56 protein-coding genes, 2 tRNA genes, 1 other RNA gene and 1 pseudogene (2 of these 60 running past the window's edge) are annotated in these 54,690 nt (G+C 64.6%); 35 read left to right on the top strand and 25 right to left on the bottom strand.

Going from position 1 to position 54,690, the window contains the following annotated elements:
* The 3 genes in view from U8L64_RS07595 to U8L64_RS07605 are tightly spaced (at most 60 nt apart) and all read left to right on the top strand, a layout consistent with a single transcriptional unit that may run on beyond the window.
* Positions 1-521: the final stretch of a sensor histidine kinase gene (locus U8L64_RS07595; protein WP_333396720.1), read on the top strand. Its footprint begins 586 nt before the window's first position; the window shows 521 of its 1,107 coding nt (coding positions 587-1,107); its start codon lies off the left edge, out of view; the stop codon is at positions 519-521.
* Positions 518-1,894, top strand: coding sequence for a sigma-54-dependent transcriptional regulator (locus tag U8L64_RS07600; protein WP_234303422.1), 1,377 nt, complete (start codon positions 518-520; stop codon positions 1,892-1,894). Before U8L64_RS07595 ends, U8L64_RS07600 begins: the two co-directional genes overlap by 4 nt.
* Before the next feature lie 60 nt (positions 1,895-1,954).
* A complete protein-coding gene (locus U8L64_RS07605) occupies positions 1,955-2,614 on the top strand; it encodes a thiopurine S-methyltransferase (RefSeq protein WP_333395796.1) in 660 nt (219 codons plus the stop codon).
* Between the two features lie 48 nt (positions 2,615-2,662).
* Here U8L64_RS07605 and U8L64_RS07610 read toward each other — a convergent pair whose 3' ends face one another.
* From U8L64_RS07610 to U8L64_RS07625, 4 genes are all read right to left on the bottom strand, one after another.
* Positions 2,663-3,307: a DUF2959 domain-containing protein gene (locus U8L64_RS07610; protein ID WP_333395799.1), complete on the bottom strand. Its 645-nt coding sequence runs from the start codon at positions 3,305-3,307 to the stop codon at positions 2,663-2,665.
* Positions 3,308-3,388: 81 nt separating this feature from the next.
* Positions 3,389-4,261, bottom strand: coding sequence for a protease HtpX (gene htpX / locus U8L64_RS07615; RefSeq protein WP_003287654.1), 873 nt, complete (start codon positions 4,259-4,261; stop codon positions 3,389-3,391).
* 82 nt (positions 4,262-4,343) lie between these two features.
* Positions 4,344-4,799: a hypothetical protein gene (locus U8L64_RS07620; protein ID WP_054093335.1), complete on the bottom strand. Its 456-nt coding sequence runs from the start codon at positions 4,797-4,799 to the stop codon at positions 4,344-4,346.
* A gap of 4 nt (positions 4,800-4,803) precedes the next feature.
* Positions 4,804-6,015 (bottom strand): pyridoxal phosphate-dependent aminotransferase, encoded by a 1,212-nt coding sequence (locus U8L64_RS07625; RefSeq protein ID WP_043297301.1) that lies wholly within the window; start codon positions 6,013-6,015, stop codon positions 4,804-4,806.
* Between the two features lie 190 nt (positions 6,016-6,205).
* On the opposite strand from U8L64_RS07625, the gene msrB reads away from it, so the two are divergent.
* Positions 6,206-6,604 carry a peptide-methionine (R)-S-oxide reductase MsrB gene (msrB, locus tag U8L64_RS07630; protein ID WP_043297300.1) on the top strand — a complete coding sequence of 133 codons (399 nt, stop codon included), beginning with the start codon at positions 6,206-6,208 and terminating at the stop codon, positions 6,602-6,604.
* Between the two features lie 104 nt (positions 6,605-6,708).
* The gene (locus U8L64_RS07635) at positions 6,709-7,599 is read left to right on the top strand and encodes an ATP-binding protein (protein ID WP_054093334.1); all 891 of its coding nucleotides are present in this window, start codon (positions 6,709-6,711) and stop codon (positions 7,597-7,599) included.
* Between the two features lie 55 nt (positions 7,600-7,654).
* Here U8L64_RS07635 and U8L64_RS07640 read toward each other — a convergent pair whose 3' ends face one another.
* Together U8L64_RS07640 and U8L64_RS07645 are read right to left on the bottom strand one after the other, a co-directional pair.
* Positions 7,655-8,332: a glutathione S-transferase family protein gene (locus tag U8L64_RS07640; RefSeq protein WP_333395807.1), complete on the bottom strand. Its 678-nt coding sequence runs from the start codon at positions 8,330-8,332 to the stop codon at positions 7,655-7,657.
* 20 nt (positions 8,333-8,352) lie between these two features.
* Positions 8,353-9,120 carry a hypothetical protein gene (locus U8L64_RS07645; protein WP_333395810.1) on the bottom strand — a complete coding sequence of 256 codons (768 nt, stop codon included), beginning with the start codon at positions 9,118-9,120 and terminating at the stop codon, positions 8,353-8,355.
* Positions 9,121-9,321: 201 nt separating this feature from the next.
* Here U8L64_RS07645 and U8L64_RS07650 point away from each other — a divergent pair.
* Both U8L64_RS07650 and U8L64_RS07655 read left to right on the top strand, forming a co-directional pair.
* Positions 9,322-9,397, top strand: a tRNA-Glu gene (locus U8L64_RS07650).
* Positions 9,398-9,402: 5 nt separating this feature from the next.
* Positions 9,403-9,478 (top strand) — tRNA-Gly (locus U8L64_RS07655).
* Between the two features lie 131 nt (positions 9,479-9,609).
* On the opposite strand, the gene U8L64_RS07660 is transcribed toward U8L64_RS07655, so the two are convergent.
* Complete coding sequence (locus tag U8L64_RS07660; RefSeq protein ID WP_043297294.1) at positions 9,610-9,894, bottom strand: metal-sensing transcriptional repressor; 285 nt, start codon at positions 9,892-9,894, stop codon at positions 9,610-9,612.
* A gap of 179 nt (positions 9,895-10,073) precedes the next feature.
* Here U8L64_RS07660 and U8L64_RS07665 point away from each other — a divergent pair, with 179 nt between their 5' ends.
* Genes U8L64_RS07665 through U8L64_RS07680 form a run of 4 tightly spaced genes read left to right on the top strand, consistent with a single transcriptional unit; the run spans position 10,074 to position 11,455 of the window.
* Entirely contained in the window at positions 10,074-10,397 is a 324-nt protein-coding gene (locus U8L64_RS07665) for an ArsR/SmtB family transcription factor (protein ID WP_043297292.1), read from the top strand.
* Positions 10,394-10,828 carry a YeeE/YedE family protein gene (locus tag U8L64_RS07670; protein ID WP_043297291.1) on the top strand — a complete coding sequence of 145 codons (435 nt, stop codon included), beginning with the start codon at positions 10,394-10,396 and terminating at the stop codon, positions 10,826-10,828. Before U8L64_RS07665 ends, U8L64_RS07670 begins: the two co-directional genes overlap by 4 nt.
* Positions 10,829-10,830: 2 nt before the next feature.
* Positions 10,831-11,250, top strand: coding sequence for a DUF6691 family protein (locus U8L64_RS07675; RefSeq protein ID WP_043297290.1), 420 nt, complete (start codon positions 10,831-10,833; stop codon positions 11,248-11,250).
* A gap of 13 nt (positions 11,251-11,263) precedes the next feature.
* Entirely contained in the window at positions 11,264-11,455 is a 192-nt protein-coding gene (locus U8L64_RS07680; RefSeq protein WP_008570439.1) for a YgaP family membrane protein, read from the top strand.
* 52 nt (positions 11,456-11,507) lie between these two features.
* Here U8L64_RS07680 and U8L64_RS07685 read toward each other — a convergent pair whose 3' ends face one another.
* The 6 genes from U8L64_RS07685 to U8L64_RS07710 form a co-directional block, all read right to left on the bottom strand.
* Entirely contained in the window at positions 11,508-11,936 is a 429-nt protein-coding gene (locus tag U8L64_RS07685) for a DUF2141 domain-containing protein (RefSeq protein WP_333395821.1), read from the bottom strand.
* A 116-nt stretch (positions 11,937-12,052) separates the two neighbouring features.
* The gene (locus tag U8L64_RS07690) at positions 12,053-12,433 is read right to left on the bottom strand and encodes a rhodanese-like domain-containing protein (protein WP_043297289.1); all 381 of its coding nucleotides are present in this window, start codon (positions 12,431-12,433) and stop codon (positions 12,053-12,055) included.
* 41 nt (positions 12,434-12,474) lie between these two features.
* The gene (locus U8L64_RS07695; protein WP_333395824.1) at positions 12,475-13,338 is read right to left on the bottom strand and encodes an MBL fold metallo-hydrolase; all 864 of its coding nucleotides are present in this window, start codon (positions 13,336-13,338) and stop codon (positions 12,475-12,477) included.
* Between the two features lie 95 nt (positions 13,339-13,433).
* Positions 13,434-14,180: an ABC transporter ATP-binding protein gene (locus U8L64_RS07700; protein ID WP_043297287.1), complete on the bottom strand. Its 747-nt coding sequence runs from the start codon at positions 14,178-14,180 to the stop codon at positions 13,434-13,436.
* Positions 14,173-15,393, bottom strand: a complete 1,221-nt coding sequence (locus U8L64_RS07705) for an ABC transporter permease (RefSeq protein ID WP_333395828.1) — start codon at positions 15,391-15,393, stop codon at positions 14,173-14,175. Before U8L64_RS07705 ends, U8L64_RS07700 begins: the two co-directional genes overlap by 8 nt.
* A 6-nt stretch (positions 15,394-15,399) precedes the next feature.
* Entirely contained in the window at positions 15,400-16,572 is a 1,173-nt protein-coding gene (locus U8L64_RS07710) for an efflux RND transporter periplasmic adaptor subunit (RefSeq protein WP_234302581.1), read from the bottom strand.
* 165 nt (positions 16,573-16,737) lie between these two features.
* Here U8L64_RS07710 and U8L64_RS07715 point away from each other — a divergent pair, with 165 nt between their 5' ends.
* Positions 16,738-17,667 carry a ZIP family metal transporter gene (locus U8L64_RS07715; protein ID WP_333395833.1) on the top strand — a complete coding sequence of 310 codons (930 nt, stop codon included), beginning with the start codon at positions 16,738-16,740 and terminating at the stop codon, positions 17,665-17,667.
* Between the two features lie 9 nt (positions 17,668-17,676).
* On the opposite strand, the gene U8L64_RS07720 is transcribed toward U8L64_RS07715, so the two are convergent.
* The 3 genes from U8L64_RS07720 to U8L64_RS07730 form a co-directional block, all read right to left on the bottom strand.
* Positions 17,677-18,402 carry an OmpA/MotB family protein gene (locus U8L64_RS07720; RefSeq protein WP_054093326.1) on the bottom strand — a complete coding sequence of 242 codons (726 nt, stop codon included), beginning with the start codon at positions 18,400-18,402 and terminating at the stop codon, positions 17,677-17,679.
* 1 nt (position 18,403) lies between these two features.
* Complete coding sequence (locus tag U8L64_RS07725) at positions 18,404-19,213, bottom strand: motility protein A (RefSeq protein WP_043297282.1); 810 nt, start codon at positions 19,211-19,213, stop codon at positions 18,404-18,406.
* A gap of 111 nt (positions 19,214-19,324) precedes the next feature.
* Positions 19,325-20,311 carry an NAD(P)/FAD-dependent oxidoreductase gene (locus tag U8L64_RS07730; RefSeq protein ID WP_043297281.1) on the bottom strand — a complete coding sequence of 329 codons (987 nt, stop codon included), beginning with the start codon at positions 20,309-20,311 and terminating at the stop codon, positions 19,325-19,327.
* Positions 20,312-20,628: 317 nt separating this feature from the next.
* Here U8L64_RS07730 and ffs point away from each other — a divergent pair.
* From ffs to efp, 3 genes are all read left to right on the top strand, one after another.
* Positions 20,629-20,725: signal recognition particle sRNA small type (gene ffs / locus U8L64_RS07735), an RNA gene on the top strand.
* 208 nt (positions 20,726-20,933) lie between these two features.
* Positions 20,934-22,073, top strand: coding sequence for an elongation factor P maturation arginine rhamnosyltransferase EarP (gene earP / locus U8L64_RS07740; RefSeq protein ID WP_333395840.1), 1,140 nt, complete (start codon positions 20,934-20,936; stop codon positions 22,071-22,073).
* Positions 22,074-22,116: 43 nt separating this feature from the next.
* Complete coding sequence (gene efp, locus U8L64_RS07745; RefSeq protein WP_003289309.1) at positions 22,117-22,683, top strand: elongation factor P; 567 nt, start codon at positions 22,117-22,119, stop codon at positions 22,681-22,683.
* Positions 22,684-22,781: 98 nt separating this feature from the next.
* Here the strand turns inward: efp and U8L64_RS07750 are convergent, their stop codons facing one another.
* Positions 22,782-24,131, bottom strand: a complete 1,350-nt coding sequence (locus U8L64_RS07750; protein ID WP_333395843.1) for a class II 3-deoxy-7-phosphoheptulonate synthase — start codon at positions 24,129-24,131, stop codon at positions 22,782-22,784.
* Between the two features lie 113 nt (positions 24,132-24,244).
* Between U8L64_RS07750 and U8L64_RS07755 the strand changes: the two genes are divergently transcribed.
* The 3 genes and pseudogenes from U8L64_RS07755 to U8L64_RS07765 all read left to right on the top strand — a co-directional run bounded on the left by U8L64_RS07755 (position 24,245) and on the right by U8L64_RS07765 (position 29,319).
* Positions 24,245-24,994: a spermidine synthase gene (locus U8L64_RS07755; protein WP_043297278.1), complete on the top strand. Its 750-nt coding sequence runs from the start codon at positions 24,245-24,247 to the stop codon at positions 24,992-24,994.
* A 1,795-nt stretch (positions 24,995-26,789) separates the two neighbouring features.
* Positions 26,790-27,308, top strand: a pseudogene (locus U8L64_RS20300) (methyl-accepting chemotaxis protein); the annotation flags it as partial.
* A 340-nt stretch (positions 27,309-27,648) separates the two neighbouring features.
* Positions 27,649-29,319, top strand: coding sequence for a DEAD/DEAH box helicase (locus U8L64_RS07765; RefSeq protein ID WP_043297276.1), 1,671 nt, complete (start codon positions 27,649-27,651; stop codon positions 29,317-29,319).
* Positions 29,320-29,429: 110 nt separating this feature from the next.
* Here the strand turns inward: U8L64_RS07765 and xseA are convergent, their stop codons facing one another.
* Positions 29,430-30,806, bottom strand: coding sequence for an exodeoxyribonuclease VII large subunit (xseA, locus tag U8L64_RS07770; protein WP_156715000.1), 1,377 nt, complete (start codon positions 30,804-30,806; stop codon positions 29,430-29,432).
* Positions 30,807-30,923: 117 nt separating this feature from the next.
* Between xseA and U8L64_RS07775 the strand changes: the two genes are divergently transcribed.
* The 5 genes from U8L64_RS07775 (at position 30,924) to tadA (ending at position 36,744) form a co-directional block, all read left to right on the top strand.
* Positions 30,924-31,475 carry a sugar ABC transporter ATPase gene (locus U8L64_RS07775; RefSeq protein WP_333395855.1) on the top strand — a complete coding sequence of 184 codons (552 nt, stop codon included), beginning with the start codon at positions 30,924-30,926 and terminating at the stop codon, positions 31,473-31,475.
* A gap of 126 nt (positions 31,476-31,601) precedes the next feature.
* On the top strand, positions 31,602-33,071 hold the full coding sequence (gene guaB / locus U8L64_RS07780; protein ID WP_043297273.1) for an IMP dehydrogenase: 1,470 nt from the start codon (positions 31,602-31,604) through the stop codon (positions 33,069-33,071).
* A 110-nt stretch (positions 33,072-33,181) separates the two neighbouring features.
* Positions 33,182-34,762, top strand: a complete 1,581-nt coding sequence (gene guaA / locus U8L64_RS07785) for a glutamine-hydrolyzing GMP synthase (RefSeq protein ID WP_043297272.1) — start codon at positions 33,182-33,184, stop codon at positions 34,760-34,762.
* A gap of 109 nt (positions 34,763-34,871) precedes the next feature.
* A complete protein-coding gene (locus U8L64_RS07790) occupies positions 34,872-36,242 on the top strand; it encodes a multicopper oxidase family protein (RefSeq protein WP_043297271.1) in 1,371 nt (456 codons plus the stop codon).
* A gap of 22 nt (positions 36,243-36,264) precedes the next feature.
* Positions 36,265-36,744: a tRNA adenosine(34) deaminase TadA gene (tadA, locus tag U8L64_RS07795; RefSeq protein WP_043297270.1), complete on the top strand. Its 480-nt coding sequence runs from the start codon at positions 36,265-36,267 to the stop codon at positions 36,742-36,744.
* Positions 36,745-36,810: 66 nt separating this feature from the next.
* Here tadA and U8L64_RS07800 read toward each other — a convergent pair whose 3' ends face one another.
* Both U8L64_RS07800 and argF read right to left on the bottom strand, forming a co-directional pair.
* Positions 36,811-37,905: an ABC transporter ATP-binding protein gene (locus tag U8L64_RS07800; protein ID WP_273525599.1), complete on the bottom strand. Its 1,095-nt coding sequence runs from the start codon at positions 37,903-37,905 to the stop codon at positions 36,811-36,813.
* Positions 37,902-38,822 carry an ornithine carbamoyltransferase gene (gene argF / locus U8L64_RS07805; protein WP_008570414.1) on the bottom strand — a complete coding sequence of 307 codons (921 nt, stop codon included), beginning with the start codon at positions 38,820-38,822 and terminating at the stop codon, positions 37,902-37,904. The genes U8L64_RS07800 and argF overlap by 4 nt, the downstream gene beginning before the upstream one ends.
* Positions 38,823-39,097: 275 nt before the next feature.
* On the opposite strand from argF, the gene grxD reads away from it, so the two are divergent.
* Positions 39,098-39,424 carry a Grx4 family monothiol glutaredoxin gene (gene grxD, locus U8L64_RS07810; protein ID WP_008570413.1) on the top strand — a complete coding sequence of 109 codons (327 nt, stop codon included), beginning with the start codon at positions 39,098-39,100 and terminating at the stop codon, positions 39,422-39,424.
* A gap of 119 nt (positions 39,425-39,543) precedes the next feature.
* On the opposite strand, the gene bfr is transcribed toward grxD, so the two are convergent.
* Positions 39,544-40,014, bottom strand: coding sequence for a bacterioferritin (bfr, locus tag U8L64_RS07815; protein WP_008570412.1), 471 nt, complete (start codon positions 40,012-40,014; stop codon positions 39,544-39,546).
* Between the two features lie 193 nt (positions 40,015-40,207).
* Positions 40,208-40,426, bottom strand: coding sequence for a bacterioferritin-associated ferredoxin (locus tag U8L64_RS07820; protein WP_008570411.1), 219 nt, complete (start codon positions 40,424-40,426; stop codon positions 40,208-40,210).
* Positions 40,427-40,592: 166 nt separating this feature from the next.
* Between U8L64_RS07820 and U8L64_RS07825 the strand changes: the two genes are divergently transcribed.
* From U8L64_RS07825 to U8L64_RS07875, 11 genes are all read left to right on the top strand, one after another.
* Complete coding sequence (locus tag U8L64_RS07825; protein WP_003289283.1) at positions 40,593-41,132, top strand: YaeQ family protein; 540 nt, start codon at positions 40,593-40,595, stop codon at positions 41,130-41,132.
* Positions 41,133-41,248: 116 nt separating this feature from the next.
* Positions 41,249-42,964: a single-stranded-DNA-specific exonuclease RecJ gene (gene recJ, locus U8L64_RS07830; protein WP_077682938.1), complete on the top strand. Its 1,716-nt coding sequence runs from the start codon at positions 41,249-41,251 to the stop codon at positions 42,962-42,964.
* 124 nt (positions 42,965-43,088) lie between these two features.
* A complete protein-coding gene (locus U8L64_RS07835; protein WP_333395869.1) occupies positions 43,089-45,182 on the top strand; it encodes a molybdopterin oxidoreductase family protein in 2,094 nt (697 codons plus the stop codon).
* A 96-nt stretch (positions 45,183-45,278) separates the two neighbouring features.
* On the top strand, positions 45,279-46,388 hold the full coding sequence (locus U8L64_RS07840; protein WP_054093310.1) for an NADH:flavin oxidoreductase/NADH oxidase: 1,110 nt from the start codon (positions 45,279-45,281) through the stop codon (positions 46,386-46,388).
* 45 nt (positions 46,389-46,433) lie between these two features.
* On the top strand, positions 46,434-47,156 hold the full coding sequence (locus U8L64_RS07845; protein ID WP_077682940.1) for a tellurite resistance TerB family protein: 723 nt from the start codon (positions 46,434-46,436) through the stop codon (positions 47,154-47,156).
* A gap of 128 nt (positions 47,157-47,284) precedes the next feature.
* Positions 47,285-48,380, top strand: a protein-coding gene (prfB, locus tag U8L64_RS07850) for a peptide chain release factor 2 (RefSeq protein ID WP_139346429.1) whose coding sequence is annotated in 2 segments (ribosomal slippage) — positions 47,285-47,356 and positions 47,358-48,380 — 1,095 coding nt in all. Because the reading frame shifts where the segments join, the coding sequence is not laid out codon by codon here.
* A gap of 63 nt (positions 48,381-48,443) precedes the next feature.
* On the top strand, positions 48,444-49,946 hold the full coding sequence (gene lysS / locus U8L64_RS07855; protein WP_043297263.1) for a lysine--tRNA ligase: 1,503 nt from the start codon (positions 48,444-48,446) through the stop codon (positions 49,944-49,946).
* A gap of 121 nt (positions 49,947-50,067) precedes the next feature.
* A complete protein-coding gene (locus U8L64_RS07860; protein WP_043297262.1) occupies positions 50,068-51,363 on the top strand; it encodes a flavohemoglobin expression-modulating QEGLA motif protein in 1,296 nt (431 codons plus the stop codon).
* 81 nt (positions 51,364-51,444) lie between these two features.
* A complete protein-coding gene (locus U8L64_RS07865; RefSeq protein WP_054093306.1) occupies positions 51,445-52,191 on the top strand; it encodes a TIGR00266 family protein in 747 nt (248 codons plus the stop codon).
* A 60-nt stretch (positions 52,192-52,251) separates the two neighbouring features.
* Positions 52,252-52,578 (top strand): hypothetical protein, encoded by a 327-nt coding sequence (locus U8L64_RS07870; protein WP_333395876.1) that lies wholly within the window; start codon positions 52,252-52,254, stop codon positions 52,576-52,578.
* A complete protein-coding gene (locus tag U8L64_RS07875; protein ID WP_333395878.1) occupies positions 52,575-53,078 on the top strand; it encodes an O-acetyl-ADP-ribose deacetylase in 504 nt (167 codons plus the stop codon). Before U8L64_RS07870 ends, U8L64_RS07875 begins: the two co-directional genes overlap by 4 nt.
* 40 nt (positions 53,079-53,118) lie before the next feature.
* On the opposite strand, the gene U8L64_RS07880 is transcribed toward U8L64_RS07875, so the two are convergent.
* From U8L64_RS07880 to U8L64_RS07890, 3 genes are all read right to left on the bottom strand, one after another.
* Positions 53,119-53,901 carry an OmpA family protein gene (locus U8L64_RS07880; RefSeq protein ID WP_043297258.1) on the bottom strand — a complete coding sequence of 261 codons (783 nt, stop codon included), beginning with the start codon at positions 53,899-53,901 and terminating at the stop codon, positions 53,119-53,121.
* Positions 53,902-53,949: 48 nt separating this feature from the next.
* Positions 53,950-54,342 (bottom strand): DUF4398 domain-containing protein, encoded by a 393-nt coding sequence (locus U8L64_RS07885; protein ID WP_043297257.1) that lies wholly within the window; start codon positions 54,340-54,342, stop codon positions 53,950-53,952.
* Positions 54,343-54,538: 196 nt separating this feature from the next.
* Positions 54,539-54,690: the end of a hypothetical protein gene (locus U8L64_RS07890; RefSeq protein WP_043297256.1), read on the bottom strand. It continues 193 nt past the right edge of the window; only the last 152 of its 345 coding nucleotides appear in the window; its start codon lies beyond the right edge, outside the window — the gene reads right to left on this strand; its stop codon occupies positions 54,539-54,541.

Consider the following 54,690-nt stretch of genomic DNA (forward strand, 5'->3'; position numbering starts at 1 on the left):
ACGAACTGGAGCATCAGGTTCGCGACATGCTGGTGTTCGCCCGCGGCGATCTGCCTCTGCAGGATCGCATTACTCCGGCCGAGCTGTTCGGTGCGCTACGCGCGGCGGCCGAGCCGCGCTTGCAGAATACCCACCTGCGCTGGCAGTGCGATGCGTCGCAAGGGCTGCTGCTGTGCAACCGTGACACGCTGGTCGGCGCATTGCTCAATCTGATCGAAAATGCCGTGCAGGCTGCAGGCGCCGGTGTGCGGCTGAAGATTCATCTCTACGCACGCGGCGACCGGTTGCGCCTGTGCGTCAGCGACAACGGGCCGGGCATCGAGCCGGCGCTGCTGGCGCGGCTGGGCGAGCCTTTTCTCACCACCAAGGCGACCGGTACCGGACTCGGGTTGGCGGTGGTCAAGGCTGTTGCGCGCGCCCATCACGGCGAGCTGCAGCTGCTTTCCCGCCCTGGACGAGGCACCTGCGCGCGGCTGGTGATTCCCCTGCTTCTAGCAGGCCCGCAGGAGATTTGCGAATGACCGGCAGGATACTTCTGGTTGAAGACGACCACGCGTTGCGTGAAGCGCTGGGCGATACCCTTGAGGTCGGCGGTTATGCCTATCGTGCCGTGGTGAGCGCCGAGGCGGCACTGGAGGCGCTGCGCGAAGAGGCGTTCGGCCTGGTAGTCAGTGACGTCAATATGCCGGGCATGGATGGCCACGAGCTGTTGAGCGTGATTCGCCAGCGTTATCCGCAGGTACCGGTGCTGCTAATGACCGCTTTCGGCGCCATCGACCGCGCGGTGCAGGCCATGCGTCAGGGGGCGGTGGATTACCTGCTCAAGCCATTCGAGCCGAAAGCGCTGCTGAGCCTGATCGCGCAGCACGTCTGCGGCCGCTTGGGTGATGATGAGCCGGGGCCGGTCGCTCATGCGCCGGCCAGCCGGCAGCTACTCGAGCTGGCCGCACGGGTGGCACAGAGCGATTCCACAGTGCTGATCTCCGGCGAGTCGGGGACTGGCAAGGAAGTGCTGGCGCGTTACATCCATCATCGGTCGCCACGGGCGAGTGGGCCGTTCATTGCAATCAACTGTGCGGCCATTCCCGACAACATGCTCGAGGCCACATTGTTCGGCCATGAGAAGGGCGCCTTTACCGGAGCGGTCGCTGCGCAGCCGGGCAAGTTCGAGCTGGCCGACGGCGGTACGCTGCTGCTCGACGAGATATCCGAGATGCCTTTGCCGTTGCAGGCCAAGCTGCTGCGGGTGCTGCAGGAGCGCGAAGTGGAGCGGATCGGCGCGCGCAGGCCGGTCACGCTCGATATCCGCGTGCTCGCCACAACCAACCGTAATCTGCGGGGCGAAGTGGCGGCGGGGCGTTTTCGTGAGGATCTGTACTATCGGCTGTCGGTCTTTCCCTTGGCGTGGGCGCCACTGCGTGAACGGGCTGCGGATATCGTGCCGCTGGCCGAGCGGTTATTGGCCAAGCATGGGCAGAAAATGCGACAGGCACCGGCACGGTTGTCCGAGGCCGCGCGGCGCTGCCTGCAGGCCCACGCCTGGCCAGGGAACGTCCGCGAGCTGGACAACGCTATTCAGCGCGCGCTGATTCTTCAGCGCGGCGGCGTGATCGAGCCGGCCGACCTCTGCCTCGACGGCGTTGAGCTGATGCTCGCGTCCGTCCCAAGCCAGGCGCCAGCGGCAAGCGATGTCGCGGCGAAACCTCCCGCGGCGCTGGGAGAGGATCTGCGGCAGCACGAATTCCAGCTGATCATCGAAACCTTGCGCAGCGAACGCGGGCGCCGCAAGGAAGCGGCGGATCGCCTCGGTATCAGCCCGCGTACCCTGCGCTACAAGCTGGCGCAGATGCGTGATGCCGGATTCGATGTCGAGGCTGCGCTCTACGCCGAATGATCGGCTTCGCCTGTAAGGCGCTCTGCTAAGCTGCCGTCTTCAGTGAAAGGAGGTTCGCGGATGCACGGAGACTTCTGGCTGCAGCGCTGGGCGCGCAATGAAATCGGTTTTCACCTCGGCATGGTGCATCCCGGACTGCGGCGTCATTGGCCGCGGCTTGGCCTTGCGCCGGGTGCACAGGTGCTGGTGCCGCTGTGCGGCAAGAGCGTGGATCTTGCCTGGCTGGCCGAACAGGGATATCGGGTGCTGGGCGTCGAGCTGAGCGAGAAGGCAGTCGAAGCGTTCTTCGCGGAACAGCAGCTCGACGCCGAAGTCTCCCGAGCCGGGCCGTTCAAGATTTTCCGCGCGGGCGCGCTGGAGATTCGCTGCGGTGATATTTTCGCGCTCGCCGCGCAGGATGTCGCCGATTGCCAGGCTCTATACGACCGTGCTGCGCTGATTGCCTTGCCGCCGCCTATGCGCCAGCGTTACGCGGCACACCTTTCGGCAATCCTGCCGAATGTCTGTCAGCAATTGCTGATTACCCTCGATTACGAGCAGTCGCAGATGGATGGTCCGCCCTTTGCCGTCGATGCCGCCGAGGTTACTGCGCTTTATGCGGACGGCTGGCATGTCGAACTGCTCGAGTCGAAGGAAGTTCTGGAGCGTAATCCGCGTATGCGTGAGTGCGGTCTGGGGCGCCTGGAGGAGAGTTTCTATCACCTGCGGCGCCCGGTCTGAAGCATCCTGGCACGCTTGTCATGCCGCCTCGGCGGCCGAGTGGTGCGCTCAGCTTGCCGCCTGCAGGCGGCGGATGAAGCTATCCGCCTCGTCGATGGCTCGCTGCATATCCGCCATCAGCTGGTCGACGTTGCTCTGCAGCGTCCGGTATTCGCCCTGCAGTGCGCCAATGGCGCGTGCGTTTAGATTGTGCTTGAGAAACAGCACCTGGTCATGCAGCACCGCAAGTACCGGCGCGATGCGCTTCTCGGCAGCTTTCATGCGCTGCAGTAATGTGCGGTATTCGCTGCGCGTGCGGCTCAGCTCACGCGCGCTGGCGTTCTTCAGGCTGGCGTTGCTGTACTGCTGCAATTCGTCTTCCCATTCGTCGAACAGTGCCTCGGCGACATCTTCGACAGCCTCGATTCGTGCGCGCACGTCGTTGGCTGCGGCGACACTGGCCTCGTATTCCCGGTTCAGTGCCTCGTAGCGCTGTTCCAGATCGCCGCCATTAACTTTGACGACGCTGCGGTAGCGTTCTAGCGCATCCTTGAACTGCTGCTTGGCGTCCTGCTGCGAGTCGCGGGCATCCTCGACGCGATCGACCAGGATGTCGCGTTTATGGACGCCTGCCTTTTCCATCGCGGAGTAATAGGCGCTCTGGCAGCCGCTGAGCGTGAGCATGACGCAGCAGGTGAATAAGAGTCGGCGCATGAGGGTTCCTTTGTGCGCGGGGGAAAGAAGATAGACAAACAAAAAGGGCGACTTGCGTCGCCCTTTGTCATCCGAACGTGCTCAGCCGCGCTGACGCAGCGCCTCGATGCGATCGTCCAGCGACGGGTGGGTCATGAACAGCCCGGCCATGCCATGCTTCAGCGCGCCGTTGATGCCGAACGCCTTGAGCGTATCCGGCATCTGAACCGGCACGCCTTGTTCGGCCTGCAGACGGCGCAGCGCGCCGATCATGGCCTGGGTGCCGGCGAGCTGTGCGCCGGCTTCATCGGCGCGGTATTCGCGTTTGCGCGAGAACCACATGACGATGATGCTGGCCAGCAGACCCAACACCAGTTCCGCGAAAATGGTCGCGACGAAGTAGCCAATGCCTTGGCCTTCCTCGTTCTTGAGGATCGCTTTGTCGACGAAGTTGCCGAAGATCCGCGCGAAGAACATCACGAAGGTGTTCACCACGCCCTGGACCAGCGCGAGCGTGACCATGTCGCCGTTGGCCACGTGACCAATCTCATGGGCCAGTACGGCCTTGACCTCGTCCGGCGAGAAACGCTCCAGAAGACCCTGGCTGACGGCCACTAGGGCATCGTTTTTGTTCCAGCCGGTGGCGAAGGCGTTGGCCTCGTAGGCCGGGAAGATACCGACTTCCGGCATCTTGATGCCGGCTTCGCGCGACAGTTGTTCGACAGTCTGCAGCAGCCACTGCTCATGGCGCGTACGAGGCTGGCTGATGATCTCGGTGCGGGTGCTCATCTTCGCCATCCACTTGGAGATGAACAGCGAAACCAGCGAGCCGGCAAAGCCGAAGACCGCGCAGAAGGCCAGCAGGCTGCCATAGTTCTGGCCAGTGTAACGGTCGACTCCGAGCACCTTGAGCGTGATGCTGGCGATCAGCAGTACCGCAAGGTTGGTGGCCACGAACAGAAAAATGCGCATCATGGTTGCGACTGACTCCGGGAGTACGAGAAAGAACGTAGGCTATATAAGGTGCGCCCCCGGCCTATTCAACCGGGCGACTATTTCAAGCTATGTCGCGTCGTGCTGGAAGCGGGCCGCTTTCAAAGAGTAGTCGGGCCAATCGGGCGAGACGCTCGCTGTTTCCGCTTTTCAGCGCTTCGCGTAGCTGATGGGCGAGGCTGGCATGAACGCGTTGCACGCTCGAAGGCAAGGTTTCCGTTGCGGCGGGCAAATCGGGAACGCTGCGAGTCAGGCGCAGGAACGCCTTTTCGGTGAGTACGGCCTGATCCAGGGCCTGATACTGAATGGTGCTGTCGAAGCGCAGATAGCCCTCTTCGGCCAGCCATAGCAGCGTCCCAAGGCAGCCCTGGTGGCGCTTACTCGGCAGGCCGAATTCGTCCGGCTCCTCACGGCCGATCAGGTCCTCGACGTACAGCGCGGCCTTGCGCGGAAAGGCCTGATAGAGCATCAGCAGGCCTGCCGCCGCGTCCCGGTAGAAATCGTCGATGTGCAGATCCATGCCGCTACTGGTGATAGGTCTTGAGGAAGTTGCCTATGCGACCGATCGCCTGTTCCAGATCGTCGACGCGCGGCAGCGTGACCACGCGGAAATGATCCGGCCATGGCCAGTTGAACGCCGTGCCCTGGACGATCAGCAGCTTCTCGGCCAACAGCAGATCGAGCACGAACTTCTCATCGTTGTGAATCGGACAAACCTTCGGGTCGATCCGCGGGAAGGCGTAGAGTGCGCCCATCGGCTTGACGCAGCTGATGCCTGGGATGTCGTTGAGCAGTTCCCAGGTGCGGTTGCGCTGCTCGATCAGGCGGCCTGGCGGCAATATCAGGTCGTTGATGCTCTGGTAGCCGCCCAGTGCTGTCTGGATCGCATGCTGGGCCGGCACGTTGGCGCATAGGCGCATGTTGGCCAGAATATCCAGGCCTTCGATGTAGCTCTGCGCTTTCTGCTTGGGGCCGGAAATCGCGACCCATCCCGAGCGGAAGCCTGCCACCCGATAGGATTTGGACAGGCCGTTGAAGGTGAGGCAGAGCACGTCCGGTGCCAGCGAGGCGGTGGAAATGTGCACGGCGTCGTCGTAGAGAATCTTGTCGTAGATCTCGTCGGAGAACAGTACCAGCTTGTGCTGGCGTGCCAGCTCCACCATGCCCTCCAGCACTTCTTTGGGATAGACCGCGCCGGTCGGGTTGTTCGGGTTGATCAATACCAACGCCTTGGTGTTCGGCGTGATCTTGGCCTTGATATCGGCCAGGTCCGGCCACCAGTTGGCCTGCTCATCGCACAGGTAATGCACCGGCTTGCCACCGGCCAGGCTGACGGCAGCAGTCCACAGCGGGTAGTCCGGCGCCGGGATCAACACTTCGTCGCCGTTGTTCAGCAGCGCCTGCATGGACATGACAATCAGCTCGGACACGCCGTTGCCGAGGTAGATGTCCTCGATGCCGACGCCTTCGACCTGCTTCTGCTGGTAGTACTGCATGATCGCCTTGCGGGCGCTGAACAGGCCTTTGGAATCGCTGTAGCCCTGGGCGGTGGGCAGATTGCGGATCACGTCCTGGAGGATTTCCTCCGGGGCCTCGAAACCGAACGGCGCCGGGTTGCCGATGTTCAGCTTGAGGATGCGATGGCCTTCCTCTTCCAGGCGTTTGGCGTGCCGTAGCACCGGCCCGCGAATGTCGTAGCAGACATTGGCGAGCTTGTTCGATTTGCTGACCTGCATGATCCTGAGTGTCCCGAAGTGAAAACGCGCCAGCTCCGGAGTGGCTGGCCTCGCTTGGCATGAACCCGGGCGCCTTGGCAGTCGGAAACCCCGCTGCCAGACTAGGCGTCGAAGAGCCACGCATGATACGTGCGGCCCGATCACCGGAAAAGGTACAGATCGGCCTTTTTTAAGCTGTGGAGGTGTACCGATGGATAAGCTGGAAAAACCGCTCGAAGTCTGGCGCGAAGAGCTTTCCGACGAGCAGTTCCAGATCTGCCGCCTCGGTGCCACCGAGCGCCCGTTCAGCGGCAAGTACAACGACAGCAAGACCCCCGGTATCTACCGTTGCGTCTGTTGCGGTGCGCCGCTGTTCGATTCGGCTGCCAAGTTCGATTCAGGTTGCGGCTGGCCCAGTTACTTCCAGCCGGTCAGCGACACGGCGATCGCCAGTCTGGATGATTTCAGTCACGGTATGCATCGCATCGAGGTGCGTTGCGCGCGCTGCGATGCGCACCTCGGCCACGTGTTCCCCGATGGACCGCGACCAACCGGCTTGCGCTATTGCATCAACTCCGCGTCTCTTGAGCTGGAGCCGCGCGAGGCCTGATTTTTTCGGCCGCGAAGACGATTGCAGCCGCCCGCTACGTCGATGGGGTAGTGGGTGTGGCGCGAGCGTCGCTCAATTCTATGAATCACATCTGGAGTCGTTCGATGGATGTCGAGCTGAAAGCATTTCTGCGGCGTGCCGAGGCGCTGCTGACGCGTGTCGAGCCGTTGTTGCCGACACCCCATGAGGCCATCGACTGGGGTGTGACCATTGCCGCGCGCTGGCAGCGAGAGGAGCGTGGGGGCTGGCTGGCGCCGTTGCGCGTGAGTCTCGATCTGTCACTGGACGACCTGATCGGCATCGACCGCCAGCGTGATCTGCTGGCGGTCAATACCCGCCAGTTCGTTTCCGGAATGCCGGCCAACCATGCGCTGCTGTGGGGCGCGCGCGGCACCGGCAAGTCGTCGCTGATCCGCGCGCTGTTGGCTGAATATGCCGCAGCCGGGCTACGTCTGATCGAGATCGAGCGCGACCACCTGGCCGATCTGCCACGTCTGGTGGAGGCGCTTGCCGGCGAGCGGCGGGCGTTCGTGGTGTTCTGCGACGACCTTTCCTTTGAGGCCGGTGAGGGGGATTACCGGGTGCTCAAGAGTGTGCTCGACGGGTCGCTGGAACGTGCGCCGGATAACGTGCTGCTGTACGCCACCTCCAACCGCCGCCATCTCGTGCCGGAGCGGCAGAGCGATAACGAGCACTGGCAGATGGTCGATGGAGAGTTGCATCCCAACGAGGCGGTGGAGGACAAGATTGCCTTGTCCGACCGGTTCGGCCTGTGGCTGTCGTTCTACCCGTTCAGTCAGGAACACTATCTGCGTGTCGTTCGCCACTGGATCGGCTCGCTGGCAGATCAGGCCGGGCTGGACTGGGGCTGGAACGAGGCGCTGGAGAAAGATGCGATTCGCTGGGCAACCGGACGCGGTAACCGCAACGGACGCTGCGCATACCAATATGCTCGCCAGTGGGTCGGCCAGCGTTTGCTTGAGCGCCGCGATTGAAGAATTGCAGCGCCTCGGTCGGGCGCTGCGTACGCTTATGGTCGAGTGGGCGGGCTCAGCGTGCCGCCGCTTTGGCCATTTCCTTGAGCTTGTCGTTCATGCGTTGCTCGCTGGGCAGCAGGCTGGCAAGCGAAGGCAGGGCAAGCATGCGGGCGTAATGAGCGCCCAGTGCGGGCCAGCGAGCGGTGTCCAGCGATTCACCGCCGTGGGCCATATTGACCAACTGGCTGGCGATGGCGAGATCGGCTAGCGACAGGCGTCCGCCAACGAAATAGTCCTGCTGCCCCAGTTGCTGCTCGAGGTAATCGAGGTGTGGCGGCAGTTTCTCGTGCAGTGCTGACTGTACGGCTTGCTCGTCGCAGCTATGCCCCGAGCTCGGTTTGAGTATGCGATTGGCAAAAATGCAGAAAGTTGTCAGCGGCGCGAGTTCGTAGTCGGCGTATTTCTCCAGCCATCGAATCCTTGCCCGGCTTGCCGCGTCATCGCCGTACAGGCGGTGCGCATCGGCATAGGCGTCTTCGAGGTACTGGCAGATCACGCTCGAGTCGGCCATCGTAATGTCGCCGTCGCGCAGCGCGGGAATGCGGCCGAGGGGGTTGAGCTGGAGATACCAGTCCGGCGGATTGAACGGCATCACCATTTCCAGCTGGTAGTCGAGCGCTTTTTCCAGCAGGCAGAGCCTGACCTTGCGTACGAACGGCGAAAGCGGGGCTCCGTAAACCGACAGTGTCATTGTTGTTCTCTCTGTAGGGCCTAGTAGACGTTGTTCTTCTTCCACAGATCCTCGTCGTCGAATGCCTTCATGCCTTCGGCCAGCTCGCTCGGCTCATCTGCGGCGGGACGCGCCTGATTCGCTACCAATGCATTGGCGTGATCGAGAAGATTCTGCAATTGCTTGAGTTGCGCCGAGTACTCGACTGTAGACGGCTGTTTGCGAATGTGCTGGATCGCGCGCTCGAAGGCCAGGCGCGCGCGTTGTGGCAGGTTCTGTTGCAGCGCGTGACGGCCGAGACCGGCAAAGTATTCAATGTGCAGGACGGCTAGCAGGCGCTGGATTTCCTGAACCCAGCGGCGACCTTCGTCCTGGCCGAGCTGACGCTCCTTGGCTGCTCGAACAATTTGTGCATGGAGATCTTCGAGCATGAAGCGCACCTCCTTGGCCTGGGCTTCGCTGACGATCTGCCGTGGCGGATTGCGAACCGGGATGGCATCGCCTTCGGCGATCTCACTGCGCAGGCTCTGGATTCGGCCGGCCAGCTGATCGTTGCCGCGCTCGAGCGGCAGCAGCCGTTCGCTGAGGTTCAGCTCGAGGCGGGCGAGCACCTGCTTCAGGGCCGGCGTCATCATCTGCCCGGGCAGCGCTTCGCTGAGATTGCTGCAGCGGCGTCGGCGATCGTTCAGGTCTGCGCGTAGCCTGGCTTTCTCCAGGTTCTTTCGCTCGACGAGTTGGTTGATATAGCCGATAGCGACCAGCAGAACCACGCCGGCAACGACCAGGCCGGTGATCATTAAAGGAGACACATCAGGCACTCCGTGCGGCTGAGTTTGCGCCTGAGTGTAGTGGTTGGGGTGGCAAGCTGATAGCTCCGAAGGGGGTGTCGATTTTTTTTGGTTTGCAGGGTTGACGGGCTATCGGTGCCTCCATAAAATGCGCGCCACTTGCAGCGTGAAGCACCAAACGAAGCGCAGCAAGCCGGAATCAGGCTGTAGTTTCCGGGGTGTGTCCCCTTCGTCTAGTGGCCTAGGACACCGCCCTTTCACGGCGGTAACAGGGGTTCGAGTCCCCTAGGGGACGCCAATTTTGCGGGAATAGCTCAGTTGGTAGAGCACGACCTTGCCAAGGTCGGGGTCGCGAGTTCGAGTCTCGTTTCCCGCTCCAAATTCACTTCACATGCCGATCAGGCATCTGGAGCTAAAAAGCGACCTAAGGGTCGCTTTTTTTATGGCCGCAATTCCTCACGTCACTCATTCTCTTCACGGGCATCGCTAGGCGGCAGCCGCGTCGATCACTCAGGTGTACTTGGTGAAGATACTGCGCACACGCTCCAGTGCAGCAGCCGTGTCCTGGTCCTGATCGTGTAGCGCCTCCTCGAGCAGACAGGTCAGCATCAACCTATAGGCCTTATCCAGTGCGCTGCGGGCGGCCGAGAACTGCTGAGCAATGGCCTCGCATTCCTCGCCGCGCTTGATCATCGCCTGGATGCCGCGAATCTGGCCTTCGACCCGGGCCAGCCGCTTGAGCATGGCCTGCTGCTGGTCCTGCATGTCGATCGACGTTATTGCCTGGTCTTCCATCAATCACCTCGGCGGGAAGAAACGAACAGAGCGCCCGGCGCGAGTACGTTGCGTGGGTTGGTCATATACCGGTAGGGGCATCCTAGCGACGGCATCGAGCGTTGACTACCGTTGTGTTGACAAGCGGATCGGCAAACAATATATATATAAATATATTGTTTTTCTTGAAGGTGTTGGTTGTGACGCTTGCTTCTGCTGAATTGGATATACAACGCCTGCGCGAAAGCGCGGCGGCTGCAGGTCAGCTCCTGCGCACGCTCGCGAATCCGGACCGGCTACTCCTGCTATGCCAGTTGAGCCAGGGCGAGCGCAATGTCAGCGACATGGAGCAATTGCTGGGCATCCAGCAGCCGACGTTGTCGCAACAGCTGGCCGTGCTGCGGCGCGAGGGCCTGGTGGAGACCCGTCGCGACGGCAAGCAGATCTTCTATCGCATCGCCAGCCCCGAGGCGCTGGCGGTCATCGCCACGCTCTATCAACTTTTCTGCGGGAGCGAGCAATGACTATCGATTGGGTCAATTTCACCCCTTGGTCGGCATTAGCCGGCGGCGCGTTGATCGGCCTGGCAGCTGCTCTGTTCATCATGCTGAATGGCCGCATTGCCGGTATCAGCGGCCTGCTCGCCAGCCTGCTGGAGCGCAAGGCGGAGGGGCGGGGCGAGAAGGCACTGTTCCTGCTTGGCATCCTGCTGGCGCCATTGCTGTGGCTGATGGCCGGCGAATGGCCGCGGATGGAATTCCAGACCAATTGGCTTGGCCTGCTGATCGCCGGCGTGCTGGTCGGTGTAGGGACGCGCTATGGCGCTGGCTGCACCAGCGGACACGGCGTTTGCGGTATATCACGCCTCTCGGCGCGTTCTATCGTCGCGACCCTGACCTTCATGGCCGCAGGATTCGCGACCGTTTTCGTCATTCGCCATCTTGTCGGAGCTTGAACATGCGCAAGCTGACTGCATTTGCCGCGGGTCTGCTGTTCGGTATCGGCCTGCTGCTTTCGGGCATGGCCAATCCGGCCAAGGTGATCGGTTTTCTCGACCTGGCGGGTGCCTGGGACCCGTCACTGGCCCTGGTGATGGCCGGTGCCATCGCAGTGGCGCTGCTGCCGTTCGGCTGGGCGCGGCGTCGCCATGTCTCGCTGCTCGAGGCACCGATGCGCTTGCCGGAGAAGCGTGAGCTGGATCGGCGCCTGATTGGCGGCAGCCTGCTGTTCGGTGTGGGCTGGGGTATCGCCGGCATCTGTCCAGGTCCGGCGCTGGCCATGCTGCTGTCCGGGCGCTGGCAGGTCGTACTGTTCGTCGTGGCGATGCTCGGCGGAATGTTGCTCTTCACTGCGCTGGAAAACCGGCGCGCGCACTGACCTGGAGGTCATCATGAAAGCCAATGTGGGAACAATCGATCGTACGGTGCGGATAGTCGTCGGGCTGTTGCTGATCGGTCTGACGCTGGGCGGCGTGATCGGCATGTGGGGCTGGATCGGCCTCCTCCCGCTTGCGACTGGCATATTCCGTTTCTGCCCCGCATACGGTCTGCTGGGCATCAAGACCTGCAAGCTGCGCCATTAACGGCGCACCCGCCGCTGGTCGGCAATCGACCGGCGGCGGCCATCACATGCGCTCAGTAGCGCATGTCGATAATGATGGTCGTGCTCTGCTCGGGGACGACCTCGAAGGCACTGTCGTCGAAGGCCGGCGGGCCCATCACCTTGGGATTATTGGACAGACCGTAGCCTTCGGCTGGGAACATGCCGAAGCGGCGGTCGAGTTCGCCGTTGGCGTTCTCGTCATGGTAGGCCATGACCGCATAACGTCCCGGCGGAACATCACCGAAAGTCAGCGTCACGTCGCCGGTTGCCGCGGGGGCCTGCTTGGTGGCGAATGCCTTGGCCTCCTTGCGGAAAGTCTTCGGATCGGCGTACAACCCGACTCGCACATTGCCCCGGTCATGCTCGACGCCCGCCAGGGTGATCTTCAGCTCCTGAGCCTGCGCCAACTGGATCGTGCCGATGCCAATGCCCAGCAGCAGCGCCCATATCCCTCGCTTCATCGTCTTCATCTCCGCGGTCATTGCGTGGCGGCCATTGCGACCGCCGCGTTGCGTGCAGAAGTCTAGCGTGATCGCGCAACGCCACCTGATGGTTTGTCTGTCGTTTGAACACGAATTCAACTGAAGTCGGGCAGGCTCGGAGTCGTTTGCGGCAGGCCGGCGGCGCACCAGGCATCGAAGCCGCCTTCGACGGACCGGACCTGCAGATAGCCCATCTCCCGCAGCGCTGCGGCAGCGAGCGCCGCGCGCCCTCCGGTCTTGCAGTAGAGCACGATCGCCAGATCGCGCGAATCGAACTCGGGCATGCCGCTGAGCTTGAACTCCAGCACGCCACGCGGAATGTTGACGGCACCCGGAATGTGCGCGACGTGGTACTCGTCGCCTTCGCGCACGTCGATCAGTACGTCCGCTTCGCGAATCGCCGCTTCGGCATCGGCAATCGGAACTTCCCGGATGCGGGTCCGGGCCTCGACGACGAGGTCATGGGCGGTTTTCATGTGGCGGTCTCCCGTGAGTCAAAGGTTCGTGATCTGGGCGGTCAGAGCCTGTCCAGGGGTATCTTCAGGTAGCGCGTGCCGTTGCTCTCCGCTGGGGGCAGTTCGCCGCCGCGCATGTTGACCTGAACCGAAGGCAGGATCAGTGCCGGCAGCCCGAGCGTGGCATCGCGCGCGGTACGCATGGTCACGAACTCCTCCTCGGTGATGCCGGCGTGGATATGAATATTGTGCGCGCGCTCGGCGCCGATACTGGTTTCGTGGAAGAACGTCTCGCGGCCTGGCGCCTTGTAGTCATGGCAGAGGAACACGCGGGTGCTGTCGGGCAGGGCGAACAGTTTCTGGATCGAGCGGTACAGCGTGCGCGCGTCGCCGCCGGGAAAGTCGCAGCGGGCGGTGCCGTAGTCGGGCATGAACAGCGTATCGCCGACGAAGGCGGCGTCGCCGATCAGGTAGGTGAGGCAGGCGGGCGTGTGGCCTGGCGTATGCAGTGCCTGTGCATCGAGGCTGCCGATTTGGAACCGTTCGCCGTCACGGAACAGCTGATCGAATTGCCGTCCATCGGTGGCGAATCCGGCGCCGGCGTTGAACAGTTCGGCAAACGTACGTTGCACTTCGGTGATGCGCTCGCCAATGGCGAGCCGGCCGCCCAAGTGCTGCTTGAGATAGTGGGCGGCGCTCAGGTGATCGGCATGCACATGGGTTTCCAGCAGCCATTGGACTTGCAGATCGTGCGTGCGGATGTAGTCGATGATGCGATCGGCGGCCTGATGCGATGTGCGTCCGGAGGCGGCGTCATAGTCGAGCACGGAGTCGATCACCGCGCACTGGCGCGTCTGCGGATCGCTGGCAACGTAGCTGTAGGTGAAGGTGGCGGGGTCGAAGAAGGCTTCAATCCGGGCGCTCATGTCGCAACTCCTTTCAACGTATTAATACCCTATGGGGTATTCAAGCCTGTCGATAGTAGCGCGTTTTTCGTGGTTGCGTTTCGTTGGGCCGACGACTATTTCGACGGTGGCGACTGCACATCGAGAGGCGAATTCAACGCGTCGCTGACGATCTGTCCGTCGACGAGCTGCACGGTGCGCGCGCAGTTGGCCGCCAGGCGCGGGTCGTGGGTTACCACCAGCACCGCGCAGCCGAACTGTGCATTGATGCGGTGGAACAGCTCGAACACGCTCTGCGCGGTGCGTGTGTCGAGGTTTCCGGTCGGCTCGTCGGCCAGCAGCAGCGGTGGGCGGGTCACCAGCGCACGGGCGATGGCGACCCGCTGCTGTTGGCCACCGGAAATCTGCGTGGGCTTCTTGTCGGCGTACGCGGCGAGGCCGACCTCGTCGAGCAGGCTGCGCGCCAGATCGATCTCCGTCGCCGACGGTTTACCGTGCCGGATCATCAGCGGCATCAGCACGTTATCCAGCACGCTGAATGCCGAGATCAGGTGATGGAACTGGAAGACGAAGCCGATCGCTTCGTTGCGCAGGCGCGTGCGTGTCTCGTCATCGACCGTCCGCGTCGGCCGGCCGAGCAGGTACAGCTCGCCGGCACTCGGCGGGTCGAGCAGGCCAATGACGTTCAGCAGCGTGCTCTTGCCCGAGCCGGACGGACCGATAAGCGCGGTCAGCTCGCCGGCGCACAGGCGCAGGTCGATGCCGTGCAGCACCTCGCTTTCCAGTGGCGTGCCGAGGTTGAAACTCTTGCGCACGCCTTCCAGGCGCAGTACTTCGCGTGGAGGCAGGGTCGGATCAGACATAGCGAATGGCCACCGCCGGGTCGTAGTGTGCCGCGCGGCGGGCGGGCAGGGCGGCAGCCAGCACGCCGGTCACGGTTGCCACGAGCATGGCCAGCGGCACCAGCGTCGGGTCGACGGGAATGAAGAACAGTCGTGGCCCCAGCAGGTTGAACACCTGCACCAATCCCCAGCCGACGCCGCCGCCGCAGGCCGAACCGAGCAGGCCGAGCAGGCCGCCCTGGATCAGAAATACCCGCAGGATCTGCTGGCGTGGGCTGCCCATCGCGCGCAGGATGCCGATCTCCCGGGTGCGTTGGACGACACTGACGGCAAGCACGCTGGCGATGCCGAAGGCCACCGAGATGCCGACGAACACGCGAATCATCTCGGTGGTCATGCTCTGCGAGCTGAGCGCATTGAGCAGCTGGCCGTTGGTATCCATCCAGCTTTCGGCACGCAGCCCGGTCAACCGGGCGAGGCGGTGGGCGATCCGGTCGGCCTCGAAAATCTGCGCCACGGTGGTGTCGATCACCGTCACGCCGCCGGGCAGGTCGAGCAGGGTCTGTGCCTGCTTGAGATCCAGATAGACGTAGCGCTCGTCCAGCTCGCGCACGCCCAGCTCGAAGATTCCGGCGATATCGACGACCGCCTCGCGCCCCTCGCCGGCGTCCAGGCGCAGCTTGTCGCCGACGCCAAGGCCCAGGTCGCGCGCCAGTTCGGTGCCGATCACCGCGTCGCCGGCACCGACGCGCAGTTCGCCCGCAACCAGTTCCTCGGCCAGCGGGATGATGCGCTGGTAGCGCTGTGGATCGATGCCGACCAGCGCCACCGAAGCCCGCGCGACGCCGCGGCGCGCCAGCGCCGGACCGCTGATCACCGGCGATACGGCGAGCACCTGGGCGTCCTGATCGAGCACGTCGCGCACATCCTGCCAATTGCTGATCGAACGCAGGCGCTGGGCGCGCGGGCTTTCCAGCAGCAGCGTCAGCGTGCCATCGGCTGCCGGCAGCACGCGATTGACCTCGTCCGGCGGCAGGATGCGAATGTGCGACTGGGTGCCGAGCGTGCGCTCGATCACGTTGGCCTGCAGGCCGGTGATCAACGCGGTTATGAAGACGATCACCGCCGAGCCCACGGCGATGCCGAAAACGATCAGCAGCGTCTGCAGGCGGTTATCGAGCAGAAAGCGCAAGGCGATTTTCCACTCGGTCCACAGCGAGTCGAGCAGGCGCATCGGTGATCAGTCCTGCACGCCGGTGGGAATCGGGCGCTCGCGCAGGCGCACCCGCCGGCCTTCCTCGGCTTCGGCGGCGAGAACGCGGTCGCCGGCCTGCAGGCCATCGAGTATCTCGCTCAAGGCGGTGCCGAGCAGGCCGAGACGCACATCCACCTGTTCGACCTTGCCGTCACGCACCCGCAGCACCCGCGCACGCTCGCCGTCGCGGCTGCGCAGCGCGTCGTTGGGCAGTACCAACGCCTGCTCGCGGCGTCCGGTCTCGATGTTCACCGATACCGTCATGCCCTGGCGCAGCAGTTCGGCCGGCTCTTTCAGGTCCAGGTGCACATCGATAGTGCCGCGTGCGGTGTCGACGCTGGGCGCGATGAAGCTCACGCGGGCGGCGAACGCACGCGTCGGATAAGCATCGGCGATCACCTGCGCGGCCTGGCCGATCGCCACGGGCGCGAGGTTCTTCTCGTCCAGCGGCAGGATGATTTCGCGTCGGCCGGCGCGGGCGATTTCCAGCAGCATGCGCCCCGGCTGGACCAAGTCGCCCGGCTCGACGGCGCGGGTCTGCACGATGCCATCGACCTGGGCGTGGATGCGCGTCTTGGCGAGGTTGGCGCGGGCGGCCTCCAGACGCTGGCGCAGCACCTGTTCCTCGCTGCCGCCGGGCGCCTGCGCGGCGGCAGCGAGGCGGGCGCGATCACGTATCACCCGCGCCGCCAGCTCAGCGCGACGGGCCTGCTCCAGCGGCTCGGAGGCCAGCAGCTTGCGTTCGAACAGGGTTTCGCGCCGCTCACGCTCGCGTACCAGTTGCTGCAGGTTGCTCTGCGCATCGCGCAGCGTGGCCTGAGCTTGCGGCCGGCTGCTGTCGATCAGCTGGCGCAGGGCGGCCTCGGCCTCGCGCAGGCGCGCCAGTTGTTCGTCGTCACGCAGCTCCAACAGCAGGTCGCCCGCTTTCACCGGATCGCCTTCGCGCACGTGGCGGGCGGCGACCACGCCGGTGATCTCGCTGCCGATCTGGGCGACCGACTGGTTGTCCACCTCGCCGCTGGCAACCACCCGCTGCACCAGCGGGCGCGGCTCCAGGCGATAGCCCGGCAGCTCCGGCCCTTGCCAGTGCTGCCAGAGCAGCCAGCCGACGACCAGAGCCACCGGCAGGATCACCACGAGCGAGCGGCGATAAGGCATTGCGAGCACGTTTGAGCACTCCCCAGAGTATGTCGCCGAAGCTTACGGCCAATCCATTCGTCGAGCCATCCTCGCGCGGTGCCGACACCCGTCTATCGCGGTCATAGCAGGAACCGCCAGAAGGCGCGGCGCTACAATGAAGCCCCGCTCCAAGGATCCGATGACATGGATACTACGCAAAGCTCCGCTGCGACACTTCGCTCCGCCTGGATCGCCCAGGCGCAGGCCAATCCCTGGATTGCGACCGGGCTTGGCACTGCCTTGCTGGCGGTGCTGGTGCTGCTGCTGGCGAGCGGCTACAGCGCGCTGCACAACGGCGATCAGAACAACCTGCGCCTCGCCATGCTGGGCGGCAGTGCAGGGTTCGCTGCCACGGCGCTCGGTGCCCTGCTGGCTATCGGCTTGCGTGAGATTTCTACCCGCACCCAGGACAGCATGCTCGGCTTCGCGGCCGGCATGATGCTTGCGGCCGCTTCGTTCTCGCTGATCCTGCCGGGGCTTGCCGCCGGCCGGGAGATCTTCGACAGTGGTACGGCGGCGGCGTTGATGGTGGTCGTCGGGCTCGGTTTGGGGGCGCTGCTGATGCTCGGGCTCGATTACTTCACGCCGCACGAACATGAAAGCACAGGGCCTTGCGGGCCGGATTGTGAGCGGTTGAATCGCGTCTGGCTGTTCGTGCTGGCCATCGCCCTGCACAACATTCCCGAAGGCATGGCGATCGGCGTGAGTTTCGCCAATGGCGACCTCAGCGTGGGCGTGCCGCTGACCACGGCGATCTCCATCCAGGATATTCCCGAGGGCCTGGCAGTGGCGCTGGCGTTGCGTACCACCGGCCTGTCCGCGCTGGCCTCGGCGCTGGTCGCCGCGGCTTCCGGTCTGATGGAGCCGCTCGGTGCGCTGGTCGGTCTGGGCATGTCCAGCGGTTTCGCCACCGCCTATCCGGTCAGCATGGGGCTGGCGGCCGGCGCGATGATCTTCGTGGTGTCCCATGAGGTGATCCCCGAAACACACCGTAACGGCCACCAGACGCCGGCGACCATCGGCCTGATGATCGGCTTCGCAGTGATGATGTTCCTCGACACGGCGCTCGGCTGAGCGCCGCGCTCAGGGTGCGGGCGGCTGGGTCTGCATCACCAGTTCGACTCGTCGGTTGCCGGCACGGCCCTGGTCGCTGGCGTTGTCGCGTAGCGGGCGGGTTTCGGCGTAGCCGGTCGCGCTCATCCGGGCGGCGGCGATGCCGCTGACCTGCAGGTAGCGCACCACGCTGCTGGCGCGGCTGGCTGACAGTTCCCAGTTGGACGGAAAGCGCGGCGTCTGGATCGGCAGGTCGTCGGTGTGGCCCTCGACGATGATCCGGTGCGAGGTGGCGGCGAGTGTCGGGATCAGCCGGTCGAGCACGGCAAACCCGGCCTCTTCGAGTTCGGCCTGGCCGGAGCCGAACAGGATTTCGCTGCTGATGCGAAAGCTGATGCTGCCCTCGTTGACGATCACCTCGATGTCCTCGCCCAGGTCCGGCAGCACCGGTGCCGGTTCGCGCGCCTGCTCCGGCAGTGGCGGCGCGGGGGCAAGCGCGGCAATCGCCTGCACTTCATCAGATGGCTGTGGCGTGCCGATAACGAGCGGTGCCTGCCCCTCGGGAGCCCGTGCTGCGCCGGATTGCCGTGTTGCGCCGTCGCCCTGGCCGGCGAAGGCGAGCATCACCACCAGCATCACCAGCAGCAGGGTGATCATGTCCAGGTAGGTGAGCAGCCAGCCCTCCTGTTCTTCTTCGCCGCGAGGCTCGACGTGCCACCTGGCGAAGCGGTCGTTGCGTCGTGCCGAACCGTTCATTTCAGACGTCCGGCTGCGCGGCGCGTGGCTTGCGCGGGTTGCCGTCGCGAATCTCGTCGTCGTGATGGGCGAGGAAAGACTTCAGGGTCTCGCGCATGTAGGCCGGGCTGCGCTTGTTGCACATCATCGCGATGCCCTGCATCACCAGATTCATCAGCGCGACGCGCTGCTCGGTGCGCCGCTCCAGCTTCACCGCGACCGGTTTGAGCAGCAGGTTAGCCAGTAGCACGCCATAGAAAGTGGTCATCAGTGCGACCGCCAGGCTGCGGCCGATCTGCTGCATGTCGCCGCTGCCGAGCAGGAACATCAGGTTGATCAGGCCGACCAGCGTGCCGATCATGCCGAATGCCGGCGCGTAGCTGGCCATCGTGCGGAACAGTTGCGCCTCGGCGTTCTCGCGCGCGCGCAGCCGGGCGATGCGCCACTGCAGCAGGTCGGTGATGTCTTCTTCCGGTGTGTTGTCGATCACCAGCTGTACGCCGGTGCGCAGGAACGGGTTCTTCACCTGCTCGACGGCCCGTTCCACGGCCGGCAGCTCGCCAGCGATCCACAGCCGGGAAATCTGAACCAATTCTTCCAGGTCCTGGCGGGTGTACAGCCGTTCGTTGCGCAGCACCGTGCCGATCAGGCCGAACACGCGCATGACCTCGCGCAGCGGGTAGCTGATGAAGGTCGCGGCCAGCGTACCCACCAGCACGATGCCCAGACTGGGCAGGTCGAGATACAGCGCGGGATCGTGCGCGGCGAACAGCATGACCACCGCAAGCAGTGCGACGCTCGCGACGATACCGATCAGGGTTGAGGGGTTCATCGAAACTCCCGAGAGGCAAGGACATGCCGACCAAGCGCGGCATTCAACCGGGAGATTCGGCCGTTTCCGGCGCAACTTTAGCGAGCCGCATGCCGGCTCGCGCAGTCGCCGCTATAGATGTTCGAGCAAACGCCGGGCCGCTTCCTGGCCACTGAGCCAGGCGCCTTCGACCCGCCCGGAGAGGCACCAGTCGCCACAGGCGTACAAACCCAGCCCCGCATCGGCGAGCGCGCCCCATTCATGGGGCTGCGCCGGGCGCGCGTACAGCCAGCGATGCGCCAGGGTGAACTCGGGAGCGGGCACGACACAGTCGATCAGCTCGGCGAATGCACCGAGCAGCTGCTCGCTGACGGCCTCCTTGGACAGATCGAGGTGCTGACGACTCCAGCTGTTGGTGGCATGCAGCACCCAGGTGTCCAGGCGTCCGTTGCGCCCGGGCTTGCTGCGCTCGCGTGCCATCCAGTCGAGGGCGTCGTCCTGCACGAAGCAGCCCTCCATCTGAGTGGGCAGCGGCGTGGCGAAGCCCAGGGCGACGGCCCAGGTCGGTTCCATCGCGACGCTGGCGGCGACGGCCGCGAGCTTCGGTGCGGCGGCCAGCAGCGCACTGGCTTGAGGTGCCGGGGTGGCGACGATTACGTGGCTGAAGGGGCCGTGGCTGGCGCCGTCGGCATCCACCAGGGTCCAGAGTTCCTCACCGCGAAACGCTTCGGTGATGCGGCAGCTGAACGTTGCCGGCAGATCGCCGAGCAACGCGCGGGCGATCGACGCCATTTGCGGCGTGCCGACCCAGCGCAGCTGTTCGTTGGTCGACGGTTCCAGCTGGCCGGCACGGGAAAGGTAGAGGTTGGGCGACCAGGGGGCGGCCCAGCCTTCGTCCTGCCAGTGCTGCAGCGCCTCGCGAAAACGCCGGTCGCGCGCGGTGAAATATTGGGCGCCGAGATCGAGCGAGCCGCTCTCGATCTGCTTGCTGGCGGTGCGCCCGCCGCAGCGGCGGCTCTTGTCGAACAGCCGGACGTCCTGACCCGCCGCGTGCAATGCCTGAGCCGCGGACAGCCCGGCGATACCGGTACCGATGATGGCGATGGGAGCCTTGCTCATGATTACCTCATTGCTGTTGCCATCCGCCGCGCCGCTACGAAGGGTGCCGGCGGCGCAGCATGTTTGCGTGACAGGTGTTTTACTCCAGCCGCGCACTTTCATCCTCGAACAGACGCCCGGCTTTGGCTAGGGGCAATTCGTACCATGCGGCTAACGGATGGCGCGCCTGATCCCTTGACTGACCGACGGTAGCGGCTGGCGTTCGCCACAGATGCGATCTTCTGCCCTGGCACCGCAGCTAGACAGCGGTTGTAACTTGTCGATAAGCCGGTACAATGGCGCTGCTCGCCGCCAGGCGGGTTCGTCATGGTGGGCTCTGTCGGTCCCCCCGCAACGATCAGCCGTGAACCCGGTCAGGCCCGGAAGGGAGCAGCCGCAGCGGTGACATTGTGTGCCGGGGTGTGGCTGGCAGGGCTCACCTCCATGACGCCTTCTCTACAGTTTCCCTCCTTGTCTTCTTCTCTGATCACGGCCCTCGTGTCGGGAATCCGCGCGCGTGCCGATAGTTTCGGCGGTAGGCCTGCGACCGATTTGCAGGGCGGCCAATGATCCGTATCCTGCCGCGATTGGTTTGCGATGGGCGCCGCGCACGGTGGCCTGCCAGCGTTGGAAGGAGTTCGGTTTGTCTGTGAAAGTGGCCTGGGACATCTTCTGTGTCGTGGTGGACAACTACGGCGATATCGGCGTGACCTGGCGCCTGGCGCGCCAGCTGGCCGCTGAGCATGGCCAGCGGGTGCGGCTCTGGGTCGATGATCTCGAGACCTTTGCCCGTCTGTGTCCCGGTACTAGCGCGAGCGCGGCGCAGCAGTGGCACGAGGGCGTCGACGTGCGTCATTGGCCGCGCGAGTGGGGCGGGGCCGAGCCGGCCGATGTGGTCATCGAAGCGTTCGCCTGCGAGCTGCCCGCTGCCTATATAAATGCAATGGCCGCGAGCAGCCGACGCATTCTTTGGCTGAATCTGGAATACCTCAGCGCCGAGGATTGGATCGCCGGCTGCCACGCATTGCCGTCGCTGCAGTCCAGTGGGCTGCAGAAGTACTTTTTCTTCCCCGGTTTCGAGGCGAAGACCGGCGGGTTGATCCGCGAGGCGGACCTCGTTTCGCGGCGCGAAGCGTTCCAGGCTGATCCGGCACGTCGCGAGGATTTCCTTGCCAGCCTGGGCGTGGTGGTGCAACCCGGCGCGCGGCTGCTGTCGTTGTTCGCCTACGAGAATGCCGCCGTAGCCGGCTGGCTCGACGCGCTGGCCGCCGACTCGCGGCCGAACCAGCTGCTGGTGCCCGAAGGTCGCGTGCTGGTGGATGTCGCCGCATGGCTCGGCGTGTCATCGCTGCAGCCGGGTGAGCGTTATCAGCGTGGCGCGCTGCAAATCGCAGTGGTGCCGTTCATGACTCAGGACGAGTACGACCTGCTGCTGTGGAGCTGCGATTTCAACGCGGTGCGCGGCGAGGAGTCGTTCATTCGTGCGCAGTGGGCGGGACGTCCGCTGGTGTGGCACATCTATCCGCAGGAAGACGATGCGCACTGGGACAAGCTGCATGCCTTCCTCGACCTGTACGGCCACGATCTGGCGCCCGCCGCGCGCGGCGCACTGCAGGACTTCTGGCGCGCATGGAATGCCGGGGAGGGCGCCGGGCCCGCCTGGAACGCGTTGCTGGATGAATATCCGGCGCTGCTCGCCCATGCCGAGGCCTGGCTGCACAAACAGGTGGCGAATGGTGATCTGGCTGGAAAGCTGGTGTTTTTTTACACAGATTGGCTATGATACGCCGCCTGTTTTTTGTCTCTAATTCCTATCGGATGTTCGTATGAAAACCGCACAAGAGTTCCGTGCCGGCCAGGTGGCCATCATCAACGGCGCACCCTGGGTCATCCAGAAAGCCGAGTTCAACAAGTCCGGCCGCAACAGTGCCGTGGTCAAGATGAAGCTGAAGAACCTGCTCAACGGTTCGGCGACCGAGACCGTATACAAGGCCGATGACAAGCTGGAGCCGGTAATTCTCGAGCGCAAGGAAGTGACCTACTCCTACTTCGCCGATCCTCTGTATGTCTTCATGGACGACGAGTTCAACCAGTACGAGATCGAGAAGGCCGACCTCGAAGGCGTCATGACCTTCATCGAAGACGGCATGACCGACGTCTGCGAAGCCGTGTTCTACAACGACAAGGTGATCTCGGTCGAACTGCCGACCACCATCGTTCGTGAAATCGTCTACACCGAGCCGTCGGTTCGTGGCGATACCTCCGGCAAGGTGATGAAGACTGCCCGTCTGAAGAACGGTGCCGAGCTGCAGGTTTCCGCCTTCTGCGAAATCGGCGACTCGATCGAGATCGATACCCGCACCGGCGAGTACAAGTCCCGCGTCAAGGCCTGATCGCCTCCTCGCGGACTCGCAACGAAAAGCCCGGCCAAGTGCCGGGCTTTGTCGTTTCTGCGGTCTGTCGGGCCGGAGCACCGATTGGGTTCGCGCGGTCAGTGCGGACGCAGCTGTTTCAGCGTCTCGGCAATCATGAACGCCATCTCCAGCGACTGGTCGGCATTCAGTCGCGGATCGCAGTGGGTGTGGTAACGGTCGCTGAGCCCGGCTTCGGTGATCGCGCGCGAGCCGCCGAGGCACTCGGTGACGTTCTGTCCGGTCATCTCGATGTGGATGCCGCCCGGGTAGCTGCCCTCGGCGCGATGCACGTCGAAGAACTGCCGAACCTCTGCCAGTACCCGCTCGAAATCGCGGGTCTTGTAGCCGCTTGAGGCCTTCATGGTGTTGCCGTGCATGGGGTCGCAGCTCCACAGCACCTGTCGTCCCTCTTGCTGCACGGCGCGGATCAGGCGCGGCAGGCCGGCTTCGACCTTGTCGGCGCCCATGCGCACGATGAGGTTGAGGCGGCCGGGGTCGTTCTGCGGGTTGAGGATATCGATCAGGCGGATCAGCTCTTCGCTGTCCATGCTCGGGCCGACCTTGACCCCGATCGGGTTGCCGACACCGCGCAGGAACTCCACATGCGCGCCGTCGAGCTGGCGGGTGCGGTCACCGATCCACAGCATGTGCGCCGAGCAGTCGTACCAGCCGCCGGTGAGGCTGTCCTGACGCACGAAGGCTTCCTCGTAGTTCAGCAGCAGCGCCTCGTGAGCAGTGAAGAAGCTGGTTTCGCGCAGTTGCGGGGCGTCGCTCAGGCCGCAGGCACGCATGAAGCGCAGCGTTTCATCGATGCGCGCACCGAGCTGGTGATACTTCTCGGCCAGCAGCGAGTTGGCGATGAAGTCCAGATTCCACTGGTGCACCTGATGCAGATCGGCGAAGCCACCCTGAGCGAAGGCGCGCAGCAGGTTGAGGCTGGCGGTGGATTGGTGGTAGGCCTGCAGCAGGCGCTCCGGGTCCGGCACGCGGCTCTTCTCGTCGAAGCCGATGCCGTTGACGATATCGCCGCGATAGGCCGGCAGCGTCACGCCGTCGATGGTTTCGTCGCCGGCCGAGCGCGGCTTGGCGAACTGCCCGGCCATGCGGCCGACTTTCACCACCGGGCAACCGGCAGCGAAGGTCATGACGATGGCCATCTGCAGCAGCACCTTGAAGGTGTCGCGGATCTTGGTGGCGGAGAACTCGGCGAAGCTCTCGGCACAATCGCCGCCCTGTAGAAGGAACGCACGACCCTGGGTGACTTCGGTGAACTGGCGTCGCAGTTCGCGCGCCTCGCCGGCGAACACCAGCGGCGGCAGACCGGCGAGGGTGCGCTCGACGCGGCCGAGGTGATCGGCATCGGGGTAATCGGGTTGTTGCTGAATCGGTTTGCTACGCCAGCTCGACGGGCTCCAGGCGGTGGTCATGGGTGGATATCCATTCGCGAAAAAGTGCGGCGATGTTACCGCAAGCGCTGGCCGATGACTGATAGCGACCATCAATCGGCTGCTAAGATGCGCGCCTTCCGCGGGAGAGCGCAATGCAAGACGAAGAACGGCTGCTGGCCGAGGTGCAGGATGATTTCGGCCTGATCCGGGTATACGAGGTCGGCGACTACCGCTTCCTCGAGTTCGGCGCGGCGGTCGAGCAGAGCTGCGTATTCACCCCCGATCCCAGCTGGCTGGAGTACGACTACACGCGTGCCATGCTGATCGGCGCGTTGTGTCATCCGGCGCCGGAAACCGCGCTGTTTCTCGGTCTGGGCGCCGGAACGCTGACCCAGGCCTGCCTGGAGTTCCTGCCGCTGGAGGATGTCGAGGCCATCGAGCTGCGCCCGGCGGTGCCGGAGCTGGCGATGCGTTATCTCGGCCTGCGCAACGATTCGCGGCTGTACATCCGTGTCGGCGATGCGGTCGAGCTGCTGGAAACGGCGGAAAGTGCCGATCTGATCTTCGTCGACCTGTATACCGATGTCGGCCCGGCGGCGGCGCACCTGGCGTGGAATTTTCTGCGCCAGTGCCAGCAGAAGCTCGCCCCCGGCGGTTGGCTGATCATCAACCAGTGGGGCACCGATGAGGGCAAACCGCTGGGTGCGGCGCTGCTGCGCGGTCTGTTTCATCGGCACTACTGGGAGTGCTCGGTAAAGGAGGGCAACGTGGTTCTGCTGGTGCCGGCCGATCTGGAGCAGACACTGGATTTCGCCGGTTTGCGCGAGCGTGCCGCCGCGCTCGAGCCGCGCCTGGGCTACTCGCTCGACTCCCTCATCGCGGCGTTGCGCCCGGCAAGCTGAGTGCTCCCTGGTGGTGCGTCGGTCGCGGCGTTTGCGTTGTGCATGCTTTCTTTGTGTGCGCGACTATCCGTTTCACGGCTGAAACCCGCGTGCTTGAGCTGGTCCGGTAATTGCACTTTGCCAGTGCATATCTGCCAGCAAGGAGCCAGCCGTGAGCAACCTTCAAAGTCCTCTGATGCAATTGTCCGCCCGCGAACGCCGTTGGCTGCCCTGGCTGGGCGGCACGGGCAAGCTGGCCATGGGCTGGTCGTGCTGGCTCAATCGCCACAGCGTGGCGACAGTGGAAGAGGTGTTCGAGGGCGTCGCTCAGTCGCGGGCGCGGGTGTTGCAGAGCTGGGTGGCGACGCTCTGGGATCAGTTGAGCGATGCGGCCGGCGCACTCGGCGCGGATCCGCTGCGCGCCGATACCGCATTGCTCGAAGCCAAGCGCGCGCAGATGGTCGATCTCTCCGAGTTGTTCGTGATCGACCTGCAGGGTCGGGTGGTTGCCTCGACCTGCGGTGCTCACGTCGGTCAGCAGGACCTGGACAGTCGCGCTGTCGCCGAGGGTCTGCGCCAGCCGTTTCTGCATGGGCCATACACGGACGCGCTGACGCTGCGCCTTGGCCCGACCAGTTCACGCTTCCACGACGCCGTGACGCTGATGTTCTATCAGCCGCTGACGGTTGCCGGAAAAACCGTTGGCAGTCTGTGCGCGCGTGTTCCCAACGATGTACTGGGCGATCTGATCCAGCGCGAAGCCGGGCACATTTACCCGGAGTCCGGCGACAACTACCTGTTCATGGTCCAGTCGCGCTTCGATGAGCGCATCCAGCCCGGCACGGCGTTGTCGCGCTCGCGCTTCGAGGATGCCACCTTCAGTCATGGCGATAACCTCAAGGGCGGCATCTGCACCGCCTGGGGCACGGTGCAGGTACGCTCGCACACCGAGCTGGAGCTGCGCTTCACCGACCCGGCCACCGGCCAGCTGCATCCAGGCGTGCGGGAAACCATCGCCAAGGGCGCCAACCTGTTTGTCACCTATCCGGGGTACGCCGATTACCGCCATGTACCGGTGATCGGCAAAGGCATGACCTTCCAGTTGCAGGGCTCGCCGGATCGCTGGGGCATGATGTGCGAAGCCGATCTGGAAGAGGTCTACCGCCGCCGCTCGCTGAGTTTCGGGCTGATGAATACCTACCTGTCCACCGTGACCACGCTGTTCGCCGTCGGCGGCTTGCTGCAGGCATTCAGCGGCCTGTCGCCCAGTGCGCTCTATCTGCTCAACGGTCTGTTGCTGTTGCTCGGCGCCTGGATATTCGCCGCGTTCGGCCCGCGTCGACTGGCTGCGCGGATGCAGCAGATGACCGATGTGATCCGTACCCTGGCCGAGGGCGAAGGCAACCTGCGCCAGCGCATCGACACGGCGCAGATGCCACGCGATGAAAGCGGCGACATGGCGCGCTGGATCAACAGCTTCATCGACAGCCTGGATGGCGTGGTCGGCCAGGTCATTCAGGTATCCATGCATGTGCGCCATGACAACGAGCTGATGTTGGCGCGCAGCAGTGAGGCGGGGCAGACGACCAGCGGTGTCGCCGAGTCCGTCCATCAGCTGTTGCTGCTGGTGGAAGAGCAGCTGGGCGAGATCCAGCAGGCCTCCATGACGGCCGAGCAGATGAAGACGGCTATGGACGAGGTAGTCAGCCGTGCCCGCGAGCGTTTCGAGCGGGTGCGCTTCGGCACCGAATCGATCCGCGACGTGGTGCAGCGTTCCGCGCAGAGTGTGCAGCTGCTCGACAGCCGCATGGGGGAGATCGACGCGATCGTTTCTTTGATCAGTGACATCACCACGCAGACCAACCTGCTGGCGCTGAATGCGGCCATCGAGGCGGCGCGCGCCGGCGAGCACGGCCGGGGCTTCGCCGTGGTGGCCGGTGAGGTGCGCTCGCTGGCGCAGCGTACCGCCAGGGCCGCGCAAGACATCCGCGCGCAGGTGGAAAGCCTGCAGCAGGAGACTCGCCAGGCGGTTGCCTTCATGGAGGGCGGCGTGCAGGACGTCGACAGCAGTCTGCGTCTGACCGAGCAGGCCACTTCCGAGAATGTGCACCTGCACCAGACCGTCGAGCGCATGTTCGAGATCATCAAGGGGCTCAACGAGCGCAGCCTGCATTACGGTCAGACCATCCGCGGCGTCGACCAGGCCTCCAGCGAAATGGGTCTGACCTTCGGCGTGCTGCAGGACAGCGCGGCGCGCGTGCGCCAGACCGCCGGCAAGTTGCATCAGCTGGTCGGGCGTTTCCGCGTCAGCGCCGCCAACAGTGAGGCGGCCTGAGCCACGCGCCGCGAGCGAATCCGGGGCATGGCTGGCTGACGTCGCCGTGCCCAACCCTCGCCCTGCAATCGCCCATCGTGGATACCTATGCAAAATACGCGCACAGGTTCAGCTAATTCCGGTATAGTACGCGCCGGCTGAAACCCAGCCTGCGTTCAGGTACCGCAACACACGAAGCGCTGCTTCGGCTGCTGTCCGCTTCGAGCGGACTATCCTTGACGATTCATCATTCATACGTTTTCGCAACCCCGCCGACCAGGCTGCCAGGGTGACCTTCGGGTTTTGCACGGCATGCGCAGCTTCGGAACATGGGTCTTGCGGAGCATCAGAGACAAGACCCATGACCCAGGAAATCGGCGGCTTTGCCGCACTCGGTATTCATTCCGCTGTTCTGGCTGCCATCAGCGCAGTCGGCTACGAAGAACCTTCCCCCATTCAGGCCCAGGCGATCCCGGTGATCCTCGGTGGCCACGACATGATCGGCCAGGCGCAGACCGGCACCGGCAAGACCGCGGCCTTTGCGCTGCCGATCCTGTCGAAGATCGATCCGGCCAAGCGCGAGCCGCAGGCGCTGATCCTCGCGCCGACCCGCGAACTGGCGCTGCAGGTCGCCACCGCGTTCGAGACCTATTCCAAGCAGATGCCCGGTGTTGGCGTCGTCGCCGTCTACGGTGGTGCCCCGATGGGCCCGCAGCTCAAGGCCATCCGCCAGGGCGCGCAGGTCATCGTCGCCACTCCAGGCCGCCTGGTCGACCACCTGAGCCGTAACAGCGAGCTGCTGTCGACCATCCGCTTCCTGGTCCTCGACGAAGCCGACGAGATGCTCAAGCTCGGCTTCATGGACGATCTGGAAGTGATCTTCGAAGCCATGCCGGAAAGCCGCCAGAGCGTGCTGTTCTCCGCCACGCTGCCGCATTCCATCCGCGCCATCGCCGAGAAGCACCTGCGCGAGCCGCAGCACATCAAGATCGCCGCCAAGACCCAGACCGTCGCCCGCATCGAGCAGGCGCACCTGATGGTCCACGCCGACCAGAAGATCCAGGCCGTGCTGCGCCTGCTGGAAGTCGAGGATTTCGACGCGCTGATCGCTTTCGTGCGCACCAAGCAGGCCACTCTGGATCTGGCCGCCGCGCTGGAAGCCAAGGGCTACAAGGCCGCCGCGCTGAATGGGGACATCGCCCAGAACCAGCGTGAGCGCGTTATCGAATCGCTCAAGGATGGCCGTCTGGACATCGTCGTGGCTACCGACGTCGCCGCCCGTGGCCTGGATGTGGCGCGCATCACCCATGTGTTCAACGTGGACATGCCCTACGATCCGGAATCCTACGTGCACCGTATCGGTCGTACCGGCCGTGCCGGTCGCGAAGGCCGCGCGCTGCTGCTGGTCACTCCGCGTGAGCGCCGCATGCTGCAGGTTATCGAGCGCGTAACCAACCAGAAGGTCGCCGAGGCTCGTCTGCCCAACGCCCAGCAGGTGTTGGACGCGCGCATCAAGAAGCTCACCAACAGCCTCGCGCCGCTGGTCGCCGATGCAGAAGCCACGCATGGCGAACTGCTCGACAAGCTGGTCGCCGATATAGGCTGCAGCCCGCGTGCCCTCGCCGCTGCGCTGCTGCGCAAGGCCACCAATGGCCAGGCGCTGACGCTGGCCGAAGTGGAAAAAGAGCAGCCGCTGGTGCCGGGTAGTGGCCCGCGTGAGCGTTCCGAGCGCCCCGACCGTCCTGAGCGTAGTGGTGATCGCGAGCGTCGCGCGCCAATGCCGCTGGCCGAAGGCCGCGCGCGTTGCCGCACGCCGCTGGGTGCGCGTGACGGCATCGCTGCGCGCAACCTGCTCGGTGCGATCCTCAACGAGGGCGGCCTGGCCCGCGAAGCCATCGGTCGCATCCAGGTGCGCGACAGCTTCAGCCTGGTCGAACTGCCGGAAGAAGGTCTCGAGCGCCTGCTCGGCAAGCTCAAGGACACCCGCGTGGGTGGCAAGCAGCTCAAGCTGCGTCGCTATCGCGAAGACTGAGCAGCAGAAAAGCGCACAGGGGCATAAACCGCCCCGAAGCTTCGATCAGAGCCAGCCGCAAGGCTGGCTTTTTCGTTTCAGGCGGCGCGGGCTTGGGTCGGCTGGCGCGTTCAGAGCAGCGGCAGCGTCACCGGTTCCAGATGGTTGTCTTCCACGCGTACCGCCAGTTCGCCTTCGCCCAGTTTCGCCTTCAGGCGCTGGCCGGCGTGGGTCTGGCTGGCGCTGCGAATCGCCTGGCCGCGCTCGTCGAGCAGGATGCTGTAGCCGCGGCCGAGGGTGGCCAGCGGGCTGACGATCTGCAGTGTCTGCGCCAAGCCCTGCAGCTGTTGGCGCCGGGCCTTCATGCCCGACTGCATGGCGCGCGGCAGGCGGCCGGACAGGTGTTCGAGACGCTGGCGCAGCAGGTGCAGCGTGCGCCCGGGATGCTGCGCGGCGAGGCGGGTTTCCAGGCGCGCCAGGCGCTCCTGACCGCCGCACAGGCGACGGTCGACGGCGCGCAGCAGGCGTTGTTCGAGGTCGTCGATGCGCTGGGCCTGCTGCTGCAGGCGTTCGCCCGGATGGCGCAGGCGCCGAGTCAGACTCTCCAGGCGCATGGCGTCACGGTGCAGGCGGTCGCGCATGCGCAGCAGCAGTCGCTGATGCAGACCGCTCAGGCGCTGCTGCAGGTCGGCGCTGCTCGGCGCCAGCAGCTCGGCCGCTGCCGAAGGCGTGGGGGCGCGTACGTCAGCGACGAAGTCGGCGATCGATACGTCGGTTTCATGTCCCACGGCGCTGACGATTGGCGTCACGCAGGCGTCCACCGCGCGCGCCACGGCTTCTTCGTTGAAGCACCAGAGGTCTTCCAGCGAGCCGCCGCCACGCGCCAGGATCAGCGCGTCGAAACCTTGCGCATCGGCCAGTTGCAGCGCCCGAACGATCTGTCCGGTGGCTTCGCGGCCCTGCACGGCGGTCGGAATCAGCGTCAGTTCGACCTGCGGCGCGCGGCGTTTGAACACCGAGATGATGTCGCGGATCACCGCGCCGGTCGGCGAGCTGACGATACCGATGCGTCGCGGGTGTGCGGGCAGTGTGGCCTTGCGTTCCGCGGCGAACAGGCCTTCGCCGGCGAGCTTGTCCTTCAGCGCCTCGAAGGCCAGGCGCAGCGCACCGTCGCCGGCCGGCTCCAGCGTGTCGAGAATCAGCTGGTAGTCGCCGCGCCCTTCGAACAAGGAGACCTTGCCGCGCACGCGCACCGCCAGGCCATCGCGCAGGGCTTGGCGAACCCGCGCGGCGTTCTGGCGGAACAACGCGCAACGTACCTGGGCGTTCTTGTCCTTGAGGGTGAAATAGATGTGGCCGGAAGCCGGGCGGGCGAGGTTGGAAATCTCGCCTTCGACCCAGACCTGCGCAAACACATCCTCCAGCAGCAGCCGAGCGCGGCCATTGAGCTGGCTGACGGTGAGGACTTCGCGATCGAGATTGAGGCGTTCGAAGGGATCTTTGAGCATGGCGGGATGATACGGGAAAACGCCCGGAGCAGCCGCCCCTGCGACCAGTTGCGATTGACCTGAGCGATCCGCGCATTAAGCTGCCCGGCCGTCCATTGCCTTCCGACCGAGCCCTTCATGAGTCATAGCCAAGCCATCGTCGTGCCGCGCATTTCCAGCTTTCCCGCGCATGAGGGCCGCGCGCGGATGATCCTGCGCTGGTTGGCCGAGCGGCGCATCGTCGAGGCGCTGCCGACCACCTGCGGCCGCGGTACCCATGGGATGGCCTATGCGATTGCGCCGGGCGCGCGCAGCGTCGTGCTGCACCCGGAGAGGCTACCGTTCGGTGAGGCCGTCAATGGTCTGGAGGTGGTGACCAAACGCTGCATTTACACGCCGACCCGCGATTTCGCCGAGGAAGCCGGCTGCCCGGAATGCCGTCGGGAGATCGGCGAGGCTCTGTTCGAGAGCCTCGATGAGTGGATGCCCGGGCAAACAGATAATTTCACCTGCCCCGAATGCGGCTTCGAGGATGACATCAACGGCTTCCTGTTCATTCCGGCATGTGCATTCTCCAACCTGGGATTCATTTTCAATGGCTGGGGCGAGGCCGGGTTTCGTCAGGGATTCCTCGAAGAGTTCGGCGAGCGGCTTGGGTTCCAGGTGGCGCTGATTGTCGAACAGGCCTGACCGGTTGGTCACTTCGTCGATGCGGCGCGCCGTAACGTGCGCAGCAGGCCGCACAACCACGTTGAGCGCGAGAGGGTGCGTGGGTATAATGCCGCGCTTCCTTTTTCCCGCCTGGGAGCCCCCGCCATGCTGCGTATCAGCCAAGAAGCCCTGACTTTCGATGATGTTCTCCTGATCCCGGGATATTCCGAGGTTCTGCCGAAGGATGTCAGCCTGAAGACCCGTCTGACCCGCGAAATCGAGCTGAACATTCCGCTGGTTTCCGCAGCGATGGATACCGTCACCGAGGCCCGCCTGGCCATCGCGATGGCGCAGGAAGGCGGCATCGGCATCATCCACAAGAACATGAGCATCGAGCAGCAGGCTGCCGAGGTGCGCAAGGTCAAGCGCCACGAGACGGCCATCGTGCATGACCCGGTCACCGTGACGCCGGAAACCAAGATCAGCGAGCTGCAGCGCAAGGCGCATGAGCTGGGCTTCTCCGGTTTCCCAGTGGTGTCGGGTAAGGAGCTGGTAGGCATCGTCACCGGGCGCGACCTGCGCTTCACGCCGAACGCCGGTGATTCCGTCGCGGCGATCATGACTCCCAAGGACAAGCTGGTCACCGTGCTCGAAGGCACCGGTCTGGAAGTGATCAAGACCAAGCTCTACGAGCATCGCATCGAGAAGATGCTGGTGGTCGACGGCAACTTCAATCTGCGTGGCCTGGTGACCTTCCGTGACATCGAGAAGGCCAAGACCTATCCGCTGGCGTCCAAGGACGGCCAGGGCCGTCTGCGCGTTGGCGCAGCGGTCGGCACCGGCGCCGACACTGCCGAGCGCGTCGAAGCGCTGGCCGCCGCTGGCGTCGACGTGGTGGTGGTGGATACCGCCCACGGACACTCCAAGGGCGTGCTCGACCGCGTGCGTTGGGTGAAGGACAACTTCCCGCAGGTGCAGGTGATCGGCGGCAACATCGCCACCGCCGAAGCGGCTCTGGACCTGGTCAAGGCCGGCGCCGATGCGGTCAAGGTCGGTATCGGCCCGGGCTCGATCTGCACCACGCGCATCGTCGCCGGCGTCGGCGTGCCGCAGATTTCCGCCATCGCCAATGTCTCCGCCGCGCTGGAAGGCACCGGCGTGCCGATGATCGCCGACGGCGGCATCCGTTTCTCCGGTGACCTGTCCAAGGCCATCGTTGCCGGCGCCAACGCGGTGATGATGGGCTCGATGTTTGCCGGTACCGAAGAGGCGCCGGGCGAGGTCGAGCTGTTCCAGGGTCGCTCCTACAAGGCCTACCGCGGCATGGGCTCGCTGGGCGCCATGGCGCAGGCGCAGGGTTCCTCGGATCGTTACTTCCAGGACTCCTCCGCGGGTGCGGAGAAGCTGGTGCCGGAAGGTATCGAGGGCCGCGTGCCATACAAGGGCGCGCTGGCCGCGATCATCCATCAGCTGATGGGTGGCCTGCGCGCTTCCATGGGCTACACCGGCAGCGCCACCATCGACGACATGCGCAGCAAGCCGCAGTTCGTCCGCATCACCGGTGCCGGCATGGCCGAGTCGCATGTGCATGATGTGCAGATCACCAAGGAAGCCCCGAATTACCGAGTGGGTTGATCCGCTCAGCTAGACAGGCGCCGGAAGCTGGCAGCGGGAGCCGGGAGAAATCCTGGCTGCGGCTTCCAGCTTCCGGCTTTCAGCTTCAGGCTCTTTCCGAAGGAAAGCTCATGGCTCACCAAGACATTCACGCCCACCGCATCCTGATCCTCGACTTCGGTTCCCAGTACACCCAGCTGATCGCCCGCCGCGTGCGCGAGATCGGTGTGTACTGCGAGCTGCATCCGTGGGACATGAGCGAGGACGACATCCGCGCCTTCGCGCCGCGCGGCATCATCCTTGCCGGTGGTCCCGAGTCCGTGCACGAAGAGGGCAGCCCGCGTGCGCCACAGGCGGTGTTCGAACTCGGCGTGCCGCTGTTCGGCATCTGTTACGGCATGCAGACCATGTCCGAGCAGCTGGGCGGCAAGGTGCAGGGCTCTGACGTGCGTGAGTTCGGCTATGCGCGGGTCGATCTGGTCGGCAAATCGCAGCTGTTCGACGGCATCGAAGACCACATGGATGACGACGGCGTGTTCGGCCTCGACGTGTGGATGAGCCACGGTGACAAGGTCACTGAGATTCCGTCCGGTTTCCATATCATCGCCAGCACGCCGAGCTGCCCGATCGCTGCCATCGGTGACGAGAGCCGTCATTACTACGGCGTGCAGTTCCATCCGGAAGTGACCCATACCCGTCAGGGGGGGCGCATTCTGTCGCGCTTCATTCTGGAAATCTGTGGCTGCGAGGCGCTGTGGACGCCGTCCAACATCGTCGAAGACGCCATCGCCCAGGTGCGTGCCCAGGTTGGCAATGCCAACGTACTGCTCGGCCTATCCGGTGGCGTCGATTCCTCGGTCGTTGCCGCGCTGCTGCACCGCGCCATCGGCGACCAGCTGACCTGCGTATTCGTCGACAACGGCCTGCTGCGCTTGCACGAGGGCGATCAGGTAATGGCCATGTTCGCCGAGAACATGGGCGTCAAGGTAATCCGTGCCGATGCCGAGGCGCAGTTCCTGGCCAACCTCGAAGGCGAGGCGGACCCGGAGAAGAAGCGCAAGATCATCGGCCGCACTTTCATCGATGTGTTCGATGCCGAGGCCAGCAAGCTGGACAACATCCAGTTCCTTGCACAGGGCACCATCTACCCGGACGTGATCGAGTCGGCCGGTGCCAAGAGCGGCAAGGCCCATGTGATCAAGTCGCACCACAACGTCGGCGGCCTGCCGGAAGAGATGAATCTCAAGCTGGTCGAGCCGCTGCGCGAGCTGTTCAAGGACGAGGTGCGCAAGATCGGTCTCGAACTCGGCCTGCCGTACGACATGGTCTACCGTCACCCCTTCCCGGGCCCGGGGCTGGGCGTGCGCATCCTCGGCGAGGTGAAAAAGGAGTACGCCGACCTGCTGCGTCGTGCCGACCATATCTTCATCGAGGAACTGCGCAACTTCGACTGGTACCACAAGACCAGCCAGGCCTTCGTGGTATTCCAGCCGGTGAAATCGGTCGGTGTGGTCGGCGACGGTCGCCGCTACGCCTGGGTCGTCGCGCTGCGCGCCGTGGAAACCATCGACTTCATGACCGCACGCTGGGCGCACCTGCCTTACGAGCTGCTGGAGAAGGTTTCCAACCGCATTATCAACGAAATCGAAGGCATCTCGCGTGTCACCTACGACGTGTCGAGCAAGCCGCCGGCGACCATCGAGTGGGAATGATCTGAAGCATGAGGGCAGCCCAGGCTGCCCTCATGCTGTGCGCAGCTTCCGCAGAGAGGCGCGTCGAGCCTGATGGGCCCATGAATTCGCACTGGCTGGAGCCCATGCAATGTCCTTTACCCGTAGACAGATTCTCGCCGGCCTGGCCGGCCTCGGTGTGGTCGGCCTGGCCGCCAATGGCGCGCGCTATTGGCTTGGCCGCCCGGCCGATGTCACCACGCACGACTACGAGCTGATCGCCGCGCCGCTGGATGTCGAACTGGTGCCCGGGCATGCCACGCCCGCCTGGGCCTACGGCGGCCAGGCGCCGGGCCTGGAGCTGCGCGGCCGCCAGGGCGACTGGTTGCGGGTGCGCTTCATCAATCACCTGCCGCAGCCCACCACCATCCACTGGCACGGCATCCGCCTGCCGCTGGAGATGGACGGCGTGCCCTACGTGTCGCAGCTGCCGGTGTTGCCCGGCGAGTTTTTCGACTATCGCTTCCAGCTGCACGATGCCGGCAGCTTCTGGTATCACCCGCACACCACCAGCAGCGAGCAACTCGGGCGTGGACTGGTCGGCCCGCTGATCGTCGAGGAGCGCGAGCCGAGTGGTTTTCGCCACGAACGCACGCTGAGCCTGAAGAGCTGGCACGTCGACAAGCAGGGCGCATTCACCGAGTTCAGCGTGCCGCGCGAGGCGGCCCGCGGTGGTACGCCCGGTGTGCTGTCGACGGTGAACGGCCGTCACGCCCCGGTACTCGATCTGCCGGCCGGGCAGGTCGTGCGACTGCGCGTGCTGAACCTCGACAACACCCTGACCTATCGATTGAATCTGCCGAACGGCGAGGCGCGCATCTATGCGCTGGACGGCCATCCGATCACGCCTCGGCCGCTGGGCAAGGAATACTGGCTCGGCCCTGGCATGCGCATCGACTTGGCGCTGCGCGTGCCGGCGGCGGGTACGCAGTTGTCGCTACGCAACGGGCCCTTGCGTCTGGCGACGCTGCGCGCGGTCGCCCACGCCGAGGCGAGCGGCGACTGGCCGCCGGCGCTGCCGGCCAATCCGCTGTCGGAGCCGGAGTTGCAGCGGGCCGAGACGCTGCGCTTCAACTTCGAGTGGGCCGGCAACCTGTCGGCCGATGCCGAGCAGGGCGGCGCCTACACGTTCTGGCAGATCAATGGCCAGGCATGGGACATCAATGACAAAAGTTGTGCCGAGCGGCCGATCGCGACGCTCAAACGCAACGGTCACTACATCTTCGAGCTGCGCAACCTCAGCCAATACCAGCATCCGATTCATCTGCACGGGATGGCCTTCAAGGTGCTTTCCTCGAATCGCCGGAAGATCGATCCCTGGTTCACCGACACGTTCCTGCTCGGCCGCAACGAAACGGCTCGCATCGCGTTGGTGGCGGATAATCCGGGCGTGTGGATGTTCCACTGCCATGTCATCGACCACATGGAAACCGGGCTGATGGCCGCGATCGAAGTGGTTTAGTCCAGCGCACGGTTCTCACCTCATGAAGAAAACGCCAATCATCGATCGCAGCCAGGACGCGCATTTCATGCGCGAGGCGCTGGCGCTGGCAGAACAGGGCGCGGCGCTGGGCGAGGTGCCGGTGGGTGCCGTGCTGGTGCAGGACGGACAGATCATCGGGCGTGGCTTCAACTGCCCGATCTCCCGCCATGATCCCAGCGCCCACGCTGAGATGGTCGCCATCCGCGATGCCGCGCAGGCCGTGGCGAACTACCGGCTGCCGGGCAGCACGCTGTACGTGACGCTGGAGCCGTGCAGCATGTGCGCCGGGCTGATCGTGCACGCGCGCATTCAGCGCGTGGTGTACGGCGCCACCGAGCCGAAGGCCGGCGTGGTGGTTAGTCGCGGGCAGTTCTTCGCGCAAGAATTTCTCAACCACCGGGTGCTGGTCGAGGGCGGCGTGCTGGCGCAGGAATGCGGCGAAATGCTGCGCGAATTCTTTCGCCTGCGCCGGCAGAAGTGATGCCCGGTGGTCGCGCGGACCGCTGAGCCGATTCCTCAGTCGTCGCGGTATCGGTAAGCCGTAGGCCTAGAGCGGCGCTGCGGCGAAGGGCAGGGTCTCCCGGGCGTCGATGCTGCCCTGGGCAGGAAACACCACCAGGTGGTCGGCGGCGATGGCGATGCCGACTTCCTGGCCGGTGAGGTAGTCATCGTGACTGGCGAAGATGGTCACCAACTGGTTACCGGTCGGCAGCTGCAGGCGATAGAGCGTCGAGGCGCCGAGGAACGTCTTACCGATGATTTGCGCGCGTAGCGGGCTGTTCGGGCTGTAGACGATGTCGTCCGGACGCAGCAGTACGTCCACCGAGCTGCCGGCTGGCCAGGTATAGGCACGGTTACCGTGAATCACGCCAAGTTCGGTTTGCACCGTTTCCGGGTCGATCAGCTGACCGCGAATGAAATACCCCTGGCCGATGAAACTGGCGACGAAAGGTGTGAGCGGCTCGTGGTAGAGGTTGAAGGGGGTGTCCCATTGTTCCAGCCGACCGTCATGGAAGACGCCGACCTGATCGCTGACGGCGAACGCTTCTTCCTGGTCGTGGGTCACGAGGATCGCGCTGGTGCCACGTGCCTTGAGGATGTCGCGCACTTCGTGGCTGAGGCGTCGGCGCAACTCGACATCGAGGTTGGAAAACGGCTCGTCAAGCAGCAGCAATTCAGGTTCCGGCGCCAGGGCGCGGGCCAGGGCGACGCGCTGCTGCTGGCCGCCGGAGAGTTCGTGCGGATAGCGCCGGCCAAGCGTGGAAAGGTGCACCAGTTCGAGCATTTCTTCGACGATACGCTGGCGTTCCGGGTGTTTGCGGATGCCAAAGGCGATGTTCTCGGCGACCGTCAGGTGCGGGAACAGCGCATAGTCCTGGAAGACCATGCCGATCCGGCGCTTCTCCGGGGCGAGGGTGAAGCCGGCGCGGGAGATGACCGTCTCGCCCAGTCGGATCTCACCCTGGTGGACCGGCTCGAAACCGGCGATGGCACGCAGGGTGGTGGTCTTGCCACAGCCGGAAGGGCCGAGCAGGCAGCCGATGTCGCCGCGATTCAGGTGCAGGTTGAGGTTCTGCACGACGCGCTGCGCACCATAGCCGCAGGCCAGGTCGCGCAGGAGCAACAGCGGCTCGTGCCTCATGCGTGGCGATAAGCCGGTTCGACGAGGAATTCGAGCAGGGCCTTCTGCGCGTGCAGGCGGTTCTCTGCCTGATCCCAGGCGACCGAGCGCGGATCGTCGAGTAGATCCTGGCTGATTTCCTCGCCACGGTGTGCCGGCAGGCAGTGCATGAACAGCACATCGGCCGCCGCGCAGTCGAGCAGGGCGCGATCGACCTGGTAGGGGCGGAAGGTGGCGAGGCGGGCCTCAGCCTCGTCTTCCTGACCCATCGAGGCCCAGACGTCGGTGCTGATCAGATGCGCACCGGCCGCCGCTTCGCGCGGGTCGCGGGTAATGCGGACACGCTCGCCGGCCTGCGCAAGCAACGCCGCATCCGGCTCGTAACCCTGCGGGCAGGCGATGTTGAGCTGGAAGTCGAACTGGATCGCCGCCTCTATATAGGTGTTGCACATGTTGTTGCCGTCACCGATCCAGGCTGCCGTCTTGCCGGCGATGCTGCCGCGGTGCTCGTGGAAGGTCTGCATGTCGGCCAGCAGCTGGCACGGATGCAGGTCGTCGGACAGGCCGTTGATGACCGGGACGCGCGAGTGCGCGGCGAAATCGGTCAGGGTCGAGTGAGCGAAGGTGCGGATCATCACGGCGTCGAGCATGCGCGACATGACGATTGCCGAGTCGCCGATCGGCTCTCCGCGGCCAAGCTGGGTATCGCGCGGGGAGAGAAAAATCGCCTGGCCACCGAGCTGGATCATGCCCGCCTCGAACGACAACCGGGTACGGGTCGAGGCCTTCTCGAAGATCATGCCCAGCACGCGGTTCTTCAATGGCTCGAACAGCACGCCGCGTTCGCGCAGTTCCTTCAGCTCGATGCCGCGGCGTACCAGGCTGTTCAGCTCCTGGGGCGTGCAGTCCATCAACGAGAGAAAGTGCCGTGCGCTCATATCAACTACCTTGCATGTCGCAGACCGTGATCCGTGGCTTTTTCCAGGGAAAACGGGGACCGACGACAGGAGTCGCACGGTGACGCGACGAAACGGGGAAGGCGCGATCTTATCCACAAATCGCGGACTGGCGCAAATTCGCCGCCAGGCGGCTGGAGCGCCGCCGCTGTGCCGCTCGGCCTGCTGGAGCGGCCTGCTAAAAGCCGAGTTCGCCACTCGGCTTTCGCGATGCAGTTCCGGTACAATGCCCGGCAACCGTCTAGCCGAGGTACCCCATGGACATCATCGAAACCATCAAAGAGCAGATCGCCAACAACCCGGTGCTGCTGTACATGAAAGGCTCCCCCAATGCTCCGCAGTGCGGCTTCTCTGCCCGCGCGACCCAGGCGGTGATGGGCTGTGGCGAGAAGTTCGCCTACGTCGACATCCTGCAGAACCCGGAAATCCGCGCCAACCTGCCGAAATACGCCAACTGGCCGACCTTCCCGCAGCTGTGGGTCAACGGTGAACTGGTCGGTGGCAGCGACATCATTCTGGAGATGTTCGAGAAGGGCGAGCTGCAGACGCTGATCAAGTCGGCTGTCGGCAAGAGCGAAGCCTGAGCAATCGGCTGCGGGACGGGCAACTTCAGCAGATGTCCGCCTTCGGGAACCGATAAAGAAAAACGCCATGTCCCGGTCGGGCATGGCGTTTTTTTCATTGCGGCTGCCGCGCGGTCGGATCAGTCGTCCATCTGCGACTGCAGGTAGTTTTCCAGCCCGACCTTGTCGATCAGTCCCAGCTGGGTCTCCAGCCAGTCGATATGCTCTTCCTCTGATTCGAGGATGTCTTCCAGCAGCTCGCGGCTTCCGTAATCGCCGACGCTCTCGCAGTAGGCGATGGCCTCCTTGAGGTCCTGCAGGCCACCCTGTTCCAGCTTGAGATCGCATTCGAGCATTTCACGGGTATTCTCGCCGATCAGGAGCTTGCCCAGATCCTGCAGGTTCGGCAGACCTTCGAGAAAGAGGATGCGCTTGATCAGCTTGTCGGCATGCTTCATCTCATCGATGGATTCTTCGTACTCGTGTTTGCCGAGTTTCTCCAGCCCCCAATCCTCGTACATGCGCGCATGCAGGAAGTACTGGTTGATGGCGACCAGTTCGTTGCCGAGAAGCTTGTTGAGGTGCTGGATGACTAGCTTGTCGCCTTTCATGTTCTAGCCCTGCCTGAGAAGGTGAGTCGTTGCGGCAGTCTGGCCACGATGCCGTAGGCTGTCAAACCTAAGCCCTTGAATGCAAAAGGCTAAAGCTGAATGCGAATGTTTTAATTGCGCATCGGGCGAGTAATGTCTTGATTTGCGGGCATAAAAAAGCCGGGCAATGGCCCGGCTTGGGGGATTGGGCCGTTCAGGCGGGTGCGAAACTGGCTGGATAGGCGAGGGCAGCCTGGGCGGTCTGGAGTTCGCCGAGGGTTTCGCGCACGACCTGCTTGGCCACGCAGGCGCACTTGCCGCACTGACTAGCGACGCCAGTGGCCTCGCGTACTTCCCGGTAGCTGCAGCAGCCTTCGTAAATGGCTTCGCGAAGCTGACCGTCGGTGACACCCTGGCAAAGGCAAACGTACATGAGCAATACCCGTTGAGCCTGTTGATGGTGCGATGCTAAACAGAATGAGAATGATTGTCAAAGTCCATCTGTCCGATGGCGTTAACCTTCATCCACCAACGGGACCGGCGCGACCCATTCGAGCTTTGCGATAAACTGCGCGCCTTTTTTCAACCGGAGGCCGCTCATGGCCCTGCAAGCCACGCCGTACAAGGTGGAACTGAATCTCACCGATCTGGATCGCGGGGTGTACGAGAACCTGCGTTTCACCGTCGCCCGGCATCCCTCGGAGACCGAGGAGCGCCTCGGTGTGCGCCTGATCGCCTATGCGCTCTGGTACAGCGAGCAGCTGGCGTTCGGTCGGGGGCTGTCCGATGTGGACGAGCCGGCGCTCTGGGAGAAGAGTCTCGATGGGCGCGTATTGCACTGGATCGAGGTCGGGCAGCCGGACGCCGAGCGTCTGACTTGGTGCTCACGCCGTGCCGAACGCACCAGCCTGGTGGCCTACGGCAATCTGCGCGTGTGGCAGGGCAAGGTGGTGGACGCCGTGCGCAACCTGAAGAACCTGTCCATCGTTGCCGTGGATTCCGAATCGCTTGCCGCACTGGTCAAGGATCTGCCGCGCAGCCTGCAATGGGGCGTGATGATCAGCGACGGCACGCTGTTCATCACCGACGAACGGGGACAGTTCGAGGTATCGCTGGAGTGGCTGCTGGGCGAGCGCTGAGCGGCGCCGGTCGGCTGAACCGCGATTGGCGGCCTGCCGACGGTGCATTGCTGTATGCTTTTGCGCCGATTTTCTCCGGCGCCCGTGCCGAAGAGCCGTGACCGGAAAGCCAGCCGATGCGCATCGAACCCCGCCCTTTACCTGAAATCCTGCCCGAACTCGGCGATCTGCCGCCGCTGCTGACTCGTCTGTATGCGGCGCGCGGCGTGCGCTCGGCCAGCGAGCTGGATAAGGCGCTAGCGCGGCTGATTCCCTACAACCAGCTCAAGGGCATCGACCGTGCAGTCGAGTTGCTGGTCGAGGCGCTGGATAAGCGCCAGCGCATCCTCTTCGTTGGTGATTTCGATGCCGATGGCGCCACTGCGAGCACGGTCGGCGTGCTTGGCCTGCGCCAGCTGGGCGCGGCGCATGTCGACTATCTGGTGCCCAATCGCTTCGAGTACGGCTACGGCCTCACCCCGGAAATCGTCGCCGTGGCGCTACAGCGCGAGCCCGATCTGCTGGTGACCGTGGACAACGGCATCTCCAGCGTCGAAGGCGTCGCGGCGGCCAAGGCAGCCGGGCTCCGGGTGCTGGTGACCGACCACCATCTACCGGGTCACGAGCTGCCGGCGGCCGATGCGATCGTCAATCCGAACCAGCCCGAATGCGCCTTCCCGAGCAAATGCATGGCCGGTGTGGGGGTGATCTTCTATGTGCTACTGGCACTGCGCGCGCGGCTGCGCGAGCTGGACTGGTTCGCGCGCAACGGCTGGAGCGAGCCGAATCTGGCCGAGCTGCTCGATCTGGTGGCGCTGGGCAGCGTCGCCGACGTGGTACCGCTGGATGCCAACAACCGCATCCTCGTGCATCAGGGGCTGGCGCGGATTCGTGCCGGGCGGGCGCGGCCGGGGTTGCGGGCAATTCTCGAAGTCGCCGGGCGCGATCATCGGCGCATCACCTCGACCGATCTGGGCTTCATCCTCGGCCCGCGCTTGAACGCCGCGGGGCGGCTGGATGACATGAGCCTGGGCATCGAGTGCCTGCTCTGCGAGGACGAGGCGCTGGCGCGCGACATGGCGACCCAGCTCGATCAGCTCAATCAGGACCGCAAAAGCATCGAGCAGGGCATGCAGCGCGAGGCGCTGGCGCAGCTCAAGGATCTGCCGCTGGAGGATCTGCCGTTCGGCTTGTGCCTGTTCGAACCGGACTGGCATCAGGGCGTGATCGGCATTCTCGCGTCGCGGCTGAAGGAGCGTTATCACCGGCCGACCATCGCCTTCGCCGATGCGGGCGACGGCCAGCTCAAGGGCTCGGCACGCTCGGTGCCGGGCTTTCATATCCGCGACGCGCTGGATGCGGTAGCGGCGCGACATCCGGGGCTGATCAGCAAGTTCGGCGGCCACGCGATGGCGGCCGGACTGTCGCTGCCGCAGGAAAATTTCGGCGCCTTCGCCGCCGCGTTCGACGCCGAAGTGCGCCGCCAGCTCAACGAGGACGATCTGACCGGTCGGCTGCTGACCGATGGCCAGCTCAGCATCGAGGAGTTCCATCTGGAACTGGCGCGCGCACTGCGCAACGCCGGGCCTTGGGGCCAGCATTTCCCCGAGCCGATGTTTCACGGGGTGTTCCAGCTGGTGCAGCAGCGCATCGTCGGCGAGCGTCACCTCAAGCTGGTACTCAGGAGCGAGTGCGGTGCGCTGACCCTGGACGGCATCGCCTTCAATATCGACCGTGAACTCTGGCCGAACCCGACGGTGCGCTGGGCGGAGCTGGCTTATAAGCTGGACGTCAACGAATACCGCGGCCAGGAAAGCGTGCAGCTGCTGGTCGCGCACATCGCCGCGCGCTGACCGTCCGGTCGTCGCCGATTGGCCGGCTGAATCCAGCGCCATTTCTCCGCAGACGTTCGATTGTTGCGCGTGCTGCCCGCGCCTACAGTGGCGGGACAACAACAGCGTCATGCGGGAAACCGAAATGAGCGAGACGACCGTCCATCACCGTGCCTGCCACCTGTGCGAAGCCATCTGCGGCCTGACCATCCAGACCGAAGGCGAGCGCATCCTCTCGATCAAGGGCGATCCGCTCGATCCGTTCAGCCGGGGCCATATCTGCCCCAAGGCCGTGGCGCTGCAGGATATCCAGAACGATCCCGACCGCCTGCGCCGGCCGATGCGCCGGCATGGCTCGCAGTGGCAGGCGATCGAATGGGATGAGGCGTTCGCGCTGGCTGCCGAACGGCTCGCCGAGATTCGCGAACGTCATGGCAGCAACGCGGTGGCCGTCTACCAGGGCAACCCGAGCGTGCACAACTACGGGCTGATGACCCACAGCAACTACTTCCTCGGTCTGCTGAAGACGCGCAACCGCTTCTCCGCGACCTCGGTCGATCAGCTGCCGCATCACCTGATCAGCTACCTGATGTACGGCCACGGCCTGCTGTTGCCGGTGCCGGATATCGATCACACCGATTTCATGCTGATCCTCGGCGGCAATCCGCTGGCCTCCAACGGCAGCATCATGACCGTGCCGGACGTGGAAAAGCGCCTCAAGGCGCTGCGCGCACGGGGCGGCACGCTGGTGGTGGTCGATCCGCGCCGCAGCGAGACCGCGGCGATCGCCGACCGCCATCTGTTCGTACGTCCGGGACAGGACGCGGCGCTGCTGTTCGGTCTGCTCAACACGCTGTTCGAGGAAGGGCTGACACGCGCCACACCGCTTCCGGTGGACGGCCTCGTCGAGGTGCGCGCGGCCATCGCACCGTTCAGCGCCGAGGCGATGAGCGCGCGCTGCGGTGTGCCTGCCGAGACGATCCGCCAACTGGCGCGGGATTTCGCCGCCGCGGACAAGGCGGTCTGCTACGGCCGCATGGGCGTCTCGACCCAGGCATTCGGCAGCCTGTGCCAATGGCTGGTGCAATTGATCAATCTGGTCACCGGCAATCTCGACCGAGTTGGTGGCGCCTTGTGCACGGAGCCTGCGGTGGATCTGGTGGAAAGCACCACCGGCGGGCACTTCGCGGCCTGGCGCAGCCGGGTTTCGCAACTGCCGGAGTACGGCGGCGAACTGCCGGTGGCGGCGCTGGCCGAGGAGATGCTTGAGCCCGGAGACGGGCAGGTGCGTGCGCTGATCACCGTGGCCGGCAACCCGGTGCTCTCCACGCCCAACGGGCGCAAGCTGGAGCAGGCGCTCGACGGCCTGGAATTCATGCTCAGCGTCGACTTCTACATCAACGAAACCACGCGCTACGCCGATCTCATCCTGCCGCCTACCGCGCCGCTGGAGCACGATCATTACGACAGCACCTTCAACCTGCTCGCCGTGCGCAATGTCACGCGCTTCAACCGGCCGGTGCTGGCCAAGCCGGACGGCGCGCTGGACGACTGGGAAATCTTCGTCGGGCTGGCCAAGGCCTATGCGGCGCGTACCGGCGTCGAGCTGAAACCGACGCTGGCGCCGCAGCAGATGATCGATCTGGCGTTGCGTCACGGCCCCTACGGCGATCGCTCCGAGCGCAGGCTGAGCCTGGCGGCGCTCGAGGATTACCCGCATGGGCTTGATCTCGGGCCGCTGCGACCGAACCTCGCGCGTCGCCTGAAGACGGCGAACCAGCGCATCCAGGCGGCGCCGCTGCTGCTTGTGGAAGACCTGCAGCGCTTCGCCCGGCAGCCGCAGGCGCCCGCCGATGCGTTGCTGCTGATCGGCCGTCGCCATGTGCGCAGCAACAATTCCTGGATGCACAACTATCCGCGACTGGTGAAGGGCAAGCCGCGTCACCAGTTGCTGATGCATCCGGCCGACATGACGGCGCGCCAGCTGCTCGATGGTCAGCGCGTGCGGGTTCGCTCGCGGGTCGGGCTGATCGAGGTGGAGGTGCTCGGCAGCGACGAGATGATGCCCGGCGTGGTCAGCCTGCCGCACGGCTGGGGCCATGCCCGCGTGGGTGTGCAGCTGGCCGTCGCCGCGCAACAGCCGGGTGTCAGCAGCAACGACCTGACCGACGAACAGGCGCTGGATGTCTCCGGCAACGCGGCGCTCAATGGTGTGCCGGTGCAGGTGAGCGCAGCCTGAGCGGCGGCGCATTCTGGCTGTCGGGGCTGGGCAGGGGCGCGGAAACAGTCTCTACTGAATACTGTCCAAACCGAAATTTCGACAGTCGAGGCCGCCATGTCCCAGCTATTCCAGCCGCTTACCCTGCGCCAGCTGACGTTGCCCAACCGGATTGCCGTTTCGCCGATGTGCCAGTACTCGGCCGAGGGCGGCATGGCCAATGACTGGCACCTCGTGCATCTCGGTAGTCGCGCCGTCGGCGGCGCCGGACTGGTGATCATCGAGGCGACGGCGGTGACGTCAGACGGACGGATATCCCCCGAAGACCTGGGCATCTGGTCCGACGAGCACGTCGAGCCGCTGCGCCGTATCACCCGTTTTATCGAGGCGCAGGGTTCGGTCGCTGGCGTGCAGCTGGCGCACGCCGGACGCAAGGCGAGTACCTGGCGGCCCTGGCTCGGTAAGCACGGCAGTGTGCCGGTCGCCGAGGGCGGCTGGATTCCGGTGGGGCCGTCGACCATCGCCTTCTCGCCGGAGCACGCGGTACCTACCGCACTGGACGAGGCCGCCATCGCCGAGGTGGTGCAGGCGTTCGTCGCCGGCGCCGAGCGCGCCCTGGCTGCCGGCTTCAAGATCGCCGAGGTCCATGCTGCGCACGGCTATCTGCTGCATCAGTTTCTCTCGCCGCTATCCAATCAGCGTCAGGATCGCTATGGCGGTTCGTTCGAGAACCGTATCCGCCTGTTGCTGGAAGTCACCGCGGCGGTGCGCGAGGTCTGGCCGCGGGAGCTGCCCCTGTTCGTGCGGCTTTCGGCGACCGACTGGGTGGAGGACGGCTGGAACCCGGATGAAACCGTGAAGCTGGCGCAGCGCCTGAAGGAAGTGGGCGTCGACCTGATCGATGTTTCGTCCGGCGGCACTGCGGCCAATGCGGAGATTCCGGTCGGCCCGGGCTATCAGACCCAGTTCGCCGAGCGCGTGCGCAAAGAGGCCGGTATCGCCACCGGTACCGTGGGCATGATCACCGAAGCGGTACAGGCCGAGCACATCCTGCGTACCGGTCAGGCCGACCTGATCCTGCTGGCCCGCGAGCTGCTGCGTGACCCGTACTGGCCACTGCACGCCGCCGAATATCTGGGCGATCGCGCGGTGCCGTGGCCTGCGCAATACGTGCGCGCCGCCCACCGCGACACACCGATCCGCCAGTTGCCCGACACGCTCGATTGAGCGATCGTCCGCCGCATCCATCTTTTCTCATTCAAAGGTATGTCGATGAAAACCAGTGGCCTTCTCGATCAACTGCTCAAAGCAGGGCAGGACCTGCTGAACAAGCCGCAGACCCCGGCGGGCGGCGGCAAGCCCGCTGCCGGCGGGCTGGGCGATCTGCTGGGTGGCAGCGCGGGCGGTTCGCTCGGCAACGTGCTGTCCGGTGCCGGTGGTGGTGCCCTGGCGGCCGGCGCGATCGGCCTGCTGCTGGGTAACAAGAAGGCCCGCAAGTTCGGCGGCAAGGCCGTGACTTATGGCGGCCTGGCCGCGCTCGGCGTGTTGGCCTACAAGGCCTACAGCAACTGGCAGGCGCAACAGGCCGACGCGCCGCAACAGCCGCCGCAGACTGTCGACCGCCTGCCGCCAGCGCAGGTCGAAGAACACAGCCAGGCGATTCTCAAGGCGCTGGTGGCGGCGGCGAAGTCCGACGGGCATATCGACGCCCGCGAGCGTCAGCTGATTGATGCCGAAGTGGCCAAGCTGACCGACGATGGCGAGCTGCAGCGCTGGCTGGATGCCGAGCTGAACAAGCCGCTCGACCCGGCCGAGGTCGCCGTCGCGGCGAAGACGCCGGAAATGGCAGCCGAGATGTATCTGGCCAGCGTGCTGATGGTCGACGAAGAACACTTCATGGAGCGTGCCTACCTCGAGGAGCTGGCGCGGCAGCTCAAGCTCGCGCCGCAGCTGAAGGCGGAGCTGGAGAGCCAGGTGCGCGCGGTCGCCGGTTGAGTCGGCGGCGCGCGCGGACCATCGGCAAGTGTCTCGCATCCGGTTCGTCCCGGCGGGCTGTCAGCGCACGCCCGCTGGGTTTATAATCGCCGGCTTTTCGAAACGTCCGATTGCGAGTGCTGCCCACCATGGAAATCAACCCGATCCTCAACAGCATCAAGGACCTGTCCGACCGCACCCAGTCCATTCGGGGGTATCTTTGACTACGATCAGAAGCATGATCGTCTCGTCGAAGTAAACCGCGAACTCGAAGATCCGAACGTCTGGAATAACCCCGAATACGCGCAGAATCTGGGCCGTGAGCGCGCCACCCTGGCGCAGATCGTCGAGACCATCGACGACCTCACCGGCAGCCTGACCGACTCGCGCGACCTGCTCGACATGGCCGTCGAAGAAGACGACCAGGGCGCGGTGGATGACATCGCCGCCGAGCTGGAACGCCTGCGCGAAATTCTCGAGAAGCTCGAGTTCCGCCGCATGTTCAGCCACGAGATGGACCCGAACAACTGCTACCTCGATATCCAGGCTGGCTCCGGCGGTACCGAGGCGCAGGACTGGGCCAACATCCTGCTGCGTATGTACCTGCGCTGGGCCGACAAGCGTGGCTTCAATGCCGAGATCGTCGAACTGTCCGAGGGCGAAGTTGCCGGCATCAAGGGTGCCACCGTGCATATCAAGGGCGAATACGCCTTCGGCTGGCTGCGCACCGAGATCGGTGTGCACCGCCTGGTGCGCAAGAGCCCGTTCGACTCCGGCGCCCGTCGCCACACCTCGTTCTCGGCGGTATTCGTATCGCCCGAGATCGACGACAGGGTGGAGATCGAGATCAACCCGGCCGACCTGCGCATCGACACCTACCGCTCCTCCGGCGCCGGTGGTCAGCACGTCAACACCACCGACTCGGCGGTGCGTATCACCCACGTGCCAACCAATACCGTGGTGGCCTGCCAGAACGAACGTTCCCAGCACGCCAACAAGGACACCGCCATGAAGATGCTGCGGGCCAAGTTGTACGAGCTGGAAATGCAGAAGCGCAACGCCGCCTCCCAGGCGCTGGAAGACAGCAAGTCGGACATTGGCTGGGGCCACCAGATCCGTTCCTACGTGCTCGACGACTCGCGCATCAAGGATCTGCGTACTGGCGTGGAGCGCAGCGATTGCCAGAAGGTGCTCGACGGCGACCTCGACGGGTACCTCGAAGCCAGCCTGAAACAGGGGCTCTGAGAGCAGCTGCACGCCTCAAGCCGCAAGCACCCCATTGAAACGATTTGACCGGGACGACCCGCAATGAGCGAACAACCGCTGAACCAGCACGCCATCCAAGAGGAAGAAAACAAGCTGATTGCCCTGCGCAAGGAAAAGCTTGCTGCCGTGCGCGAGCAGGGCAATGCCTTCCCCAATGACTTCCGTCGCGACAGCTATGCAGGCGATCTGCAGAAACAGTACGCCGAGAAGACCAAGGAGGAGCTGGAAGCGGCCGCCATTCCGGTCAAGGTCGCCGGGCGCATCATGCTCAATCGTGGCGCGTTCATGGTCCTGCAGGACATGAGCGGGCGCATCCAGGTCTACGTCGACCGCAAGATTCTGCCGGCCGAGCAGCTGGAAGCGGTCAAGCACTTCGACCTCGGCGACATCATCGCCGCCGAAGGCACCCTGGCACGCTCCGGCAAGGGCGACCTGTACGTCTACATGAACAGCGTGCGCCTGCTGACCAAGTCGTTGCGTCCGCTGCCGGACAAGTTCCACGGTCTGACCGACACCGAGCAACGCTACCGCCAGCGCTACGTCGACCTGATCATGAACGACGAGGTGCGCGAGACCTTCCGCGTGCGCTCGCAGGTGATTGCGCACATCCGTCAGTTCCTGCGCGAGCGCGACTTCCTCGAAGTGGAAACGCCGATGCTGCAGACCATTCCCGGTGGTGCCGCAGCCAAGCCGTTCGAGACACACCACAACGCGCTGGACATGCCGATGTTCCTGCGCATTGCGCCGGAGCTCTACCTGAAGCGCCTGGTGGTCGGTGGCTTCGAGCGTGTGTTCGAGATCAACCGCAACTTCCGTAACGAAGGCGTTTCGACCCGACATAACCCCGAGTTCACCATGCTCGAGTTCTACCAGGCCTACGCTGACTACGAAGACAACATGGATCTGACCGAGGAGCTGTTCCGCGAGCTGGCCCAGGCCGTACTCGGCACTACCGACGTGCCCTATGGCGACAAGGTGTTCCATTTCGGTGAGCCGTTCGCGCGGCTGTCGGTGTTCGATTCGATTCTCCAGTTCAACCCGGAAATTTCGGCCTCCGATCTCAACGATCTGGAAAAGGCCCGGGCCATCGCCAAGAAGGCCGGTGCCAAGCTGCTCGGCCATGAGGGTCTGGGCAAACTGCAGGTGATGATTTTCGAGGAGCTGGTCGAGCACAAGCTGGAGCAGCCGACCTTCATCACCGAGTACCCCTTCGAGGTCTCGCCGCTGGCCCGCCGCAACGATCGCAACCCGAACGTCACCGACCGCTTCGAGCTGTTCATCGGCGGTCGCGAGATCGCCAACGCCTACTCCGAGCTTAACGATGCCGAAGACCAGGCCGAGCGTTTCCACGCCCAGGTGGCGGACAAGGATGCCGGTGACGACGAGGCCATGCACTTCGACGCCGACTTCGTCCGCGCGCTGGAATACGGCATGCCGCCGACCGCGGGCGAGGGCATTGGTATCGACCGCCTGGTGATGCTGCTGACCAACTCGCCGTCGATCCGCGACGTGATCCTCTTCCCGCACATGCGCCCGGAAGTCTGATCCGGCCGGCACTCCCGTTGATGCCGACGGGAGTGCTGCGCCGTGCGCGGGGCGCTCCGCCAGCCGCGACACCGGCGCGCGTCTAACCTGAACGCTACGATCCTTCGCTGGCGAGGTCTGGATGAATAACCGCAACAATCTCGATGAATATCAGACGATCGTGCGCGCGTTGTCCGATCGTATCGTCGATGCGCAGACTCCGGTGCGCGTGCTCGATGCGGTGAAGTGGGACGACAGTATTCGCCAGGCATTTTTCGCGACCGGAGGGCGCCAGCTGCCGCCGGTGGACCGCGGCTATTACGAGGCGCGGCCGCTGGCCTACGACTCCGGTGCGAAGAAGCAGGAATTCCAGGATATCGAGCGCGACATCACGCGCCAGCTCGGCCAGTTCAATCCGGTCGGGCAGATCATGCGGCGCATGTGCCGCGAATACCGCATGGTCATCCGCATGCTCGAGGCGCGAGGCACGCCGGACTTCGGCATGATCTCGCAGGAACTCTACGGGGCCGCATCCGATGCCTTCCACGCCGGTGACCCGACCCTCGCCGACCTCGGGTTGATGCTTTCCGATTACCTGAACAACATCGCCGATCGCAGCGACCTGAAGGACGAACCCAAGACGCTGGACGCCAAGCAGGCGGTCGCCCTGCTGCAGAAGCGCCTCGATGCGGTGTTCGGCGAGGGCGAGGGCGTGATCCGCGTGTTCGAGTCCGATGGCATCCTCGCCGATGCCGCGGCCGGCGCTGACTACATCAAGATCCGCAGCGACGCGCTGTTCAACGAGCGCGACGTGCGCGCGCTGGAGGTCCACGAGGGGCTGGTGCACGTCGGCACCACACTCAATGGACTCAATCAGCCGATCTGTACCTTTCTCGCCAAGGGGCCGCCGTCTTCCACCGTGACCCAGGAAGGCCTGGCGATCCTGATGGAGGTGATTGCCTTCGCCTCCTATCCGACCCGTCTGCGCAAACTCACCAATCGCACGCGGGCCATTCACATGGCCGAGGACGGTGCCGACTTCCTCGATGTGTTCGCCTTCTTCCGCGAGCAGGGTTATGCAGACGACGAGTGCTACAGCAATGCCAGTCGCGTGTTCCGCGGCTCGACGCCCGATGGCCTGCCCTTCACCAAGGACCTGTCCTACCTGAAGGGCTTCATCATGATCTACAACTACATCCAGCTTGCGGTGCGCAAGGGCCAGCTGGAGCAGATCCCACTGCTGTTCTGCGGCAAGACCACGCTGGAGGACATGCGCACCCTGCGCCAGCTGGTGGACGAGGGGATGGTGGTGCCGCCGCGCTATCTGCCGCAACAGTTCCAGGACCTCAACGCGCTGTCGGCGTGGATGTGCTTCTCCAACTTCCTCAATCACCTGAGCCTGGATCGCATCGAAGCGGACTACGCCAACATCCTCTGACGCAGCCAGCGCTCCCCTCCGCCAGAGCGGTGGATCGGTGCAGTCCGATCCACCCGGCGCAACCAACTGCAGGTGACTTTCATGCCCAGCCATCAGCTCGAATACGACATCCTCGGTCAGTCCGCACAGAGCGTGGAGATCATTCTCGACCCCGGTGAGACGGTGATCGCCGAGGCCGGTGCGATGAACTATATGACCGAAGGCGTGCGCTTCGAGGCTCGCATGGGGGACGGCTCGGCCAGCGGTGTACTCGGCAAGTTGTGGGGCATGGGCAAGCGCATGCTCACCGGCGAGTCGCTGTTCCTCACCCACTTCACCAACAGCGGCAAGGGCAAGGCGCGGGTGGCGTTCGCTGCGCCCTATCCGGGCACGGTAGTGCCGGTGGACCTCGCCGCTCTCGGCGGCCGGCTGACCTGCCAGAAAGACAGCTTTCTCTGCGCGGCCTACGGTACCCGGGTCGGCATCGCCTTGAGCAAGCGCATCGGCGCCGGTTTCTTCGGCGGTGAGGGCTTCATCCTCCAGCGCCTGGAAGGCGACGGGCTGGCGTTCCTGCATGCCGGCGGCACGGTGATTCGCAAGGAACTGAAAGACGAAACGTTGCGCCTGGATACCGGCTGCCTGGTCGCTTTCAGCGATGGCATCGATTACGACATCCAGCTTGCCGGTGGCCTGAAGAGCATGCTGTTCGGCGGCGAGGGGCTGCTGCTGACCACCCTCAAGGGCACCGGCAGCGTCTGGATCCAGAGCCTGCCGTTCTCGCGGCTGGCCGAGCGTGTCTACGCGGCGACCTGGCAGGCCCGCGGCGAGACACGGGCGGGCGGCGACTGATCCGCGCCGCCGTCCGGCGAATTTGCCACAATGCACTCCTTTTGTTTCGACGAGGCCGAGATGTCCGAACGCAATGTCATTCCGCTGATTCTCACTGCCATCGGTAGCGTAGCCGGCACCGTTGCGGTGCTGTCCTATTACGGCTACGTACACGTCGCCAAGCCGGAAGACGCGCTGCTTCTGGCCGACTACACCATGCTCAAGACCGTTCCCGGCGAGGATTATCGGGTGTCGCTTAAGCCCGCGACCCAGGTCGCACAGTGTCTCGACGGTGTGCTGGTGCTGTTCGATACCGAGCAGAAGGGCCTGACCGGTGTGCTGGTAGATAACAAGAAGCGTGCGGTGCGCTGCATGGAGGCACCGCCGCCGGCTGGCGCGGCGCAGTGACGCTCCGCGTCTGGCGCGGCGATATCACCGCACTGGCGGTGGACGCCGTTGTCAATGCCGCCAACCGCTCGCTGCTGGGCGGCGGTGGCGTAGATGGCGCGATCCATCGGGCTGCCGGCCCGCAGCTGCGCGAATACTGCAGCGAATTGGGCGGCTGCGCGGTCGGTGAGGCACGGCTGTCGCCGGGCTTCCGCCTGCCGGCGTGCTACATCATTCATACCGTGGGCCCGATCTGGCAGGGCGGTGCGCAGGGCGAGCCCGAGCAGTTGGCCGCGTGCTACCGCAACAGCCTGGCGCTGGCCGAGCAGCATCAGCTCCACAGCGTCGCCTTTCCGGCAATCAGCTGCGGAATCTACGGTTATCCCCTGAAGGCAGCGGCGCGAATCGCCGTGACAGAGTTGCGCAGCGGGCTGGTTGCTGCGGTGCATGTGCGGGAGGTGCTGCTGGTGGCGTTTTCCGCCGAGCAGGAGGAACTCTACCGGCGCCTGCTGGACGCCTGAAGACCGCAGCCATCGCGGCTGCGGTCGCTGGCTGCGGTGTTCAGCGCATCGAGGAACGCGGTGCGACCGGCCGGTCATCGTCGGAGATGGTCACCTCGACGCGACGGTTCATGGCGCGCCCTGACGAGGTGCTGTTGCTCGCCACCGGATAGTCCTCGCCGTAGCCGTGGCTGACGACGCGCTGCGGATCGACGCCCATCTGCACCAGCGCCATGCGCACGGCGTTGGCGCGTCGCTCGGACAGGCTCAGGTTGTAGGCGTCCGAGCCGTTGCTGTCGGTATAGCCCTCGACGATCACCTTGCGCTCGGGGTTTTCGTTGAGGAAGTCGGCCAGCTTCTGCACGCTGCGCATGCCACCGGGCTTCAGTTCGGCGCGGTCGTAGTCGAACAGCACATCGCCGAAGGTCACCAGGGTGCCGCGCTCGGTCTGCTTGGCCTGCAAGCTCTCCTGCAGCTTGCGGATTTCCGCCTCGCGCGATTCCAGGCGGGCTTCGGCACGGCGCGCCGAGGCTTTTTCCAGATCCGCCTCGGCGGTGCGCAGGGCAATGGTCTGTTCGGCCACCTCGATGCGGCGCTGGGCGAGATAGGCGAGCTGATCGACTTGCTTCTCGTCGGCATCGTCGAGGTACGCCTTATTGGCCTGATCGAGCGCCTTGCCGGCATCCTGGGTTTCCAGCGCGGCGAGCTTGGAGGCGCGGGCGTCGGCTTGCAGCGACGAGAAGCTGCTGCGGGCTTTCTCCAGCTGCGGATTGGGTTGGTTGGCGCAGGCCACCAGGCCGATGCTCAGCGCCAGCAGGGTCGGAAGGGTAACGAGCTTGTGCATGATGGTTTCATCCTTTTGCTGAGAATGGGGCGACGGTCATGACCGGAATCACTGGACGTTGCGCATACCTTCTTCGCGCAACTCGTTGATTCCCTGCTCGGCGTCCTCGACGGCTTTCTGCGCCTTGGCCGCCTCTGCCTTGCGCTCGGCCACGCGGGCATCCCACTCGGCCTGCTCGGCGAGGATGCGCGCGCGCTCGAAGTCCTCCTTCTGCATGGCCAGCTCAGCTTCCTTCCACTTCTCCTGCGCGGCGCGCATTTCCACCGCGGCATACTCCGGGCCGCCAGCGCTGACGGCGCTGCGCACGGCCGATTCGGTCACCGCGAACTGCTCTTTCGGCGGGTTGCCGGCACAGGCCGTGAGCAGCAGGCTGCCCAGCGCGACGGCGGCAAGCTTGGGCAGATGAATGCGCGAAGCGGGCGTTGAGGTTTCTGTCTTCATGGGCTCTCTCCATTGGAATCGCCTGACACGTGCGAATGGTTCATCACCCGGCGGGCACGCCTCGTGGGCCATGACTGCTGACTGCCGGGTATGTTTTTGTGAGGGCCGCTAGCGCTAATCGTTCCGTCGGAATGCGATGCCAGAGCGTGCGGCGGCCGCGACGGGCCGCCTGGGAGAGGGTTTGGGCAAGGCGAAATCAGTTCGCCGGCGACGACTGCTCGCGCTGCATCCGTTGCAGATGCTTGCGCGAGAGGGCAAGGAAGCGCGGTGTCGGTCCGACGTCTTCATAGATCGGGTCGCCCTGCTCGTCGGTGGCGATCACCTGGCTGCCGCGCACATATGGCAGGC

Origin of the sequence: Pseudomonas sp. FIP_A4 (genome assembly GCF_036701605.1) — a bacterium.
GTDB lineage: Bacteria > Pseudomonadota > Gammaproteobacteria > Pseudomonadales > Pseudomonadaceae > Stutzerimonas > Stutzerimonas phenolilytica.

Coding starts and splice junctions, on each gene's coding strand:
- U8L64_RS07600 (WP_234303422.1), top strand. CDS start 518: ATGACCGGCAGGATACTTCTGGTTGAAGACGACCACGCGTTGCGTGAA.
- U8L64_RS07605 (WP_333395796.1), top strand. CDS start 1,955: ATGCACGGAGACTTCTGGCTGCAGCGCTGGGCGCGCAATGAAATCGGT.
- U8L64_RS07610 (WP_333395799.1), bottom strand. CDS start 3,307: ATGCGCCGACTCTTATTCACCTGCTGCGTCATGCTCACGCTCAGCGGC.
- htpX (WP_003287654.1), bottom strand. CDS start 4,261: ATGATGCGCATTTTTCTGTTCGTGGCCACCAACCTTGCGGTACTGCTG.
- U8L64_RS07620 (WP_054093335.1), bottom strand. CDS start 4,799: ATGGATCTGCACATCGACGATTTCTACCGGGACGCGGCGGCAGGCCTG.
- U8L64_RS07625 (WP_043297301.1), bottom strand. CDS start 6,015: ATGCAGGTCAGCAAATCGAACAAGCTCGCCAATGTCTGCTACGACATT.
- msrB (WP_043297300.1), top strand. CDS start 6,206: ATGGATAAGCTGGAAAAACCGCTCGAAGTCTGGCGCGAAGAGCTTTCC.
- U8L64_RS07635 (WP_054093334.1), top strand. CDS start 6,709: ATGGATGTCGAGCTGAAAGCATTTCTGCGGCGTGCCGAGGCGCTGCTG.
- U8L64_RS07640 (WP_333395807.1), bottom strand. CDS start 8,332: ATGACACTGTCGGTTTACGGAGCCCCGCTTTCGCCGTTCGTACGCAAG.
- U8L64_RS07660 (WP_043297294.1), bottom strand. CDS start 9,894: ATGGAAGACCAGGCAATAACGTCGATCGACATGCAGGACCAGCAGCAG.
- U8L64_RS07670 (WP_043297291.1), top strand. CDS start 10,394: ATGACTATCGATTGGGTCAATTTCACCCCTTGGTCGGCATTAGCCGGC.
- U8L64_RS07675 (WP_043297290.1), top strand. CDS start 10,831: ATGCGCAAGCTGACTGCATTTGCCGCGGGTCTGCTGTTCGGTATCGGC.
- U8L64_RS07680 (WP_008570439.1), top strand. CDS start 11,264: ATGAAAGCCAATGTGGGAACAATCGATCGTACGGTGCGGATAGTCGTC.
- U8L64_RS07685 (WP_333395821.1), bottom strand. CDS start 11,936: ATGAAGCGAGGGATATGGGCGCTGCTGCTGGGCATTGGCATCGGCACG.
- U8L64_RS07690 (WP_043297289.1), bottom strand. CDS start 12,433: ATGAAAACCGCCCATGACCTCGTCGTCGAGGCCCGGACCCGCATCCGG.
- U8L64_RS07695 (WP_333395824.1), bottom strand. CDS start 13,338: ATGAGCGCCCGGATTGAAGCCTTCTTCGACCCCGCCACCTTCACCTAC.
- U8L64_RS07700 (WP_043297287.1), bottom strand. CDS start 14,180: ATGTCTGATCCGACCCTGCCTCCACGCGAAGTACTGCGCCTGGAAGGC.
- U8L64_RS07705 (WP_333395828.1), bottom strand. CDS start 15,393: ATGCGCCTGCTCGACTCGCTGTGGACCGAGTGGAAAATCGCCTTGCGC.
- U8L64_RS07710 (WP_234302581.1), bottom strand. CDS start 16,572: ATGCCTTATCGCCGCTCGCTCGTGGTGATCCTGCCGGTGGCTCTGGTC.
- U8L64_RS07715 (WP_333395833.1), top strand. CDS start 16,738: ATGGATACTACGCAAAGCTCCGCTGCGACACTTCGCTCCGCCTGGATC.
- U8L64_RS07720 (WP_054093326.1), bottom strand. CDS start 18,402: ATGAACGGTTCGGCACGACGCAACGACCGCTTCGCCAGGTGGCACGTC.
- U8L64_RS07725 (WP_043297282.1), bottom strand. CDS start 19,213: ATGAACCCCTCAACCCTGATCGGTATCGTCGCGAGCGTCGCACTGCTT.
- U8L64_RS07730 (WP_043297281.1), bottom strand. CDS start 20,311: ATGAGCAAGGCTCCCATCGCCATCATCGGTACCGGTATCGCCGGGCTG.
- efp (WP_003289309.1), top strand. CDS start 22,117: ATGAAAACCGCACAAGAGTTCCGTGCCGGCCAGGTGGCCATCATCAAC.
- U8L64_RS07750 (WP_333395843.1), bottom strand. CDS start 24,131: ATGACCACCGCCTGGAGCCCGTCGAGCTGGCGTAGCAAACCGATTCAG.
- U8L64_RS07755 (WP_043297278.1), top strand. CDS start 24,245: ATGCAAGACGAAGAACGGCTGCTGGCCGAGGTGCAGGATGATTTCGGC.
- U8L64_RS07765 (WP_043297276.1), top strand. CDS start 27,649: ATGACCCAGGAAATCGGCGGCTTTGCCGCACTCGGTATTCATTCCGCT.
- xseA (WP_156715000.1), bottom strand. CDS start 30,806: ATGCTCAAAGATCCCTTCGAACGCCTCAATCTCGATCGCGAAGTCCTC.
- U8L64_RS07775 (WP_333395855.1), top strand. CDS start 30,924: ATGAGTCATAGCCAAGCCATCGTCGTGCCGCGCATTTCCAGCTTTCCC.
- guaB (WP_043297273.1), top strand. CDS start 31,602: ATGCTGCGTATCAGCCAAGAAGCCCTGACTTTCGATGATGTTCTCCTG.
- guaA (WP_043297272.1), top strand. CDS start 33,182: ATGGCTCACCAAGACATTCACGCCCACCGCATCCTGATCCTCGACTTC.
- U8L64_RS07790 (WP_043297271.1), top strand. CDS start 34,872: ATGTCCTTTACCCGTAGACAGATTCTCGCCGGCCTGGCCGGCCTCGGT.
- tadA (WP_043297270.1), top strand. CDS start 36,265: ATGAAGAAAACGCCAATCATCGATCGCAGCCAGGACGCGCATTTCATG.
- U8L64_RS07800 (WP_273525599.1), bottom strand. CDS start 37,905: ATGAGGCACGAGCCGCTGTTGCTCCTGCGCGACCTGGCCTGCGGCTAT.
- argF (WP_008570414.1), bottom strand. CDS start 38,822: ATGAGCGCACGGCACTTTCTCTCGTTGATGGACTGCACGCCCCAGGAG.
- grxD (WP_008570413.1), top strand. CDS start 39,098: ATGGACATCATCGAAACCATCAAAGAGCAGATCGCCAACAACCCGGTG.
- bfr (WP_008570412.1), bottom strand. CDS start 40,014: ATGAAAGGCGACAAGCTAGTCATCCAGCACCTCAACAAGCTTCTCGGC.
- U8L64_RS07820 (WP_008570411.1), bottom strand. CDS start 40,426: ATGTACGTTTGCCTTTGCCAGGGTGTCACCGACGGTCAGCTTCGCGAA.
- U8L64_RS07825 (WP_003289283.1), top strand. CDS start 40,593: ATGGCCCTGCAAGCCACGCCGTACAAGGTGGAACTGAATCTCACCGAT.
- recJ (WP_077682938.1), top strand. CDS start 41,249: ATGCGCATCGAACCCCGCCCTTTACCTGAAATCCTGCCCGAACTCGGC.
- U8L64_RS07835 (WP_333395869.1), top strand. CDS start 43,089: ATGAGCGAGACGACCGTCCATCACCGTGCCTGCCACCTGTGCGAAGCC.
- U8L64_RS07840 (WP_054093310.1), top strand. CDS start 45,279: ATGTCCCAGCTATTCCAGCCGCTTACCCTGCGCCAGCTGACGTTGCCC.
- U8L64_RS07845 (WP_077682940.1), top strand. CDS start 46,434: ATGAAAACCAGTGGCCTTCTCGATCAACTGCTCAAAGCAGGGCAGGAC.
- lysS (WP_043297263.1), top strand. CDS start 48,444: ATGAGCGAACAACCGCTGAACCAGCACGCCATCCAAGAGGAAGAAAAC.
- U8L64_RS07860 (WP_043297262.1), top strand. CDS start 50,068: ATGAATAACCGCAACAATCTCGATGAATATCAGACGATCGTGCGCGCG.
- U8L64_RS07865 (WP_054093306.1), top strand. CDS start 51,445: ATGCCCAGCCATCAGCTCGAATACGACATCCTCGGTCAGTCCGCACAG.
- U8L64_RS07870 (WP_333395876.1), top strand. CDS start 52,252: ATGTCCGAACGCAATGTCATTCCGCTGATTCTCACTGCCATCGGTAGC.
- U8L64_RS07880 (WP_043297258.1), bottom strand. CDS start 53,901: ATGCACAAGCTCGTTACCCTTCCGACCCTGCTGGCGCTGAGCATCGGC.
- U8L64_RS07885 (WP_043297257.1), bottom strand. CDS start 54,342: ATGAAGACAGAAACCTCAACGCCCGCTTCGCGCATTCATCTGCCCAAG.